General features: G+C 44.8%; 55 protein-coding genes. 26 read left to right on the forward strand and 29 right to left on the reverse strand.

The annotated features are described in order from the left end of the window. Positions 1-173: 173 nt before the first annotated feature. The 6 genes from hypB to nifJ form a co-directional block, all read right to left on the reverse strand. Entirely contained in the window at positions 174-1,031 is an 858-nt protein-coding gene (gene hypB, locus ACP2WE_RS15195) for a hydrogenase nickel incorporation protein HypB (RefSeq protein WP_425216393.1), read from the reverse strand. A gap of 3 nt (positions 1,032-1,034) precedes the next feature. Beyond that, a complete protein-coding gene (gene hypA / locus ACP2WE_RS15200; protein ID WP_425216394.1) occupies positions 1,035-1,376 on the reverse strand; it encodes a hydrogenase maturation nickel metallochaperone HypA in 342 nt (113 codons plus the stop codon). Between the two features lie 12 nt (positions 1,377-1,388). Then, positions 1,389-2,222 carry a dienelactone hydrolase family protein gene (locus ACP2WE_RS15205; protein ID WP_425216395.1) on the reverse strand — a complete coding sequence of 278 codons (834 nt, stop codon included), beginning with the start codon at positions 2,220-2,222 and terminating at the stop codon, positions 1,389-1,391. 138 nt (positions 2,223-2,360) lie between these two features. Further along, positions 2,361-3,566: an ATP-dependent 6-phosphofructokinase gene (locus ACP2WE_RS15210; RefSeq protein WP_425216396.1), complete on the reverse strand. Its 1,206-nt coding sequence runs from the start codon at positions 3,564-3,566 to the stop codon at positions 2,361-2,363. Between the two features lie 41 nt (positions 3,567-3,607). Next, a complete protein-coding gene (locus ACP2WE_RS15215; RefSeq protein ID WP_425216397.1) occupies positions 3,608-4,627 on the reverse strand; it encodes a dihydroorotate dehydrogenase-like protein in 1,020 nt (339 codons plus the stop codon). A 59-nt stretch (positions 4,628-4,686) separates the two neighbouring features. Continuing rightward, positions 4,687-8,328 carry a pyruvate:ferredoxin (flavodoxin) oxidoreductase gene (gene nifJ / locus ACP2WE_RS15220; protein ID WP_425216398.1) on the reverse strand — a complete coding sequence of 1,214 codons (3,642 nt, stop codon included), beginning with the start codon at positions 8,326-8,328 and terminating at the stop codon, positions 4,687-4,689. Positions 8,329-9,114: 786 nt separating this feature from the next. Between nifJ and hoxE the strand changes: the two genes are divergently transcribed. From hoxE to ACP2WE_RS15245, 5 genes are read left to right on the forward strand one after another with little or no spacing between them, the layout of a single operon-like run. Next, positions 9,115-9,651, forward strand: a complete 537-nt coding sequence (gene hoxE, locus ACP2WE_RS15225) for a bidirectional hydrogenase complex protein HoxE (protein ID WP_425216399.1) — start codon at positions 9,115-9,117, stop codon at positions 9,649-9,651. A gap of 21 nt (positions 9,652-9,672) precedes the next feature. Further along, on the forward strand, positions 9,673-11,319 hold the full coding sequence (locus ACP2WE_RS15230) for a NuoF family protein (protein ID WP_425216400.1): 1,647 nt from the start codon (positions 9,673-9,675) through the stop codon (positions 11,317-11,319). 30 nt (positions 11,320-11,349) lie between these two features. After that, positions 11,350-12,066, forward strand: a complete 717-nt coding sequence (gene hoxU / locus ACP2WE_RS15235) for a bidirectional hydrogenase complex protein HoxU (RefSeq protein ID WP_425216401.1) — start codon at positions 11,350-11,352, stop codon at positions 12,064-12,066. Further along, on the forward strand, positions 12,054-12,599 hold the full coding sequence (locus ACP2WE_RS15240; RefSeq protein ID WP_330483558.1) for an NADH-quinone oxidoreductase subunit B family protein: 546 nt from the start codon (positions 12,054-12,056) through the stop codon (positions 12,597-12,599). The genes hoxU and ACP2WE_RS15240 overlap by 13 nt, the downstream gene beginning before the upstream one ends. A gap of 57 nt (positions 12,600-12,656) precedes the next feature. After that, positions 12,657-14,096: a Ni/Fe hydrogenase subunit alpha gene (locus ACP2WE_RS15245; protein WP_425216402.1), complete on the forward strand. Its 1,440-nt coding sequence runs from the start codon at positions 12,657-12,659 to the stop codon at positions 14,094-14,096. 4 nt (positions 14,097-14,100) lie between these two features. Here the strand turns inward: ACP2WE_RS15245 and ACP2WE_RS15250 are convergent, their stop codons facing one another. Next, the gene (locus ACP2WE_RS15250) at positions 14,101-14,286 is read right to left on the reverse strand and encodes a hypothetical protein (protein ID WP_425216403.1); all 186 of its coding nucleotides are present in this window, start codon (positions 14,284-14,286) and stop codon (positions 14,101-14,103) included. Positions 14,287-14,356: 70 nt separating this feature from the next. On the opposite strand from ACP2WE_RS15250, the gene ACP2WE_RS15255 reads away from it, so the two are divergent. Then, the gene (locus ACP2WE_RS15255; protein ID WP_425216404.1) at positions 14,357-14,977 is read left to right on the forward strand and encodes a type I restriction endonuclease subunit R; all 621 of its coding nucleotides are present in this window, start codon (positions 14,357-14,359) and stop codon (positions 14,975-14,977) included. 144 nt (positions 14,978-15,121) lie between these two features. Here ACP2WE_RS15255 and ACP2WE_RS15260 read toward each other — a convergent pair whose 3' ends face one another. Beyond that, the gene (locus ACP2WE_RS15260) at positions 15,122-15,379 is read right to left on the reverse strand and encodes a hypothetical protein (protein ID WP_425216405.1); all 258 of its coding nucleotides are present in this window, start codon (positions 15,377-15,379) and stop codon (positions 15,122-15,124) included. A 220-nt stretch (positions 15,380-15,599) separates the two neighbouring features. Between ACP2WE_RS15260 and ACP2WE_RS15265 the strand changes: the two genes are divergently transcribed. The 3 genes from ACP2WE_RS15265 to ACP2WE_RS15275 are packed head-to-tail and all read left to right on the forward strand — an operon-like array spanning position 15,600 to position 20,563. Further along, positions 15,600-16,949, forward strand: coding sequence for a VMAP-C domain-containing protein (locus ACP2WE_RS15265; RefSeq protein WP_425216406.1), 1,350 nt, complete (start codon positions 15,600-15,602; stop codon positions 16,947-16,949). A 3-nt stretch (positions 16,950-16,952) separates the two neighbouring features. Then, on the forward strand, positions 16,953-17,939 hold the full coding sequence (locus ACP2WE_RS15270; protein WP_425216407.1) for an AAA family ATPase: 987 nt from the start codon (positions 16,953-16,955) through the stop codon (positions 17,937-17,939). Further along, complete coding sequence (locus ACP2WE_RS15275) at positions 17,936-20,563, forward strand: SAV_2336 N-terminal domain-related protein (RefSeq protein ID WP_425216408.1); 2,628 nt, start codon at positions 17,936-17,938, stop codon at positions 20,561-20,563. The genes ACP2WE_RS15270 and ACP2WE_RS15275 overlap by 4 nt, the downstream gene beginning before the upstream one ends. 89 nt (positions 20,564-20,652) lie before the next feature. On the opposite strand, the gene ACP2WE_RS15280 is transcribed toward ACP2WE_RS15275, so the two are convergent. Next, a complete protein-coding gene (locus ACP2WE_RS15280) occupies positions 20,653-21,117 on the reverse strand; it encodes a DUF29 domain-containing protein (protein WP_425216409.1) in 465 nt (154 codons plus the stop codon). A 190-nt stretch (positions 21,118-21,307) separates the two neighbouring features. Here ACP2WE_RS15280 and ACP2WE_RS15285 point away from each other — a divergent pair, with 190 nt between their 5' ends. Genes ACP2WE_RS15285 through ACP2WE_RS15300 form a run of 4 tightly spaced genes read left to right on the forward strand, consistent with a single transcriptional unit; the run spans position 21,308 to position 23,219 of the window. Continuing rightward, a complete protein-coding gene (locus tag ACP2WE_RS15285; RefSeq protein ID WP_425216410.1) occupies positions 21,308-21,649 on the forward strand; it encodes a hypothetical protein in 342 nt (113 codons plus the stop codon). 32 nt (positions 21,650-21,681) lie between these two features. Beyond that, the gene (locus tag ACP2WE_RS15290) at positions 21,682-21,942 is read left to right on the forward strand and encodes a hypothetical protein (protein WP_425216411.1); all 261 of its coding nucleotides are present in this window, start codon (positions 21,682-21,684) and stop codon (positions 21,940-21,942) included. After that, positions 21,930-22,343: a type II toxin-antitoxin system VapC family toxin gene (locus tag ACP2WE_RS15295; protein ID WP_425216412.1), complete on the forward strand. Its 414-nt coding sequence runs from the start codon at positions 21,930-21,932 to the stop codon at positions 22,341-22,343. Before ACP2WE_RS15290 ends, ACP2WE_RS15295 begins: the two co-directional genes overlap by 13 nt. Before the next feature lie 39 nt (positions 22,344-22,382). Continuing rightward, positions 22,383-23,219, forward strand: a complete 837-nt coding sequence (locus ACP2WE_RS15300; protein WP_425216413.1) for a formylglycine-generating enzyme family protein — start codon at positions 22,383-22,385, stop codon at positions 23,217-23,219. Between the two features lie 135 nt (positions 23,220-23,354). Here the strand turns inward: ACP2WE_RS15300 and ACP2WE_RS15305 are convergent, their stop codons facing one another. The 3 genes from ACP2WE_RS15305 to dapF form a co-directional block, all read right to left on the reverse strand. Then, positions 23,355-23,525 (reverse strand): transposase, encoded by a 171-nt coding sequence (locus ACP2WE_RS15305; protein WP_425216511.1) that lies wholly within the window; start codon positions 23,523-23,525, stop codon positions 23,355-23,357. Positions 23,526-23,757: 232 nt separating this feature from the next. Next, on the reverse strand, positions 23,758-25,284 hold the full coding sequence (locus ACP2WE_RS15310) for a YifB family Mg chelatase-like AAA ATPase (protein ID WP_425216414.1): 1,527 nt from the start codon (positions 25,282-25,284) through the stop codon (positions 23,758-23,760). 3 nt (positions 25,285-25,287) lie between these two features. Beyond that, entirely contained in the window at positions 25,288-26,133 is an 846-nt protein-coding gene (gene dapF, locus ACP2WE_RS15315) for a diaminopimelate epimerase (RefSeq protein WP_425216415.1), read from the reverse strand. 161 nt (positions 26,134-26,294) lie between these two features. On the opposite strand from dapF, the gene ACP2WE_RS15320 reads away from it, so the two are divergent. The 3 genes from ACP2WE_RS15320 to ACP2WE_RS15330 all read left to right on the forward strand — a co-directional run bounded on the left by ACP2WE_RS15320 (position 26,295) and on the right by ACP2WE_RS15330 (position 28,900). After that, the gene (locus ACP2WE_RS15320; protein ID WP_425216416.1) at positions 26,295-26,525 is read left to right on the forward strand and encodes a BrnT family toxin; all 231 of its coding nucleotides are present in this window, start codon (positions 26,295-26,297) and stop codon (positions 26,523-26,525) included. A 247-nt stretch (positions 26,526-26,772) separates the two neighbouring features. Next, entirely contained in the window at positions 26,773-28,632 is a 1,860-nt protein-coding gene (locus ACP2WE_RS15325; RefSeq protein WP_425216417.1) for an iron uptake porin, read from the forward strand. A gap of 124 nt (positions 28,633-28,756) precedes the next feature. Continuing rightward, positions 28,757-28,900, forward strand: a complete 144-nt coding sequence (locus ACP2WE_RS15330) for a hypothetical protein (protein WP_425216418.1) — start codon at positions 28,757-28,759, stop codon at positions 28,898-28,900. Positions 28,901-28,995: 95 nt separating this feature from the next. On the opposite strand, the gene ACP2WE_RS15335 is transcribed toward ACP2WE_RS15330, so the two are convergent. The 11 genes from ACP2WE_RS15335 to ACP2WE_RS15385 all read right to left on the reverse strand — a co-directional run bounded on the left by ACP2WE_RS15335 (position 28,996) and on the right by ACP2WE_RS15385 (position 40,517). Beyond that, the gene (locus tag ACP2WE_RS15335) at positions 28,996-29,805 is read right to left on the reverse strand and encodes an ABC transporter permease (RefSeq protein WP_425216419.1); all 810 of its coding nucleotides are present in this window, start codon (positions 29,803-29,805) and stop codon (positions 28,996-28,998) included. A gap of 42 nt (positions 29,806-29,847) precedes the next feature. Further along, positions 29,848-30,672, reverse strand: coding sequence for an ABC transporter ATP-binding protein (locus ACP2WE_RS15340; RefSeq protein WP_425216420.1), 825 nt, complete (start codon positions 30,670-30,672; stop codon positions 29,848-29,850). 34 nt (positions 30,673-30,706) lie between these two features. Continuing rightward, positions 30,707-31,714, reverse strand: a complete 1,008-nt coding sequence (locus ACP2WE_RS15345) for an ABC transporter substrate-binding protein (RefSeq protein WP_425216421.1) — start codon at positions 31,712-31,714, stop codon at positions 30,707-30,709. A gap of 216 nt (positions 31,715-31,930) precedes the next feature. Then, positions 31,931-32,185: a hypothetical protein gene (locus ACP2WE_RS15350; protein WP_425216422.1), complete on the reverse strand. Its 255-nt coding sequence runs from the start codon at positions 32,183-32,185 to the stop codon at positions 31,931-31,933. Between the two features lie 245 nt (positions 32,186-32,430). Next, positions 32,431-33,540, reverse strand: coding sequence for an oxygen-dependent tRNA uridine(34) hydroxylase TrhO (gene trhO / locus ACP2WE_RS15355; protein ID WP_425216423.1), 1,110 nt, complete (start codon positions 33,538-33,540; stop codon positions 32,431-32,433). Positions 33,541-33,582: 42 nt separating this feature from the next. Beyond that, positions 33,583-34,026, reverse strand: a complete 444-nt coding sequence (locus ACP2WE_RS15360) for a hypothetical protein (RefSeq protein ID WP_425216424.1) — start codon at positions 34,024-34,026, stop codon at positions 33,583-33,585. 51 nt (positions 34,027-34,077) lie between these two features. After that, a complete protein-coding gene (locus ACP2WE_RS15365; protein WP_425216425.1) occupies positions 34,078-34,785 on the reverse strand; it encodes a carbonic anhydrase in 708 nt (235 codons plus the stop codon). A 116-nt stretch (positions 34,786-34,901) separates the two neighbouring features. Continuing rightward, positions 34,902-36,299, reverse strand: coding sequence for a helicase-related protein (locus tag ACP2WE_RS15370; RefSeq protein WP_425216426.1), 1,398 nt, complete (start codon positions 36,297-36,299; stop codon positions 34,902-34,904). A gap of 62 nt (positions 36,300-36,361) precedes the next feature. Continuing rightward, entirely contained in the window at positions 36,362-37,819 is a 1,458-nt protein-coding gene (locus ACP2WE_RS15375) for a DNA-processing protein DprA (protein ID WP_425216427.1), read from the reverse strand. Positions 37,820-37,839: 20 nt separating this feature from the next. Further along, positions 37,840-40,131, reverse strand: a complete 2,292-nt coding sequence (locus tag ACP2WE_RS15380) for a RecQ family ATP-dependent DNA helicase (RefSeq protein ID WP_425216428.1) — start codon at positions 40,129-40,131, stop codon at positions 37,840-37,842. Positions 40,132-40,325: 194 nt separating this feature from the next. After that, entirely contained in the window at positions 40,326-40,517 is a 192-nt protein-coding gene (locus ACP2WE_RS15385) for a hypothetical protein (RefSeq protein WP_425216429.1), read from the reverse strand. A 62-nt stretch (positions 40,518-40,579) separates the two neighbouring features. Between ACP2WE_RS15385 and ACP2WE_RS15390 the strand changes: the two genes are divergently transcribed. Continuing rightward, positions 40,580-40,789, forward strand: a complete 210-nt coding sequence (locus tag ACP2WE_RS15390) for a hypothetical protein (RefSeq protein ID WP_425216430.1) — start codon at positions 40,580-40,582, stop codon at positions 40,787-40,789. Between the two features lie 234 nt (positions 40,790-41,023). Here ACP2WE_RS15390 and ACP2WE_RS15395 read toward each other — a convergent pair whose 3' ends face one another. Then, positions 41,024-41,224 (reverse strand): hypothetical protein, encoded by a 201-nt coding sequence (locus ACP2WE_RS15395; RefSeq protein ID WP_425216431.1) that lies wholly within the window; start codon positions 41,222-41,224, stop codon positions 41,024-41,026. A 237-nt stretch (positions 41,225-41,461) separates the two neighbouring features. Here ACP2WE_RS15395 and ACP2WE_RS15400 point away from each other — a divergent pair, with 237 nt between their 5' ends. From ACP2WE_RS15400 to ACP2WE_RS15415, 4 genes are all read left to right on the forward strand, one after another. Next, positions 41,462-41,668 carry a type II toxin-antitoxin system Phd/YefM family antitoxin gene (locus tag ACP2WE_RS15400; RefSeq protein WP_425216432.1) on the forward strand — a complete coding sequence of 69 codons (207 nt, stop codon included), beginning with the start codon at positions 41,462-41,464 and terminating at the stop codon, positions 41,666-41,668. Beyond that, on the forward strand, positions 41,625-41,906 hold the full coding sequence (locus ACP2WE_RS15405) for a Txe/YoeB family addiction module toxin (protein WP_425216433.1): 282 nt from the start codon (positions 41,625-41,627) through the stop codon (positions 41,904-41,906). Before ACP2WE_RS15400 ends, ACP2WE_RS15405 begins: the two co-directional genes overlap by 44 nt. Positions 41,907-42,260: 354 nt before the next feature. After that, positions 42,261-42,704, forward strand: coding sequence for a hypothetical protein (locus ACP2WE_RS15410; RefSeq protein ID WP_425216434.1), 444 nt, complete (start codon positions 42,261-42,263; stop codon positions 42,702-42,704). A 224-nt stretch (positions 42,705-42,928) separates the two neighbouring features. Beyond that, positions 42,929-43,702 carry an EAL domain-containing protein gene (locus ACP2WE_RS15415; protein ID WP_425216435.1) on the forward strand — a complete coding sequence of 258 codons (774 nt, stop codon included), beginning with the start codon at positions 42,929-42,931 and terminating at the stop codon, positions 43,700-43,702. 23 nt (positions 43,703-43,725) lie between these two features. On the opposite strand, the gene ACP2WE_RS15420 is transcribed toward ACP2WE_RS15415, so the two are convergent. The 4 genes from ACP2WE_RS15420 to ACP2WE_RS15435 form a co-directional block, all read right to left on the reverse strand. Next, complete coding sequence (locus tag ACP2WE_RS15420) at positions 43,726-45,147, reverse strand: LuxR C-terminal-related transcriptional regulator (RefSeq protein WP_425216436.1); 1,422 nt, start codon at positions 45,145-45,147, stop codon at positions 43,726-43,728. A 152-nt stretch (positions 45,148-45,299) separates the two neighbouring features. After that, positions 45,300-48,974, reverse strand: a complete 3,675-nt coding sequence (locus ACP2WE_RS15425; RefSeq protein WP_425216437.1) for a PAS domain S-box protein — start codon at positions 48,972-48,974, stop codon at positions 45,300-45,302. Positions 48,975-49,002: 28 nt separating this feature from the next. Next, positions 49,003-50,874, reverse strand: coding sequence for an FAD-dependent oxidoreductase (locus tag ACP2WE_RS15430; RefSeq protein WP_425216438.1), 1,872 nt, complete (start codon positions 50,872-50,874; stop codon positions 49,003-49,005). A 176-nt stretch (positions 50,875-51,050) separates the two neighbouring features. Next, entirely contained in the window at positions 51,051-51,812 is a 762-nt protein-coding gene (locus ACP2WE_RS15435) for a hypothetical protein (RefSeq protein ID WP_425216439.1), read from the reverse strand. Positions 51,813-51,906: 94 nt separating this feature from the next. Here ACP2WE_RS15435 and ACP2WE_RS15440 point away from each other — a divergent pair, with 94 nt between their 5' ends. Beyond that, the gene (locus ACP2WE_RS15440) at positions 51,907-52,689 is read left to right on the forward strand and encodes an MOSC domain-containing protein (protein WP_425216440.1); all 783 of its coding nucleotides are present in this window, start codon (positions 51,907-51,909) and stop codon (positions 52,687-52,689) included. 5 nt (positions 52,690-52,694) lie between these two features. On the opposite strand, the gene ACP2WE_RS15445 is transcribed toward ACP2WE_RS15440, so the two are convergent. Then, positions 52,695-53,468, reverse strand: coding sequence for an MBL fold metallo-hydrolase (locus tag ACP2WE_RS15445; protein ID WP_425216441.1), 774 nt, complete (start codon positions 53,466-53,468; stop codon positions 52,695-52,697). A 210-nt stretch (positions 53,469-53,678) separates the two neighbouring features. Here ACP2WE_RS15445 and ACP2WE_RS15450 point away from each other — a divergent pair, with 210 nt between their 5' ends. From ACP2WE_RS15450 to ACP2WE_RS15465, 4 genes are all read left to right on the forward strand, one after another. Beyond that, positions 53,679-53,801: a hypothetical protein gene (locus ACP2WE_RS15450; RefSeq protein WP_425216442.1), complete on the forward strand. Its 123-nt coding sequence runs from the start codon at positions 53,679-53,681 to the stop codon at positions 53,799-53,801. A gap of 54 nt (positions 53,802-53,855) precedes the next feature. Further along, positions 53,856-54,170, forward strand: a complete 315-nt coding sequence (locus tag ACP2WE_RS15455; protein WP_425216443.1) for a hypothetical protein — start codon at positions 53,856-53,858, stop codon at positions 54,168-54,170. Positions 54,171-54,269: 99 nt separating this feature from the next. Continuing rightward, positions 54,270-55,985 carry a DUF262 domain-containing protein gene (locus tag ACP2WE_RS15460; protein ID WP_425216444.1) on the forward strand — a complete coding sequence of 572 codons (1,716 nt, stop codon included), beginning with the start codon at positions 54,270-54,272 and terminating at the stop codon, positions 55,983-55,985. A gap of 179 nt (positions 55,986-56,164) precedes the next feature. After that, entirely contained in the window at positions 56,165-56,749 is a 585-nt protein-coding gene (locus tag ACP2WE_RS15465) for a hypothetical protein (RefSeq protein WP_425216445.1), read from the forward strand. Positions 56,750-56,797 lie beyond the last annotated feature (48 nt).

The following is a 56,797-nucleotide window of genomic DNA, read 5'->3' on the forward strand; positions in this document are numbered from 1 at the left end:
AAACAGATTGGTCGTCGGGTCAAGATTTCTGGTGCTCAATGGAACCGTCACAATGTTGCTCAAGTCTTGAAGCATCGTTGTGCTTACCTCAACGGTTATTTCTATGCCCCTAAGTATATTTGCTCAGTGCCTAATTGAGATGCTCCCATTAACATATTACTCGATGGCAACAGTTACGTACAATTTGCGAGCGCTAGGGAAGTCTGCAAATTAGGTGACAGATTCAGTCGCTCCCTGAGAAAATCATACCAAGCCTCCATACCTTCTCCCGTACGGGCGGAGACCTCGAGGATCTTTGCCTGTGGGGCGACCTGTTGGATATTTCTAAGAGCGGTCTCGCGATCGAAGCCCACAGCGCCAGCAATATCGATTTTGTTGACGATCGCCACATCGGCAATTTTAAACATGGTGGGATATTTGAGTGGCTTATCTTCTCCTTCTGTCACAGAGAAAAGAACTACGCGCAAATCTTCACCCAAGTCGTAGGCAGCTGGGCAGACGAGATTACCGACGTTCTCGATCGCTAATACTTTAATACCATCAAGATGTAGTTTTTGGACAGCACGACTGACCATTTCTGCTTCTAGATGGCAAGCATCGCCTGTCGTAATTTGAATGGCTTCTGCCCCCGAACGCCGTAGGCGTTGGGCATCGTTATCCGTTGCCAGATCGCCCACAATTACAGCAGTAGGCATGCTTTTACCCAGATCCTCTAACATACGTTCGATAAATGCCGTTTTCCCAGAGCCGGGAGAAGAGAGCAAGTTCAAGACTAGCAAACCCTTCGCTATGAAAAAGCCCCGATTGCGCTCTGCCAATCGTTCGTTTTTAGACAAAATGGATTGCGCGATCTCAATATGGCGATGGCGATCGTGATGGGCGGGAGAAACCGTTTCTTCATGATGGTGATGTTGGCGATCGGAATCGCGATCGTGATGCACCAAACCGTGACTGTGATGGTGTTCGTGTTCTCCATTCTTACTATGCACTGTAAACTCTCCGACATCGCTACATCCACAGTTCGTACACATAATTTAAGATACCTCGATCGAAGTTAGCTGGAGTTCTCGCCCTTGCAACAGTTTGCTACTAATTTTGCCGCAATTAGGACAGTCATAGATGATATCGGGCGGCGAAAACTCGCGATCGCAATGCTCGCAATGACATAGGGCTGATATTAATTCTATCTTGAGATTCGCACCTGCGGCGATCGTATTCTGGGTGCAGGCATCAAAGGCAAATTCTAGCGCTTCGGGAACTACGCCCGATAGCGCTCCCACGCGCAAATCGATCTGGTGAATTTTCTGTGCACCGCGATCGCGCGCCGACTCTAGGGCAATTTCTAACATCGATTCCATCAGACTGAGTTCGTGCATGGGTTAAGGAAATCAGGAAACTCCATATTGCTTAAACCATTTCTGTAGCTGCTGCCAGCCATCTTTGGCTGCTGCTGGACGATAGGAGGCGCGATAATCGGCAAAGAAGCCGTGGGGCGCATCGGGGTAAAGGATTATCTGCGAATTTTGATGCTTTGCCTTTAGGATCTCGCGCATCTGAGTCACCGTTTCGCTGGGAATTCCAGTATCCTTACCGCCATACAGTCCGAGAACTGGGGCTTTGAGTTGAGCGACGATGTCTACGGGATATTTAGGCATGAGGGGCGTAGGTTCGCCAACCAAGCGACCGTACCAAGCGACCCCTGCTTTGACCTGAGGATTGTGAGCTGAGTAGAGCCAGACAATGCGACCACCCCAGCAGAAGCCCGTAATTCCCAATCTTTGCACATCGCCTTTCGTCGATTTAGCTGCCCAATCCACCGTAGCATCGAGATCGGACATGACCTGTGCATCGGGTACTTTCGCAACTACCTTCCTAATTTCATCAATATTGCTCAGCTTCGATACATCACCTTGACGGGCATAAAGTTCGGGTGCGATCGCCAGGTAGCCCAACTTCGCTAAGCGACGACAGATATCCTGAAGATGGGCATGAACGCCAAAAATCTCCTGCACGACAAGCACTACGGGGAATTTATTGCCCGATTTTGGCATGGCGCGATAGGCTGGAATTTCACCCCCCTTAACAAGAATCTTGACTTCGCCCGCAATTAAATCGACGGAATCGGTTGTAACTGTTGCGGCGGAAAGGGGATGGGCGGCGATCGCAAAGCCTGCGGCTAAGCTGCTGGTAACAATAAACTGGCGACGGGTTAGTTCTGTCATAACGAAATTCCTTTCATTGTTACAGGGCAATCTACTTCATGTTTTCTAGGATAACCTATTCAGAGTTTTCTAGAATAGCCCTCGCAAGGTGAAAACTGTTTCAATGGCTCCGAATAGATAGTGCGATCGCCAGTAATATTAGGATGTAGCATCAACTTCTCCGACATAAATACCGATATCGCGAGCCGTGCGCACCAAAAAACCCTGCGGATCGACGCATGAGGGGGCAATTTTCTCTTTACGGGCTTTGGCAATCTGCTCGATCACGTGACTGATCGGCACGCTACTTACCCTTCCATTTTGCCAAATCACCATTTGGTTGAAGTTGCCATTGGCAATTAGTTCCACAGCCTCTCTTCCAAAAGCAGTTGCTAAGAGGCGATCGGTTGAGGTGGGTGTTCCGCCTCGTTGTAGGTGTCCCAATGTCGTCACACGCGTATCGACCTTGTCCAAGTTACTAAATTCAGGCTCACCCGTACCATGAAGTTTATTGCTGTAGTCCTGAATTTGGCTGGCTAAATAGTCACCAATGTAATGCTCCTTTTGACCGAGATGATTTTTGACGCCCTCGGCGACGACGATTAGGGCAAACCGCCGCCCGTATCGGCGCAACTGCGCAATATGACAGCAAATCCCCTTCATCACATGTTCGTCTAGGATAGGCGTCACTTCGGGGATTAAAATTGCATCTGCGCCCCCAGCAATTCCCGATTCCATGGCTAGATAACCAGAATCTCGCCCCATGACCTGAACCACCATGACGCGATCGTGACTGGCAGCGGTAAAGGTGAGATCGTACAGTGCTTGGGTGACACGATTGACTGCCGTATCGAATCCTACGGAAACTTCGGTATAGGGAACATCGTTATCGATGGTTTTGGGAACGGCAACCCAATTCCAGGGGCTTCCTTCTTCGTTGGCTTGACGTGCCAATTTCTCTAAAATCTCGATACTGCCATCGCCCCCCATGACGATCAGGGCGTTCAAGCCCAATTTCTCATAGCCTTGCAGAATCTCATCGGCATGTTGAGCGGGATCGCCTTTGCTGACCGATCCCAGTACGCTACCGCTCAAGAAATGCAGAATATCCAACCCCTGGACTAATCCTGGGATATCGTAACCATGTTCTCGAATTCGCAAGTCCTCAGGCTGACGTTTGCCAACGAGTAAATCGATGAAACCATCGGTACCATAGGGAATTCCATATACTTCCCAACCATATTTAAAGGTTGCCACTTTAACCACTGCCCGAATTACTGCATTGAGACCGGGACAATCGCCGCCGCTCGTGAGAATGCCAATGCGTTTGGGTTTGTGATTATTCGTTTTTGGAGTGACCGTCATACGTTTTTCTCATGGCAAATGTGCTTTTGTAATTTATCAAATCAACGGACTGAACTAGTCGCGCGATCGCTCGTGTAACTTTGAATCACCTTCATATACTGCGCCCGTTCAAAGGCACTTTCATCGGGACAATTGATCTGACTCATACTTCCCTGCATCTGTTTAATCGATACATATTCATGCTCTTCCATCCAATTCACGATCTCTTGCTCGATCTCGCGAATATGCTCGATTCCATGACGCAGTAAAACTGAGCAAATTTGTGTGACTTTGGCTCCAGCCATCAGCATTTTGAGCGCATCCTGACCTCGCTGAATCCCACCCGTAGCCGCCAAGTCAGCCTGAATGCGTCCGTAAAGGATGGCAATCCAGCGCATGGGTAAGCGCGTGGCACTGGGTGTACTTAGCACCAGATGGGGATAGACTTCGAGATTGTCAATATCGATATCTGGTTGATAGAAACGGTTGAACAGAACCAGCGCATCTGCCCCAGCCTCGTCCAAACGCTTTGCCATATTTGCCATATTGCTAAAGAATGGACTCAGTTTGATCGCCACGGGAATCGTAACTTCTGCTTTGACATCGCGTAGGATATTGATGTAGTTTTGTTCCACCTCTGCCCCTGTGACATTGGGATCGGTAGGCACGTAGTACACATTCAGTTCGATCGCATCGGCTCCTGCCTGCTGCATTAACTGGGCGTACTCCACCCATCCCCCAGGCGTATAGCCATTCAAGCTGGCAATAATGGGAATATTTACAGCTTCTTTGGCTTTGCGAATGTGCTCTAGATACAGCTCTGGTCCGACATGAAATGCCTCTGGTTCGGGGAAATAGGTGAGAGACTCAGCAAAGCTTTCTGTGCCATAGGTGAGGTGGTGGTGCAGTTCAAATCTTTCCTGTGCCAGTTGTTCTTCAAATAGAGAATGGAGGACGATCGCCGCCGCACCTGCATCTTCCATACGCTTGATGTTATCGATGTCTTCGCTCAGAGGCATAGCGGCAGAGGGTACGAGAGGCGATCGCAAGTTTAAGCCGAGATAGGTAGTCGTAAGATCCATAATGCGTCAATGGTGAGTGGTAGTCGGGTCTATTTGGATCGGGCAGATTCCTTACTGCATCATGATTTTGGCGTGGGTATTTCAGACTCGTCTTGATGCTGGTTGGCTAGGTACTCGTACATTTTGCGCCGTAGGTTGACATCTTCCTGAGCCGATTGCAGTAGCCGCTTGGCTTCGGTTGGTTTGCTCTTGGTAAGCATCTTGAAGCGATTTTCGGCATACATCGATTCTCCCACGGTCTTTTTCGGCGATCCCGAATCGAGGCGTAGGGGATTTTTCCCTTCGGCTTTGAGCGCGGGGTTATAGCGGTAGAGCAGCCAACGTCCGCTCTCGACAATGGCTTTTTGATGGGTCATGGCGGTTTGCATGTTGATACCGTGGGCGATGCAATGGCTGTAGGCAATAATTAACGAGGGCCCATCGTAGGCTTCGGCTTCGAGGAAGGCTTTCAGGGTATGTTCGTCCTTCGCTCCCATGGCAACGCTGGCGACATAGACATTACCGTAGGACATGGCGATCAGCCCCAAATCCTTTTTGGGTGAGGGTTTGCCACCCGAGGCAAATTTGGCGACAGCAGCGCGAGGTGTGGATTTAGAAGATTGTCCACCCGTATTGGAGTAGACTTCCGTATCCAAAACCAGAATGTTGACGTTACGACCGCTGGATAGGACGTGATCGAGTCCGCCGAAACCGATGTCATAAGCCCAGCCATCACCACCGATAATCCAGACGCTCTTCTTCACGAGATAGTCTGTGAGGGATTGTAATGTTTGGATTTTGGATAGATGAGGCGAAGCATTCAGATCGACATCTGTGGGTAATTCCGAAGAGATACTAGCCGAATGCTTTGCCCCTACAGATTCTATTTCCGACAAGCGTTGCTTGAGTTGCGTAACCCGTTCCCGCTGCGACCAGATATCCGCTTCGGAGTGTTGCTCTGCTTGCAGAATGGCAGTAGCGAGTTCGTCTCCCACTACATCCCTGAGTTCCTGTAATAACTCAGCAGCATAGGTGGCTTGTTTGTCCAGAGACAGGCGGAAGCCTAAGCCAAATTCGGCATTGTCTTCAAACAGGCTATTCGACCAAGCAGGCCCGCGTCCCTCGGCGTTTTGCGACCAAGGCGTGGTTGGTAAGCTGCCACCATAGATCGAAGAACACCCTGTGGCATTGGCAACCAACATGCGATCGCCAAATAATTGGGTCGCGAGTTTGATATAGGGTGTTTCGCCGCAACCAGCACAGGCTCCAGAGAATTCAAATAGGGGTTCCTCTAGTTGCTGTTGTCGCACGAGATGGAGTTTTAAATCGCGGCGATCGGGGTTGGGCAAATTTAAGAAGAAGTTCCAATTATCGCGCTCCTGCTCCCTCAGGGGTAACTGCGGTTCCATGTTGATCGCTTTGCGCGAAGGCATGGATTTATTCTTGGCGGGGCAGACATCTACGCAGATGCCGCAACCCGTGCAATCTTCAGGTGCAACTTGAATCGTGAACTTCTGACCCTCAAAATCGCGATCCTTGGCATCGGCGGATTTAAATGTAAGCGGTGCGTCGATTAGTGCCGTTGGTTCGTAGGCTTTGCCGCGAATTACACCGTGGGGGCAGACCATGACACATTTGCCGCACTGGATGCAAACATCTGGATCCCAGGCGGGGATTTCCTGAGCAATGTTGCGTTTTTCCCACTTCGCCGTACCCGTAGGATAGGTTCCATCGACAGGTAGAGCGCTGACAGGCAGTTCGTCGCCACAACGGGAAATCATCTTACCTAGCACGTCCTGCACAAACGCAGGGGCATTAGCTGGAACGGGCGATCGCATCGCAATTGTACTGGTAACTGTGGCAGGTACGAGCATCTCGTGCAAATTCTCCAGCGTGTTATCGACGGCTTGGATATTCATCCGCACGATTTCCGCCCCTTTTTTGCCGTAGGTCTGTTCGATTCTCTGTTTGATCTTGGCGATCGCTTCTTCGCGTGGTAGCACCCCTGACAGGGCAAAGAAGCAGGTCTGCATCACCGTATTGATCCGCGCCCCCATGCCGTTATTGCGCGCGATCGCGTTGGCATCGATCGCGTAGACCTTGATATATTTCCGGATAATCTGTTCGTGTACGGCAATCGGCAGGCGATCCCAAATCTCTGCCACTAGGTAGGGACTATTGATCAGGAAAGTCGCACCGACGGCAGCGAATTGCAACACATCCAGCCATTCCAGAAAATTCCATTGGTGGCAGCCGATAAAATTGGCGCGATCGATCAGGTAGGTGGAGCGAATCGGATCGGGCCCAAACCGCAAATGGGAAACCGTAATCGAACCCGATTTCTTGGAGTCATAGACAAAGTAACCTTGGGCATAGTTGTCCGTTTCTTCGCCAATAATCTCGATGGAATTCTTATTAGCTCCCACTGTGCCATCGGAACCTAAGCCGTAGAACATGGCGCGTACCACATCGATCGGTTCCGTAGAGAAACTGGGATCGTAGGTTAGAGAGGTCTGAGTGAGGTCGTCGTTAATCCCCACCGTGAAATGATTCTTTGGTTTCGCTTGCGCGAGATTGTCAAAGATGCTCTTAATCATTGCAGGCGTAAATTCCTTCGACGAAAGCCCGTAACGACCACCGATAATTTTGGGCGTCTCGCCATCCCATGCTTCGTGGAATGCCGTTACAACATCGAGATAGAGCGGTTCGCCCGCCGATCCCGGCTCTTTGGTGCGATCGAGCACGGCAATTTGCTTGACTGTCTTGGGCAGGGCAGCAACGAACCGTTCGACATCGAACGGACGATAGAGGCGCACCTTCAGGATACCAACCTTTTCGCCACGGGCATTCAGCGCATCCACCGTTTCGCTGGCAGCTTCGCATCCCGATCCCATCAGGATCAAAACGCGATCGGCATCCACTGCGCCGTAATAATCAAAAATGCGGTAATAACGCCCTGTTAAGTCCCCCAATCGATCCATCACCTTTTGCACGATCGCAGGACAGGCATTGTAATAGGAATTAACCGATTCCCTTGCTTGGAAGTAGACATCGGGGTTTTGGGCTGTGCCACGCAGCACGGGGCGGTCGGGACTCAGCGATCGCGCCCGATGGGCAAGCATCCACTTGTCTTCCATGAGGTCGCGTAAAGTCTCTGCCGATAGTATCTCTACCTTTTGAATCTCATGAGAGGTACGAAAGCCATCGAAAAAGTGCATGAAAGGAATGCGCGATTCTAAGGTAGCGGCTTGGGCGATCGCGGCAAAATCCTGGGCTTCTTGCACGGAAGCAGAACAGAGCTGGGCAAAACCCGTAGCCCTCACCGCCATGACATCGCTGTGATCCCCAAAAATTGAGAGTCCCTGTGCAGCCAGCGATCGCGCTGCAACATGGATCACCGCACTCGTAAGTTCGCCTGCAATCTTATAAAGGTTGGGGATCGTCAGTAACAAGCCCTGCGATGAGGTAAAGGTGGTAGTCAAGGAACCTGCCTGCAATGCGCCATGCACTGCACCCGCAACGCCCCCTTCGCTTTGCATTTCCACGACGATGGGTACAGTTCCCCACAGATTCGCTTTTCCCTCCGCAGACCAAGCATCCGCCCATTCCCCCATGGGTGTCGCTGGTGTGATCGGATAAATTGCAATAACTTCATTCAGAGCGTAAGCAACACGGGCAACCGCCTCATTCCCATCCAACGTCGCGTAGTTTTTACTACTCATAGATGCAATCCTCAACGAATTACTAGATAGATTCACTTTACGCAAAATCCTAATTGAACTCCCTTAGCCTATTTCCTCGAAGAATACAGACCGTTAAGCATTGGTAAATGGATCGCGAGCTTGGATTTCGTTTAAAAATCTATCTTTCTCTATTGATAGCTTAACAGGGAAATTATCCGATAGTTGCATCTCTAAACATTGGTTTACAAGAATACTAAAACAACAAATTTGTTGTTTTAGTGAGGTCTTCATTTATTGTTTTATTCATTAGGTGAAATCTCAAATTTTATCGATTAAAATAGTAAAGAAGAATGCCAAAACTTAATTATTTATTCCAAGAGATCGTTCGTATTCTTTGGTGCATAGGGCGATCGAGCCTGAATTTACAGGAATCGTAGTGGCAATTCATGAATTGCCACTACGACATATAAATCAAACAAATCAAATAGGATTGCTCTATATTAAGGTGAGATCTATATTAAAGAGCAATTTGGTAAAGGTTAAATTACGTTAAAGAGTTTGGGAATATAAAAAAATTAACCTTTTAATTGCTGCAAAACCACAATTCGATCTAATAATTAAATAAGGTAGATTAAATAAGGTAGGAAATATCTAGGATCTATATCCATTTTTACATTTTTATTTTTGAGAATTAGCAAATAATTGCTTTCTTTCCGATTAGGGAAATGTAAATCTAGGGGTTTTACGCGCAGGTTGAAAGGTTCCAACATTATTGGTTCGCATCAAGGAAATCGCATAGAGGAAATCGCATAGAGGAAAGTAGCCATGCCATCTTCAGGTACTACGACGAAACCAAAATCAGAAAACAAGTCGTCTTCAGAAAATCCAAGCTGCATTCGCCGCTTCAAGACGCTCGATCTAGCCATGAAGCGCAATCACTATCGCCAAGATGCCCTGATCGAAGTCTTGCACCAAGCTCAGGAAACATTCGGCTACTTGGAAGAAGAAGTGCTGGTTTATATCGCCCGAGGGCTGAAGCTACCCTTGAGTCGAGTCTATGGGGTTGCTACCTTCTATCATCTCTTTTCCCTCAAGCCACAGGGCGAACATACTTGTGTAGTTTGTCTGGGTACGACCTGCTACGTGAAGGGTGCGAATGCTCTGCTAGAAGCGATCGCGTCAGAAATCGGCATTCATCCAGGCGAAACCACTGCCGATCGCAAAGTATCCCTGATGACAGCCCGTTGTATTGGGGCTTGTGGCATTGCACCAGCAACGGTGATGGACGGACAAGTACATGGCAAGCAAACACCAGAGTCTCTGATGGCAACTATGCATGATTGTCTGGGCAAACGCGAGTGATCCAAGAGAGAGGAAAAAATAATGGATTTAGCCGAACTGCTAGAAATTGCTAAAAACGAACGAGAGCATCAGAAGGATATTCGCATTCGCTGTTGTACTTCCAGTAGCTGTCAAGCCTCCAATTCTCTGGCAGCGGTCGAACGTTTGCAAGAAACCGTAAAGGCACGGGGAATTGAAGATAGGGTAGAGATACAAAGTGTGGGCTGTATGGGATTTTGCGGTCGAGGTCCATTGGTAGCGATCGATCCCGCTAACATTCTTTACGAAAGGGTAACGGCTGAAGATGCACCATCGATTGTAGATGCGCTTGCAGGTGGCTTCGCCACCGCTGCACAAGGCGATCTCGAACACCCCTTCTTTGCCCGTCAAATGCGGATTGTGTTGGAACACAACGGCAAAATCGATCCCATGCGGGTTGAATCCTATATTGCCGTAGGGGGATACCAACAGCTATACCAAACGCTGCACGAGATGACTCCGCAAGATGTCATCAATGAAATCACGCGTAGCGGTCTGCGCGGCAGAGGTGGGGGCGGTTATCCCACAGGGCTTAAGTGGGCAACTGTTGCTAAAATGCCTAGCGAACAGAAATTTGTCATTTGTAATGCCGATGAGGGCGATCCAGGTGCCTTTATGGATCGCAGCGTCCTAGAAAGCGATCCCCATCGGATACTGGAAGGTATGGCGATCGCAGGCTATGCGATCGGTGCCAATCAAGGCTATATCTACGTGCGGGCTGAATATCCCATTGCCATCCAGCGCTTGCAAAAGGGAATCCAGCAGGCAAAACGATTGGGCTTACTGGGGTCGCAAATTTTTGACTCACCCTTTGATTTTCGCATTGACATTCGCTTGGGGGCTGGAGCCTTTGTGTGCGGTGAAGAGACAGCCTTAATTGCTTCCGTAGAAGGCGGTAGGGGAACTCCTCGCCCTCGTCCTCCCTATCCTGCTGAGTCTGGACTCTGGGGAAATCCCACTTTAATCAATAACGTGGAAACCTTTGCCAACATCACACCCATTATCCGTCATGGCGCTGATTGGTTTGCGGGTATTGGCGTGGATAAGAGCAAAGGAACCAAGGTCTTCGCACTTACGGGCAAAATCAAAAACACAGGATTGATTGAAGTTCCCATGGGAACCCCTGTCAGACAGATTGTCGAAGACATGGGTGGAGGTGTACCTGACGGAGGGATGATTAAAGCCATTCAAACTGGTGGGCCCTCAGGCGGATGCATTCCTGCTGATGCTTTAGATACCCCCGTTTCCTATGAATCTCTGGTGGCACTGGGAACGATGATGGGTTCTGGTGGCATGATCGCGATCGATGATGCTACGAATATGGTGGATGTCGCCCACTTCTATATGGAGTTTTGTCGCGATGAGTCCTGTGGCAAGTGCATTCCTTGCCGTGCTGGCACGGTACAAATGCATCAACTTTTAACCAAAATTTTGAAAAAACAAGCAACCCTAAAAGATTTAGAAAATCTAGAAGCGATCTGTTATATGGTGAAAGATACGAGCCTGTGCGGATTGGGCATGAGTGCTCCCAATCCTATCCTAAGCACGCTGCGCTATTTTCGAGAGGATTATCTAAAGTTGCTTCTAGATCGTTCTCTTCCTCAGAGTAACCAGCCGACGAACGTCCTGAATTCGCACGCAGCTATTTAGCTTACATCGATTGGGAGAAGGATAAAAAGTATGCCAGTAAAAACTTTAACAATTAATGGTGAGATGATTAGCGCTCGTGCCGATGAAACCATTCTGATGGCGGCCCAGGAAGCAGGCATCTACATCCCCACGCTTTGCCATCTTGAAGGAGTGTCTGACGTGGGTGCTTGTCGTCTCTGTATTGTGGAAATTGAGGGAAGCGGTAGACCCCAACCTGCCTGTGTAACTCAGGTCGCCGAGGGCATGGTTGTGAAGACCAATACGCCAAAGCTTCAGGAATACCGACGCATGGTTGTAGAAATGTTATTTGCTGAGGGCAATCATGTCTGCGCTGTTTGCGTAGCAAATGAAAATTGCGAACTGCAAAACATGGCGATCGCAGTGGGTATGGATCACTCCCGTTTTCCCTATCAGTTCCCCGATAGAAACGTCGATATCTCTCATCCTCTGTTTGGGCTCGATCGCAACCGTTGCATCTTATGTACCCGTTGCGTGCGCGTCTGTGACGAGATCGAAGGAGCGCATGTCTGGGATGTGGCTAGTCGCGGTGGCAAGTCAGCGATCGTGGCGGGGATGAATCAGCCTTGGGGCGAAGTGGAAGCCTGTACCTCCTGTGGCAAGTGTGTAGAAGCCTGTCCCACGGGAGCAATTTTCCGCGCAGGTTCGACCGTAGCAGAGATGAAGCACGATCGCGACAAGTTGGAATTTCTGGTCACGGCAAGGGAGAAAAAAGAATGGACAAGATAAGATTTGCCAGTGTGTGGTTGGCAGGCTGTTCGGGCTGCCACATGTCTTTTTTAGATCTAGACGAATGGCTGTTTGAACTCGCCAAACATGTTGAAGTCGTCTACAGTCCGATCGCAGATGTGAAAACCTATCCTGAAAATGTCGATGTCTGCTTGGTGGAAGGTGCGATCGCCAATGAAGAAAATCTGGAATTAATCCATAAAATTCGCGATCGCACGAAGTTACTGATCTCCTTTGGCGATTGTGCGGTGACTGCCAACGTTCCTGCCATGCGCAATATGCTCGACGGCTCGGGAACCGTATTGCGACGCAGCTATTTAGAACTCGGCGATATTACACCGCAATTGCCCTATGCCCCAGGCATCGTTCCCGAACTGCTCGAACGGGTCGTTCCCGTTCACGAAGTCGTCCATGTCGATCTATACCTGCCCGGCTGTCCGCCCTCTGCCGATCGGATCAAAGCCGCGATCGAGCCATTACTGCGCGGAGAGATGCCTGTTATGGAAGGTAGGGAAATGATTAAGTTTGGCTAGCAATTCTGTAGGGACAGTGACGAAGGGTTTCTAGGATGAAAGTTGAGGAATGGATATATGAGTAAAACAATTGTTATCGATCCCGTAACGCGCATTGAAGGACATGCCAAAATTTCCATCTACCTTGACGATGCTGGCGAAGTATCCGACGCGCATTTTCATGTGGTGGAATATCGAGGGTTCGAGAAATTTTGCGAAGGTCGTCCCATGTGGGAAATGGCAGGGATTACGGCGCGTATTTGCGGAATTTGTCCTGTCAGTCACCTGATGGCATCGGCAAAAACAGGCGACAAACTGTTAGCCGTGCAGATTCCTCCCGCAGGGGAGAAATTGCGCAGGTTGATGAATCTCGCCCAGATTACCCAGTCCCACGCTCTATCCTTCTTTCATCTCAGCAGTCCTGACTTTCTGCTCGGCTGGGATAGCAATCCTGCTACGCGTAACGTGTTTGGTTTAATGGTAGCCGATCCCGAACTGGCTAGGGGCGGTATTCGCCTGCGCCAATTTGGGCAGCAAATCATCGAATTGCTAGGAGCAAAGAAAATCCATGCGGCATGGGCAGTGCCTGGCGGGGTGCGATCGCCACTGAGCGAATCAGGTCGTCAGTGGATACGCGATCGCGTGCCTGAATCTCTTGCTACGATTGAAAATGCCCTGAGCCTCTTTAAGAAACTGCTGGATGAGGAACTGCAAACTGAAATTCAGGTATTTGGAAACTTTCCTTCGCTATTTATGAGTCTGGTGGGTAAAAATGGGGAATGGGAACACTACGGCGGACATCTGCGCTTTATTGATAGCGGTGGCAATATTGTCGCGGATAACCTCAGCGAAGATGATTATCGCGACTTTATCGGCGAAGCGGTTGAGCCTTGGTCGTACCTCAAGTTCCCCTATTACAAGCCCATGGGCTATCCCGAAGGCATCTATCGCGTTGGACCTCTGGCAAGGGTAAATATTTGCTCTAGCTTTGGTACGGAAAGAGGCGATCGCGAGTTGCATGAATTTCGTCAACGAGTGGGTGGTGTTGCTACTTCTTCATTCTATTATCACTATGCGCGGCTGTTAGAGATTCTCGCTAGTGTTGAGAAAATCGCCGAACTGATCGAAGATCCTGATGTGTTATCTTCCCGCACCCGCGCCCATGCTGGCATCAATAACCTAGAAGCGGTGGGTGTGAGCGAAGCTCCAAGAGGTACTTTGTTCCATCACTATCAAATTGATGAAAATGGACTGATTAAAAAGATGAATCTGATTATTGCGACAGGGAACAACAACCTAGCAATGAACAAAACCGTTGCCCAGATTGCCAAACACTATATTCACAATGGCGACGTTGCAGAAGGTTTTCTCAATCGGGTAGAGGCGGGTATCCGCAATTACGATCCTTGTCTCAGTTGTTCTACCCACGCGGCAGGTCAGATGCCGATGCAAATTCAAATTCGCGATCGCCAAGGCAATCTTTTAAAACAAATCGGGCGTAATTTAGAGGGGGGCTAAGTATTCAGCACGCAATCCAAGAATATGCTGTTGAAAATTTCAGTTGTGGTGCTGCGATCGCTCGAACGGGTTGCCACAAGTTGAGATATGTCGATAAATGCACGACCAAAGTTTTAGATTGGATAGAGCGATCGCCTTCTAACAGCCCACAACCGCAGGTTTGCAACATAACGATCGGCAACGATCGCATAACGACTTGTTACGACTAGAGAACTAGAGCTTAGAATTATTGTATTGAAAACATACTCAAAGTATTCACTATGCAAGCACTAGCCGTTACTGAAGCTGTCACCACGATCGCGGAAGCAGAGAGAAAATTTGGCTTGAGGCGTAGCGAATCGAAGGATTTTTTTACAGAGTGGTACGACCAATTACCAGAGATTGGTTCTAGCGATCGCGATGGTCTAGAAGTTTTATGGCGGCGTTATCTCTACCATCGGTCGGGCGGACATCTTCTTGAAAGTACGGTAATGCTGCTGTTAGTTTCACCATTATTGACGATCGCGGGTTTATACGATCCTCCTTTTAGGATTAAGGCGGAGGAGTCTATTTCGATCGATGTATCCGATCGCGAAGAAACTCTACAGGGGCGTATCGATGTGTTGGTATTGCGCGATCGCCTTTGGATTATTGTGTTGGAGTCCAAAAAAACGATGCTTTCGGTTTGGTCTGCTTTACCGCAAACTTTGGCATATTTGATCGCTAGCCCCAATCGCGATCGTCCAACTTTTGCGATGTTGACGAATGGTGATGATATTGTGTTTGTGAAACTAGAGGATAAGCAATATGCGATGTCTAAGGTTTTGGCTCCTTTTGTCGATCGCGGTGAGTTAGAAGTTGCGTGGCGGGTGTTACGCAAAATAGCAGAAATAGAAGTTTGATGTTTTGATTTCTCGTAGCGATCGCAAACGCTTTACAACTATTTTTTAAATTGTTAGGACGGGGCTAAATTATTGAGCGATCGCTAAAATTTTACATTTAGCGATCGCTTCAGTTACAATCAAGGTTGCGTAGATATTGGCAAACTAAATGTCAGACTTGCGATCGCAAAGAATCGGTATCTCAATCTGTGGTGGTGTGCTACCAGGTATCTGGGGCAACGAGGGTGGGTTAGCAGCAGTTAACCAGAAAGTTACCAGATGGGATAGCAAAAATCCAGAGATCTTAGCTGGAAGAGACAAGCGCTTCCAAGAGATTTCCAACTCTACGTGCATCCCTTCTTCATTTGCGGAGATATCCAACTGGGTTTCGTTGTTCTCATTTAGATTCTTAATGTCTTTCATGTCTTTGTTCCTCTTTGCGAGTAGATGTGATTTCTGCACTAAATCTATTGAAATGCATTCAGAGAATGGGTTTGAGGATAATCGATGCGGATAATCAGCAGATTTTTGAAAAACTTTTTTAGCCATCAAAGCTTTATCCTGAAAGGCTTTTGGCTAAAAAACTCTGGTTTTGCGGATTTTCCACTGGGGGTTGTGGATTTTCCACAGAAGGAGGTTTATTTTGGCTAGAAAGTATTGGAAACTAAGTCTAGATGGGCAAAAACTCTTAAAGGAACTACTGAAAGAGTTAACTTGGGAATCGCTCAGCTTAAATGAGCTTGTCCCTACATTGAAAGAAGCAAAAGGTTTTGTTATTGATAGAGAAACTCTGACTAATATCATGGATGCTCATAGTCAGCATCGAAGCATTAAATCTAGGCTTGAAGGGTTGATGACAGCTTTGGGAGCGAAAGATTCAACAACAAAAGCATTTGAGAAGAAATACTTTGAGCAAATCGAGAATGATCCTGTCTTATTGGCTATGAGCGAAGCCTATCGCAAATGTTGTCCTGAAGGATTCGATCGCACTGTACCTCAAGGTGACGAAATGATCCGCGAAAGTCTTAACGATATGAAGACAAAGGATGGAATTGAGGCACTGTCGCGTTTTGCTTGCTTGCTCCACTCGGACAACAGAATACCAAATGAAATCAAAGCAAGATGGGAAACTCATATTAAATCTGGGGATCGCGAGAAATTAGTTCAGGTATCTCGACAAAAGTCGAGTACTAAATGCTCGGAATGTTATCGTCTAATGATTTATGTTGCGGATCATCACAGCATCAACGGAAACTTTTCCATACAATATGCTCTGTTAAAAGATTTTCAAGCTGATAGTATCGAACAGGAAATGCAACCGATTCCAATTTGTTCCAATTTGAGGGATTCTTATAAAGACACTGAAATAGTTGATGTTATCCGTGAACTATTGGATGAATCTGGGGCTGAAGTTGCACTGAGTGACCTGATTTTAGAAATATTTTTGCCCATTAAATTGATGGGGCTCAATCTAGCATCGTTAACGCAGTCAATAGATGGGACATATAGACTTTTTATTCGATTTCAGAAGCGTCAAGGAAAGCACTTAAAGAGAAAAATGGGGGATTGGAAAAAATCTTGGGATGATTTGATCGCGAAAATAGAACTGAATTACAAAGATGTATGCATTCTTTGGAATAACTGCATAGTTGATTTTAGTAGCCAATTTTACAAATTCCAATATGTCAGTTGCTCTTTTACAGGGAATCTAGAAGAATTTCCTCAAATAGTAGATAAGATATCTGAAAGCCCTATATGTACGGCTGTATGGGCGCATCAAGGTCGTAAAACAAATGAGATAGAGGATTTTGTGTTTCCACTACCTGTTGGTAATTTGCCGCGATCGCTTGCCGAGTTACGACAAAATGTTTGGATTGAGCATGGTGATGAACCCGATCGTCTGAGAGAACATTATGCTCATTACATCTACTTGTTATGGGATAATCCCTATCGCATGTTTCCTGCTACCATATTTACAAGTGAGAGTACCTAAACGATGGCAACTTGGAAGATTTATCAAGGGAATACTTCTCCTCGCAATGATTGGACATTGCCACCTGCACCTACTTGGCGAGATTTTAAAGATGATGATGCAGGAGCAGTAGCCCGCGAAGATCGTAAGGGAGAGAACTTTGAACCGCCAGATGTAGCCATTAAGATGGTAAATGCGGCAATCTGTTTGCGGCGACCACTCTTGATTACTGGCGATCCTGGTACAGGGAAATCGACCTTAGCTTACAGTGTTGCCAGAGAGCTAGAACTGGGAAAGGTTTTAAAGTGGTCAATCACAACTCGTACTCTGTTAAAGGATGGGTTATATAGTTACGATGCGATCGCACGAGTCCAAGATGCCCAGACAGAGGAGAAAGACAATCGCAAACAGGTTGGTGACTACATTACGCTGGGGGCATTGGGAACTGCTTTTTTGCCAACGGATAAGCCAAGAGTGTTGCTAATTGACGAAATTGATAAGAGCGACATTGATTTACCCAATGACCTACTCAATCTGTTTGAGGAAGGTGAATTTGCTATCCCCGAATTGCAAAGGCTAAGTTCATCGCTACATTATGTCAATTCTTACGATCGCGAAATCACTGGTGACAACAAAGGTAAACCCAAGAAAGCAGGGATTTTTAATGGATTTGTGCGCTGTCGTGCTTTTCCTTTGGTGATCATGACCAGCAACGGTGAACGTGATTTCCCACCACCATTTTTGCGTCGCTGTCTACGCCTAAAGATGCCTAGTCCTGACCTTTTAAAACTCGGCAAGATTGTTACCAAACATTTCAATGCTGAGACTTCTGATAAAGCGGAGAAGCTGATTGAGTCGTTTTTTGACAGTCGTGCGAGTGGTACTTTGGCAACCGATCAACTATTAAATGCCATTCATATGCGGCTTCAGGAAAACTTTAGCGATGATAGCGAACTGGATGATGTCTTAAAACGCTTGTTGCAATCTCTGTCTAGCGCCGAGGATGAATGAACGAGACCCTCGCTCCTGCCATTGCTGAAGTTCTGACTTTGCTGCGCGATCGCGCAAAGTTAGAGGTGACTGCCACAGAACTTGCTGAAATTCTATGGCTTGCCATGCATCTAGAGCCACAGGAAGTCAGCTATCTCCCCTCCGTAATATCTCCCGCCGCCCCCCCAAGCGAATCGTTTAGCGAAAATCGAGAATCGACCACTTCCAAGTCGCAATCACCTATTCCAGTTGCTACGCAACCTCCACAGGACAAATCATCTCAGCAAAAGAGCCAAACAAGCAATTCCCCATCGCTTCCCATTCAGATTCCCGACGCATCGCCTTTACCAAAAGGCTTAGAAATTATGCGATCGCTGCGCCCGTTAATGAAAAAGGTGCGATCGACGAGGCTGTTTACACTGGACGAAGAAGCTACAGCAATTTTGCGAGCTGAGACAAAAAGCTGGATTCCAGTCATGCGACCTGAGTTAGAACGCTGGCTAGATTTGGCATTTGTGGTCGAGAAGACAAACTTAGAAGAGGTTTGGAAAGATCCGATCGCCGCTTTTTTATATCGGGTCGAACGCAGTGGTGTATTTCGCAATGTGAGATTTTGGCATCTGAGTGCTAGACCCGATGCACCACCGCAACTTTTTTTACAAACGGCGATGGGCAAAAAATCTCACCCTCGCAGCCCCAAAGAATTGCTCGACCCTAGCGGTCGCTGTTTGGTGATGTTTGCCAGTGACTGTACTTCTACGGGCTGGCGCTCGGGTAAAGTACCTGATTTGCTAAAACAATGGACGACTAAAAACCCCGTGACTGTAGTACAGCTCTTGCCAGAGCGCTATTGGGAGCGTAGCGTTTTAGGTTTTGGTTACTTTGTCTGGCTGCGATCGCGATCGTCAGAACCCCTGAGCGATCGCTTTTTGGTCGAAGGTTTACCGCCGAGCGAGCGTCACTTACTTCACGACCCAAATCGCCACAACCCCGATCGCATGGCGATCGTGCTGCCCGTCGTCACAATCGAGCCAGAACCGCTAAAACAATGGGCGCAGGTGATGGCAGCAGGAGAACAGGAAACTGCGGGTGTAGTTCTTGATTTAAGTTTATTGAAAGATTACGTCGCTGCGGACTCGGCAGTGAAACCAACTGCCCTGCAAACTGTACGCCTTTTTTGGAGTACAGCTTCGCCTTTAGCGAGAAAACTAGCGCCGACGATCGCGGCGGTAGGGGCGAGTATGTCCGTGATTCGTCTGATTCAAAAGAATTTTCCAGAATTTAGTACCTTGCATGTCGCGGAAGTTTTTTTGAGCGGACTGTTGTGCCGTCAAGAGAATGGAGGCTATAGATGCGATCGCGAGGTTAAAGATCTGCTGCTTGGGTCGATGCCGCGATCGCAAACCCATGAGGCTGTAGAAAAGATTGGCAATCAGCTTTATGAGAATTTACCAAAGGATGTGAAGGATAGAATTTCTGCGGATATCGAGCGACGTTTTGGCGAGGCTCGTCGCAATTTCAAAGCATTTCTCGTTCCCAACCTGTCTTGGGGCGACTATCCCAATAGGGAGGTTTTAACTTTTGCAGAGATTGCTAGAGATACGCTGCGTCTTATGGGTGGTGAGGCTGCCGCGTTTGTAGAGAAGCTAGATCGCTTTCCAGAATTATTTGAAAATGAGTTTGAGGTGGCGAAAATTGAAGTCGTCGAATCTGAATTCCTAGAACTATTTCAATATCAATCAGCAAAGATTAGGGTAATAGAATCAGAAGGATCGAGGGGTGTGTTTGGGCTTGGTGCAAAACCGAAAAAGCAAAAAATTGAAATTATTAAAGAAAACCGTGAAGGGCAACAGTTTGTCGAACAGATCGATCGAGATTGCACTCTAGAGATGGTATATATCCCTAGTGGAGAGTTTCTGATGGGTTCGGCAGAAGATGAAGAGGGAAGTTATTCTTGGGAACGACCGCAACACAAGGTTACAGTGCCCGCATTTTTCATGGGAAAGTATCCAATAACGCAGGCGCAATATGTGGCGATAATGGGTAAAAATCCATCACATTTTAAAGATAAACCTGATAGTAATCGCCGACCTGTGGAAAATATAAGTTGGGATGACGCGAATAATTTTTGCCAAAAGCTAAGCGAAAAGACAGGAAGAAAATATCGACTACCGAGCGAAGCGGAATGGGAATATGCTTGTCGGGCTATGACCTCACCCCCAGCCCCTCAGCTAAAAGGCGAGGGGAGTAAGAGAGTTTATCCACCATTTCATTATGGCGAGACGATTTCTACAAAAGTAGCGAATTATAACGGCGAGATTTATGGACGAGGAGAGAAAGGTGAATATCGCCAAGAAACCACACCCGTGGACTATTTTGGCGTAGCGAATGATTTTGGGTTATGTGATATGCATGGAAATGTATGGGAATGGTGTTTAGATACATGGCACGACAATTACGAAGGAGCGCCAACGGATGGGAGCGCATGGATAGAACTTAACAAAACTTCACACATTCGTCGCGGCGGTTCTTGGAGCAGCTATCCTCGATTTTGCCGTTCTGCCTTTCGCTTCCACCTCATTCTCGACTTCCGCGACCTCAATTTCGGTTTTCGGGTTGTCGCGCTTCCCCCAGGACTCTTTTAGCCCTTTGCTCTTTTACCCTTTTACCCTTTGCGCTTCTTTTCTTTGCTCTCTTCCATTCGCCGTGAGGCGATCGAATTTTTTTATTTGATTTATGGCAAAAAACCCCTCTCCATTATTTGTTGCAATTCATAGGGGCATTGGCTAGGAAAGCTTTCTGAGGCTAGCCCAGTTTCCGCTTTTGCCTGTAACACTGCTTCTTGATAGCACTCCATAAATATCTCTGCCAAGTAAGGCTTTAGGCTAGGAGAATCTTGTAGCGACTCGCCGATGCGTCGGCGATGCTCAATAATACTGCGCTCCCAGCTACCCGTTCTTTTGAGCGGTTGAAATTGCCATTTTAAAAGATGAACCAAAAGAACGATCGCGTTGCTCTTTAAACTTCTCCGTTCGCTTTTCCCCATGTCTGCAACTTCTTCAATTAAATTCTCCCAATCGACATGCGTATAATTTTGGTTGCGTAGTTTTTCCACAGTGTTTTCAATCCATCTTACATAATCTAAGTCATATAAAGAGGATTGCAAGTTATTGTTTAGCTTGGACTGTAAGCTGGTCATATCTACCTCACTTGTGGCTCTATCGGAAGATGCTCTTATGCTAGCAGAGTTTTTTGCCTAGAGCGTGGGGGCAATTTATAAATTGCCCCCACACTCTCATTGAGAACTGGGACAGATCCCACAATTTTTAAAAAAGTTAGGCATTTTGTCCCTAGAGGGGGTAAGCTAGCCTTGGGGCTAGTCAACTAAAATGGCGCGGCGGTTCTTGGAACGACAATCCTCAAAATTGCCGTTCTGCCTATCGCAACCACAACAATCTCGACAACCGCAACAACATTATGTCGATGATTTTGCAACCAGCATCGGTGTTAATTTTGTCGGCTTTCGCGTATTGCGCGATCGCATTCGTACTTCCAACTTGCGCCGCGCTCGCCTGCGGTTAAAGCGGCAAACTACTACCTATACTCAAGGTAGAATCGATCTTCAGGCTTTGGCGCGATCGCTCTCTAGTTGGCAAGCCCACCTTCAGCATGGTGACACCCATCGACTACAACAAAGCATTTTGGCATCTTTAAAAGATGGGATAAAATGAGAATTTAGACTTGTTTAAAACGAGGCTGTGCAATGCAAACGATTCGACTTCGCTCTCATGTTGGTTCTGATGGCTGCCTACAGCTTCAGTTAAATGATTTACCCGTCGATCGCGATGTAGAGATTATTTTAATCTATCAACCCATAGAAACTGACTCACCTCAAGAGTTTTTGACAACGCAAGATGACCCACTGATTGGACTTTTTGCAGGTTCGCCTGATTTAGCTGAGAAGTCAGAAGAAATTTTACAGCTAGAAATCACCCCCAACTCTGGATGGACATGGAAATCGTAATCGCGGACACAGGATTTGTTGTAGCACTAACCAACCGTTCAGATCCAAGGCATATTACTGTGAGAGACATCTATAGCCAACAACAAAAAATACTTTTACCTCAAACTGTTTTAGCTGAAGTCGCCTACTTGGTCGGACGCGAAGCTGGAATAGCTACGGTTGTTAAATTTTTAAAGGGACTTTCAGCGAGTAGATTTTTACTTGTCGAGCTAATTGAGGCAGATATTTTGAGAACTGCCGAAATTCTTGAAGCGTATGCTGATAGCCGCATTGATTTTGTAGATGCTAGCATTATGGCACTTGCTGAGCGCCTAAACCTTGTAACAGTCCTAACTTTAGATCGTCGAGACTTTAGCTTGTTTAGACCAAGGCACTGTAACAGTTTCATCTTAGTTCCATAGAATACGTTACTTAAACAATGCGATCTCTTTAATTTTCTCATGACATCTCTAATTATCCGCCGTCACAAAAGCAAAGCACGCTTCTATCCCGAACCTCTTAGTGAATCTGTCACCCTAGACATGATGTATATCCCCAGTGGAGAGTTTCTGATGGGTTCGGCAGAAGATGAAGAGGGAAGTTATGATGACGAACGCCCGCAACACAAGGTTACAGTGCCCGCATTTTTCATGGGAAAGTATCCAGTAACGCAGGCGCAGTATGTGGCGATAATGGGTAAAAATCCATCACATTTTAAAGATAAACCTGATAGCTATCGGCGACCTGTAGAGCAAGTTAGATGGGAAGAAGCGAATGAATTTTGCCAAAAGCTGAGTAAAAAGACAGGAAGACAATATAGTTTACCGAGCGAAGCGGAATGGGAATATGCTTGTCGGGCTATGACCTCACCCCCAGCCCCTCAGCTAAAAGGCGAGGGGAGTAAGAGAGTTTATCCACCATTTCATTATGGCGAGACGATTTCTACAAAAGTAGCGAATTATAACGGCGAGATTTATGGACGAGGAGAGAAAGGTGAATATCGCCAAGAAACCACACCCGTGGACTATTTTGGCGTAGCGAATGATTTTGGGTTATGTGATATGCATGGAAATGTATGGGAATGGTGTTTAGATACATGGCACGACAATTACGAAGGAGCGCCAACGGATGGGAGCGCGTGGACAGATCTTAACAAAACTTCACACATTCGTCGCGGCGGTTCTTGGGACGACATTCCTCGGCATTGCCGTTCTGCCTATCGCTTCCACAACTCTCTCGACTTCCGCTCCTTCAATATCGGTTTTCGGGTTGTCGCGCTTCCCCCAGGACTCTTTTAGCCCTTTGCCCTCTTTCCCTTTTACCCTTTGCTCTTCTTTCCTTTGCTCTTCCCTATTCGCCGTGAGGCGATCGAATTTTTTTCGCCAACAAGTCTCGTTATCCTTGCCGCGATCGCGTTTTTAACTTATCGTTAGCTACCTCCATAGGCGATCGCTGGGTGTCAATTCTGCCAAAAGCCGTTCAACCCTTTCCCTAAGTTCAGACAAATTAGAAAACGACTTCCAACACAAATCTTTCTTGAGATACTCCCACAAACGCTCAATCGGATTTAATTCTGGACAGTAAGGAGGTTGAAATAAGAGGATGACATTGTCTGGAACCCGTAACGCTTTAGCTAAGTGATACCAATTTTACTTAGATTTGCAACAGATCGAGATTTGAGTTCCGCGCTCCGCGCGGTCTTTCAAAAGATAATGCGTCGCATTATCTTTTGAAAATGGTATTAGAAGCAGCATTTGCGTCTGGATTAACGGATAAAGGGAGATATGAGATGAGACTTTGGAGGCTCTGTAGACATGGGCTACAGCGATCTTAGTTTTACGTCATTCTATCTAACGTGCGATATTGTACAGCTTCGGCAAGGTGAGCGGTTTTGATGGTTTCCTCAGCGGCAAGGTCAGCGATCGTGCGCGATACTTTGAGAATCCGATCCGTGGCACGGGCAGACAGCCCCAATCGCTTGATTGCAGCTTCGAGTAAATTTCGCGAGGCTTCATCAAGTTGACACCATTGACGAATATGTCGAGCCTGCATCTGGGCATTGCAGTTAACCTGTGCCTCGGCTTGAAATCGCTCTTGCTGACGTTGACGTGCTGCCTGAACCCGCGATCGCACCGCTTCCGAACTTTCTCCCTCAGGCGATCGCATGATTTCTTCGGGCTTGAGTCGGGTCACTGCCACCTGCAAATCGATCCGATCCATCAAGGGTCCCGATAGTTTTGCCCAATATTGTTCGCGTTGGCGCGGCGTGCAAGTACAGGGTTGAATAGAATCACCGTAATATCCACATTGACAAGGATTCGTACTTGCAATCAGGGTAAACTGGGCTGGAAAGACTACGGATTGACGCGTGCGAGAGATACTAACACAGCCATCTTCCAGCGGTTGACGCAGAAATTCTAGGACTTCGCGTTTGAATTCGGTGAGTTCGTCAAGAAAAAGGATCCCATGGGTGGCGAGAGATATCTCTCCCGGTTTTGGAAAGCTACCACCACCTACAAGAGCAGGACCTGATGCCGAGTGATGGGGGCTGCGAAACGGGCGATCGCAGACTAATCCCTTTCCCTTTAACAGTCCCGCTACGGAATAGACCTGTGTAATCTCTAAGGCTTCTTGGAAAGATAGATCGGGCAGAATACTGGGCAAACGTCGAGCCAATAGAGTTTTCCCAGAACCAGGAGCGCCCACAAAAATCAGGTTGTGTCCGCCTGCCGCTGCAACTTCTAAAGCTCGTCTTGCATGTTGCTGTCCTTTGACATCCTTAAGGTCGAGCTTAAAGGGAACTTCCGTAGGCTTGGGCATGTCGCGATCGGCGATCGCAGGCTGATATTGTTGCGGATTGGCTAAGAAATCTCCAACCTCCGTTAGGTTCTGTAAGCCATACACAGCTAGACCTTTGACTAAAGCCGCTTCTTGGGCATTCTCAATCGGTACGACCATACCGCTAATCCCCATCTTTTTTGCCGAGGCAGCAATCGGCAGTACGCCCGAAACGGCTCGTAGGGAACCATCAAGGGAAACTTCGCCCACAAATAAAAAGTCACCCAACAGCATCGGATCGACTTGGTCGGAAGCTGCGAGAATGCCAATACTGATCGGCAAATCGAAGCTAGGCCCCTCCTTTCGCAGATCGGCAGGGGTTAGATTTACGACGATCTTTCGCATAGGGAAGGAATAGCCAGAGTTTTTAAGCGCTGCTTTTACCCGTTCTTTGCTCTCTTGCACGGCAGTATCAGGCAAGCCAACCACGACAATTCCCGGTAGACCGCCTGCAACATCCACCTCTACGCCCACTTGTACGGCATTGATGCCTAAAACCGATGCACTCCAAACTCTTGCTAACACGATTTATGCAATCTCACCTACGAACACTTTCTGGGCGGGGCCAGTCATCAGGACGTGATTGGTTTCTGCCGACCAGTGAATGCGTAAATCCCCTCCTGGCAGATTAACAGTACAGAGGCGATCGCAGAGGTTATTTAACACACCTGCGACCAAAGAGGCACAGGCTCCCGTTCCACAGGCGAGGGTTGCACCTGCACCGCGTTCCCACACTAGCATCTTGATATAGTCGGGACGAACCACTTCAATAAATTCCGTGTTTGTACGCTTGGGGAATGCCGAATGATGCTCAAATTTGACACCGAGTTCTTTGAGGGGAATGCTGGTGACATCAGGCACAAAGGTAATGCAGTGAGGGTTTCCCATGCTTACAGTCGTTACTGCCCAGGTCTTTCCATCGACTTCGAGAGGATAGTTGATAATTTTGCTCTGGGGTTCGCCTAAGGTTGTCGGAATCTCCGCTGCCAAAAGCACGGGTTCGCCCATATCCACAGTCACCTGTCCGTCGGCATCCAGTTGCGGCACGATCTTACCCGCTCCAGTTTGAATCTCGTACTTCCCCTCCACGGGTTCGATACCTAAGTCCTGCATAAATTTGGCAAGACAACGAATGCCATTGCCACACATTTCTGGCTCGGAACCATCGGAGTTAAAAATCCGCATCCTGTAGTTGCCACGATTCAGATCGGATGTGGGCAAGAGAAAAATCACGCCATCTGCCCCAATGCCAAAGTTGCGATCGCACCACTGCACTGCCTGTTCGGGCGTTATACAAGGTTCAGGTCGATCTCGGTTATCCATGAGAATGAAGTCATTGCCCAGCCCATGATATTTACTAAATGCGATCGCCATGATGGTACAAGTTGAAATCTAAATTAGCCCCCATTTTAGCTCATTCATATGAACCCCACTCAAGGAATCCTGACACGATGTTAAACCACAGTAAAACCTATTCCACACAATAAACTACGCTAACGAATATCTTGAAATGTTTTGATGGATTAGACTAAGTTGTGGAACTAACATTTGAGTGGGACGAGCAAAAAGAAACTGAAAATATCAAGAAATATGGCATTAGTTTTCAAGAAGGAAAGACTGTATTCAACGATCCTTTATCGATTACACTTAGCGATCCCATACACTCAATAGATGAAGACCGATTTATCGATCTTGTTTTTTCCAATCAAGGAAGATTACTAATTGTAGTTTACCCCAATACTTCGGACAAAATTAGTAAGCAATAGTGCCGTAGGAGCAAAGATCTAGGAATTTAGGATGAGATTTAATCGAAATAGGATCTAAATCTAACAGAGAAATAAATCGATAGTATTGCTTAAGAGATTGACGTTTAATGCCTGAGTATCCTGCAATACAGAAAGCAAACACCACTCAACGTTTAATCGGAGTAATTTGGATACTGTATACAGTATCCAAATTACTGTTATTTTTCAAGATTGTTTGTTGATTTGTAGGTAATTGGTTTGAGGAGTTATGTCAAAAGCTTGCACTGGTTCGCTTTCATTTCTGGCGATATTTGTCGCGCTATCTGCTTTGTATGATGCACCTACTCAGGCTGCACCTCAAACACCAGAAAGTTTATCGTTGAGTTCATCTAAACCGGCTACAACAACATCAATTGGTAATTTAATCGATCGCCAAGATGCTTCCGTCACGCTCAAACCAAATTTATCCACCAGCTCGTCCATCGGTAATTTAGAAGTAGATAATCTGGTTCAGCCTGCAAGTCTTGCAGGTGTTACTTCTGTTTCGCAACTATCTGATGTACGTCCAACCGATTGGGCATTTACAGCCCTGCAATCTCTGGTGGAGCGCTATGGCTGCATTGCAGGATATCCTGACAGTACTTTTCGGGGTGGTAGATCGTTAACTCGATATGAATTTGCGGCTGGCTTAAATGCTTGTTTGGATAAAATTAACGAAATTATTTCCGCAGGTTTAGCCGACAAGGTTTCAAAGGAAGATCTCGCGGCTTTACAGAAACTGCAAGAAGAATTTGCGGCTGAGTTAGCTACCCTGCGCGGTCGGGTTGATGCGCTTGAAAATAAAGTTGCAACGCTTGATGCACAGCAATTTTCACCGACGACCAAACTCACTGGTCTGGTGTTCTTTAATTTGACTGGTGCGACAGCTTCAGGCGATGTGATCGCAGAGCGCAATCCTGCCAACCCCAACCTTTTTGCAAATCCAACACGCAATCCTGTCACGCGACAACCTTCGCGAGTGATAACTCAACGTCCGAGCGTTACCTTTGGCTACTATCTATTTTTGAATTTCACGACTTCATTTACGGGTAAAGATGCTTTAGTGACTCAATTGGTCTCAGGAAATGGAAGTTCTCCCGCTAATAATTTTGTGTCGGCGGGCTATACCAATTCTTGGGGAACGCCATTCCTAGACCAGACAGGTGTGCCAACTGCGGGTCAAGTTAGTATTCGTGAGTTGTTTTACAGCTTTCCGCTCGCAAATAACGTCAATGTAGTGATTGGACCACGCGTGAACTTCTATCGTTATTTCGATCAAAATCGATTTACGAACTTCTTGACAGGTGCTACAAGTTTTAACTCAAATGGAAGTACGCTCTCGAATGCAGTAGATCGCGGTTCGGGTGCAGTTATTGCTTGGACTATCAGTCCGCAATTTAGGCTGACTGCTGCTTATCTTGGAGAAAATACAGAATTCCTCAGCGCTACTAACCCTAACTTCAATACTTCTAGTAATCCGCAACAAGGTCTATTTGGAGGCACAAATACGCTTACGGCGGAACTAGTGTATTCACCAAGTCGCGATGCCAACATTCGCTTGTTATATACGCGCTCAAACATTAAAACGAATGGCGATCGCATTAGTGGTGCAACCGCAGAGCCATTGCCCTATGGCATTGCTGATGATGGTCAAGGTGGAGGAATCAACAACGCGACCGCAGATACAGTGATCTTGAACTTCGATTGGTTGATTACGAAAAACTTTGGTGTTTTTGGTCGCTATTCTTTCGGTAACACCAATATTTCGCCGCTCAATCCTGCAATTCCTGGCGGTAGTGTTAGTGTTAATTCCTTTCAGTTTGGGCTAGGCTTTCCCGATCTGTTTAAGGAAGGTGCGTTGGGTGTACTTTCCTTCGTCGTTCCTTATAGTTACAGCAGTGGGCGCAATTTCTTGGTTTCAGGTGGTGGCGATGGTTCAACTCAATACGATTTAGAGCTTTCTTACTACTACCCGATCGGCAAAAATATCGCGATCGTGCCTGCGTTTTACGCAATTTTTAATCCCAATAATTTCTCGACTAACCCAACCGTGTTTGTCGGTAATCTGCGTACCCAGTTTAGCTTCTAGCAAATTACGACGGTTCAATTTTCTGTAAAGAGTGTCATCACATGATGACACTCTTTTTTGCGATCTAGGTAGATATGTAGCTTATAATACAAATACAGATTTTAAATTGTGAGTAAAAAAAGTTATGAAAGCTCGTCGTGAAAATCAACAAGAAAGAAATAGCGACAATCGCGATCGCCAAAGATTTGAAGATGCAAACGCAGTCAACGAACCACAAATACACCTACACCAAAATTATCGTCATTGGGCATGGCTTCCAAAGCCTTGATAAACAAAAAGGCTCGCTTAGCGAGCCTTTTTGGAGATTTAGTAATTAACAGGAATATGTAGTTGTAAATCACCCCAGATGCTTTCTAGGTTTGTCTATCGTGCCCAGAATATAACTTTCTTTTCTATAGCGACAAATAAGGTATAGAGCATCACGCCTAAAACTGCGAGCGTAATCAACGCAGCAAAAGCAAGAGGAACATTAAAGTCTGATGCTGCCTGTACGATCAGATAGCCCAAGCCTGCATTAGAAGCGATTGATTCAGAAATTACGGCTCCAATAAAGGAAAAAGAAACGGCAATTTTGAGAGACGCGAAGACATAGGGCAATGTATGCGGCCAACCAACTTTTTGGAAGACTTCAAAATCAGATGCACCTAGAGCATGCATAACATCTTTCATTTCAGGTTCGATCGTCTCTAAACCCAATGCCACGTTAACCGCGATCGGAAAAAAGGCTAGCAAAAAAGCCGTTACGATCGCAGGGATAGCATTCGCACCAAACCAAACTGCCAGCAAAGGCACCAAGGCCGATTTGGGAATTGTGTTGAAAGCAACCAATAATGGATAGAAAGTCAGATAAATAAAGCGCGAGTAACCAATCAAAAATCCCAGAACAACTCCGATTACACTAGCAATCGCAAAACCTGCAAAGGTTGTCCAGACTGTTCGCCATGAGTTTTCTGTAAGTTGGGGAGCAAATTTGATTGCAGCTTCCAAAATTTTAGAAGGAGCTGGTAAATTAAAAGGTTGAATTTTAAATATCCATACTGCTGCTTCCCAAACAATAAATAGTACAACTGCCGCGATCGTCGGCAACATGATTGTCGCGGCTTTGGTATTCAGAAAAGCATCAAAATCAAACTTCTTCGGAGATCGCCTTAAACTCTCAACGGTTCCCTGCATATATTTCCTTCATTGGTAAAGCTAAGAGGTCAGATTCATGGTTTAGTTTTTGTGAATATGGCGACGCAACTCGGCGGCAAGATGTCCAAATTCATCACTGAGACACATTTCTAATGTTCTAGGACGCGGCAGATCGATTTTCTGAACGCAGGCAATCTCGCTGGGACGGGGACTCATAACATAGACAGTATCGGATAGAAATACCGCCTCGCGCAAATCGTGGGTAATTAGAATTCCCACGCATTTTGCTTGCATCCAAAGATCTTGCAGCATTACCCACATTTCTTCACGGGTAAATGCATCTAGCGCACCAAAAGGTTCATCCAACAATAGAATCTCAGGTTGGTGAATCAAGGCACGACAAAGAGAAGCCCTCTGACGCATGCCGCCCGACAATTGCCAAGGAAATTGCTGTTGAAAGTCCTTTAATCCGACTGCTTGCAATAGCTTTTGAGCCATTTCTACATAGCGATCTCGACTAACTTTGAAGTCGCGCTTATAGGGATGTACGACCTCCAGTGGCAATAGAACATTATCGATTGTGCGTCGCCAAGGCAGCAACACAGGATTTTGAAAAGCGATGCCCACATTTTTGAGTGGCTTGGTTACAGCTTGTCCATGACAGCGTAACTCCCCAATTTTGGTGGGACTCAAGCCCGAAACCATCCTCAAAATTGAGGTTTTACCGCAGCCGCTTGGGCCAACAAACGACACAAATTCGCCTGGTTGAATGTTGAGCGTAATTTCCTGAATGATCGTGCGGATTGATTCACCAAACGGATATTCCAAGCCAATGCGATCGAATTCTAGCAAGGGCATAGAAGGAGCAGTGGCTTCAGATGATGAAGAAGTTAGAGGCTGTACCATTTTAGCTTTACCAATTTAAAAGTGTGGGGTGAGATTACAATGGTTTGCGATCGGCAACTGGAGGAACCATTCGTTGTTCTTTAGCAGGCAAAAACTTATCCGTGAACATATCTGTTGCGGTAACGGGTTTCAGCTTAAATCCTTCTATGGTCTGGGCAACACTCTTTTCTAGACGTTTCATATCAACACCGCCAAAACCTGCAGCTTCAACTTCTGGGGTTACATACATCCGTTCGATCGCCAACTTCAGACGCAGTTTTTCGGCATCTCGATCCATCAATTTACTTTGATCGGTAGAAACAACTAAATCAAGAGCTGCGTTTGGATCTTTCACTACGTCCTGCATGCCACGAAAATAGGCTTTGAGAAATGATTTGATCGCTTCAGGATTTTTTGCCATGAAGTCTTGCTTAACCAAAATTCCATTGCCATAAAAATCCAACCCAAATTCATCATAAAAGAAGATTTGGATGTCATCCATGGTTTTCCCAGCTTTGATTAAAGAGGGAATAACTGAAGTATAGAAACCACTGACCGCATCAACTTTTCCTTGCAACAAGAAAGTTTCGCGCAATTTTGGTTCCATCGTTTCCCAAGTAATCGAATCAGGGGAAAGTTTCACTTCTTTCGCAAAAAGTGGAAAGAGCTTACGAGGTCCATCCCCTGCGGGTGCGCCAATTTTTTTACCTGCTAGATCGGCAGGAGTCTTAATTCCACTTGACTTGAGCGTGACAATCGAAAATGGAGCTTTGTTTTGGTAGAAGGCAACAGCAATAATTTTGTCATTCGGATTTTTCTCATTGAATTCCATCGCGTTATAAATATCGCTAAATGCAAGGTCGTACTTGCCAGTACCAAGCTTGCTAATCGTATCAGCGTTACCAAAACCGCGCTCATAAGTGACGTTTAATCCCTCTTCGGCAAAGTATCCTTTTTCGATCGCAACAATTAGAGGTGCATCAAGACTTTGTTTTAAAAAAGGCAACTGCACTCGAATGTCTTGTTTGGCTTTTTTGTCAGGAGTGCCTGCTTGAGGTGCCATTGAAGTTGGCGATGAAGCTTTGTCAGTTGGATTTGGACTAGGTGGTGACGGATTGCAAGCAGCTAGCACTGCTGATGCTATAGCAAGTAAAAGAACTCGATGTAGTTGTTTCTGAAAAATATGACGCATTCTTGCTCTACAAAGTTAAATATGTATACTGTATACAAGGGTTCCTCGTATTTAAGGTGAGTAGAGAAGAAGTTTCTGTATATACCATTACAAAGAAAGAAGGGTGGTGTGACAAACCTCGAATGGCGCATTGAGTTGTTGAACAAGATGCTCGCCAAGCGATCGCTCTTGCATAGGCATATAGGCGTGCAAAGCTTGATTTCCCTGCCAATGTCCTTCAAACAATTGCGCTTTAAACTGCATTGGTTGTGCTCGATCGAAGTTCGCTTTTGCTACTAAGGGAAATAGAAACTGACTGGGTAAAACTAAATTTTGAAACTGCCGATTGCTGACTTGAACCATTGTCTCGCTGATGTTCTGGCAATCCTCAAACATAAACAGATTTGTCCATCTTGCGTCCGTATCTTTTTGGGCTAGTTTATTCGGCTGTGTTTCCCAATTCTTCTGTCTAGCTGAGCTGAGCCGAAGCCTAATTCGTCCTATTAGACTTGGCTATTGCTAGCCTACTCTTGTTTGTATTTTTAGAGATGCCCTTAAGGCTTATGCTTAATCGCCTTGCGGGTGCTTCCTGAGATATCAAATGGGTTCTATAGGGCAATGCGATCGTCAAACACAAAGCATTCTCCTTGCCACAGACTCTCGTTCGGGGGAACTTCTTCCAAATATTTGAGGATGCCGCCTTTGAGGTGATACACCTCTGAAAAACCCTGCGCCAACATATAAGCGCTTGCCTTCTCACAGCGAATTCCTCCCGTACAGAACATGGCGATTTTTTGATGCTGGTTGGGATTGAGATGCTCGTCCACATACTTTGGAAATTCGCCAAAGGTTTCTAAGTTCGGATCGATCGCACCGCAAAAAGTCCCAAACTCGACTTCATAAATATTGCGCGTGTCAATCACCATCACGGTAGGGTCAGAAATCAGCGCATTCCAATCCTTAGGTTCCACATAAATTCCAACCTCACGGGTCGGATCGATCTCAGGGATGCCCATCTTGACCAGTTCTTTTTTTAATCTCACGCGAATCTTTTGAAAAGGCATGACCTTGCAGTAAGACTCTTTATGATCGAGGCTTTGGAGGCGGATATCCGATCGCAGATAGCTCAGTAAAGCATCCATTCCCGCACGACTGCCCGCGATCGTGGCGTTAATTCCCTCCTGTGCTAAGAGAATTGACCCTTTAAGCCCGTGGCTATGGCAAAAAGACTTGAGCGAGGAACGCATGGCTTGATAGTCGGATAGGTCGGTAAAATGATAAAAAGTTGCCACCACAAATTGCTCGGACTTTTCTAGAGACTTCTCCATGAGATAGTTTGCTATTTTCTGTCCTTTGCTAGAGTCTTGCCATTCCTTCACAATGGTAAATCCCCTGCTCTTAAAAAATGCCCTTGCCGAACCAGTCACCGAAGTAAATAGACGCTCGATGCTTAATTCTATAGCTTTTGCCTCGATCGCCCGATAGAGACGAATGCCAACACCGCAGCGCTGAAAATCTTTGTGACAGTAAAAGCGATCGATCTGTCCGCTCGTTTCAAGTTCGCCTAAACCAATAATTTCCCCTTCTGCTTCAGCGATATAAATAAATTGACTGGAATTCTCTATTGCGAGGTCATGGCAGTTGGCGTTGGCATGAATGTCATGCCACAACTGCGTTACGAGATCTCGATCTTGGGGTTGAAATAATCGAATGTTCATGGATAGCGGGGACTTCAAAATACAGACTGTTTATGCATAGATTTATTGGCGATCGCTGGCGATCTGCCGAAGCAAATTTCTAGAAAAACAAAACTCCAAACAGGCTTGAGCTACTGCAAACCAGAATATACTTTCTGCAAGTACCAGACCAGATGCCCAAAGCATTTGCGTTAAATCTTGACTGTTGAGTAGCATTTCTACCTGCCCCAAACCTCTGACAAGGGCAAACGCTAGCAAGGTTCCAGTTTTTAGGTGCGGATTGGTTTCATCGCGAACGGCATAACGGTAGGTAGCCCCAAATAGAAATCCACTGATTGCCGCGATCGCAAGACTCCCTAAGAATGGCAGTAAGGTTTCGTGGGCATTTCCCCCCATGCCTAACCAAAACTGGCTGACTATTTTCGCGATCGTTGCCGCAAGACTAACTGCAATTGCTGCAATAATTCCTGCCTTGGCTGACTCGATCCGTTCTATAGCTTCTTGCATGAGCAAATCAATCTCCTTCCATTCGTAATATCATAATTCAAACCGACTGCGTTACAAATTGACAGAATCGTACTCTATACTGAGCTTTTCTGGACTCCCCAAGTTTACCCCATAGGATGGTTCGGGTAGCTCGTCTAAGATCTGATGTTGCGGTGGAACGTAGGAATGACTGACGGAATCATAGGCTAGGACTTCGCCCGTTTCTAAATTGTAGACCCAGCCGTAAATATTTAACCTGCCTTGAAAAAGGCGCGATCGCACGATTGGATAGGTCTTTAGATTGTCGATCTGAGTCAGTACGTTTTCAGCGCTGGTAATTTCTAGTAATTCTTTGTCTGGGAAGTTCGTGTAATTTTCTTTAACTAATCGCCGCGTTCCTTCCGCTAGTTTTAGCCAATCATACACAATCGGCATCTCTTCGCGCAGGTGTTCGAGTTGTAATAAGCCCTTCATCGCACCGCAGTGCGTATGTCCGCAAACGATGATTTGCTCGATCTCCAGCGACTGAATGGCATACTCGATCGTCGCGCCTTCGCCGCAAAGCGTTCCATAGGGTGGAATAATGTTGCCTGCATTGCGCATAATAAATAATTCACCAACGTCAGCTTGGGTCAATAGGTTGGGATCGATCCGCGAGTCCGAACAGGTAATAAATAAAACTCTGGGCTTTTGCCCCATGCCCAGCAGTTGAAATAATTCTAAATGGGAAGGAAAATGATTATCTTTAAAATCTCGTAAACCTCTGATTAGCTTTCTCATAGGTGTCCAACGCTACATTCTGTAAACAGAGTTATTCTAGTTTTGGCGAAGTAAGCAAGTTGTGTCGAACAAACTAAACTTAACAATTGTAAAACGGCTGCCCTTGCAGCATCCGTTTAAATCGAAGCAATTAGAGGCTTGGTGGCGTTGATGTAAAGGAAGCGATCGCGTGTTTGCGGATGACTGACCATAAAGCCTACCTGAGCGATCGCGGCTAAAAGTTCGGGTGTTTTCTCTGCCCAGTGACTTTGGGGTTCGGCAATCAGTAGACTGCCTCCACCCTTGAGCGTGCGATATGCCTCTTTGAGATAGTCTGCATAGTTTAGCCCCATAAGCGAGAGAGAAAATACAGCGACATCGAGGGTTTTGTCGTCGAGAGGTGTATGGGTGATGTCACAGGCGATAACTTTATCGTTAATGGCGATGTGATCGAAAGAGCGAACGATATTGGGGAGCAGGTCGGCTAGTTTGGCTTCACCACATCCAAAATCACCAATCACCAGATCGGGATGATTTCGCAGACTCTCGGCAATTTTTTCATAGGGAACTTCTGTCCAAGTTTGACGGGCTTCGCGATAGAGGGTGTGGTATTGATACCATTCTTCGGGGTTTTGGGTGAGGCGATCGTGGGTGGTTTTGCTGTAGGCATTGTTAAAGCGGTTATTCATAGCGGAGAGGTCACCAAAGCGGCGTTGTAGGATTTTAGCGATCGCTTCGGGTAAAGGTACGCGCAATTCTTCGCGATCGATTTCAAAAACTTCACCACGCTCAAGGCGATCGATCCATCCTTGCAGAGCTTCACCTGCTTTTTGCAGCACCACTTTTTCAGATGCGAGTTCGCCTTTGGGAATCACACCATCAAGGGCAGTATCGGCAAGGGACTTCTTCCATTGGATGCGATTCCATCGGTACTGACGATCCCACGACCATACATCATTGTTGTGAGCGAGGACAACTTGGGGAATTACCACTTCTACTTTTTCAAATTTCGAGCCTTGGCGATAGAGTCGCCCGACTAGTTGCTCGTATTCGGCATGAGTCCAAGGTAGGCTAGCGATAATCATGCGATCGCAAACGTACTGCAATCCATTTACCCCTGTACCGATGGGAGCCGTACCGATCAGAACATCGATTTCCCTGTCGATAAACTTTTGTAAGGATGATTCGCGCTGATGGGTATCTTCGATTCCCGTGAATAAGCCCACTGTATAGCCTGCCGCAGCGATCGCTTTACGGAGAGGTTCGACCATGCCATCGACATAGTGGGTATAGATGAGGGTTCCTGTTTTGAGATGGCTGATGATACTGTCGATTTTGGCTTCTAGCAAGACTTGCTCGACGGCTAGGGGACTGACTTTAATTGCCTGCACTAAATCAGGTCGCAGATTTTCGCCTGAGATTTCGGGGAAGATTTCGGCGATCGCGATCTTGTAATTGGGGCGGTAGCGAATGCCATACAGCATCAGTTTTTCCTGCATAGCGAGGGCATTGGCGATCGTACTGAAGGTTTTCAAATTATGTCATCAGGTACTATTCAAAGCAAAAATAATACATCTTTTGCTCGCTCATCTAATTTCTAAGAGTTTTCAATTTTATTCCCAACAAACTCTAGTATTGAGAGTTGATTCACAGAATAAGAATATTTTCCACTTTTATCTTTTTGCAATTTCTTTTCAGAGACAGCTCGTTTTAGATATTCTTTTAATTGTCCTTCCTTTAAATCATTAGAAAAGTTGGAATTTACATCGTCAAGAATAGCGGTCAATGTTTTGGGTTGCTCCAGATATTTGGGAATTACCTGCAAGAAAAATTCATAAAAGCTTGTAGGTGTATTAATTCCTTTTATTTCTAAGACTAATTTTTCTTTTGAGCTATAAAGGCTATGATCAACTTCTAATATATCAACCTTATGACTACAGTTGAATTCTGATAAGTCTGATTCTATCTCATTACCGATATGATCTAGCTCTTGATTATCTGAAACTAGGTAAGCGTTATCTAAATTTAGGAATGGAGATTCGCTTTGTCCATTTTTATCAAAGGAATCCTTAACAAATGCTGACTGTGAAGTGATACTGTCAGAAATATCAGGCAATAAATCACAAAGTAATTTTTTTAAGTTTGGTTTCCAAGGTGACTCAGGGAAGCGATTAGCACCTCTTTCCAATAATTTAATATTACCCTCTGACAAACTGCCTTCCATTTTTACAAATACTGGAATTGATGTATATTTTTTTAAAACTTCTGTAGCTCCTTCCCAAGTTCCACCTTTATTAAAATCAGAACATATAACAAGCCCAAAGTCTGCAAGAGAATAAATATATTTATTCCTACCCATTGCATTGCCTACATTAAATCTTGCATCAGGATCATAACTTGAGATTAGAGTTAACCTTTCAGATTCTAGCCCTTCACGATATTTAGTCGAAACTGCTTCTTTTGAGAGGCTATCAGCCATTATTCCTATTACTGAACCACCTATATCTAATGCAGAAAGCATTGCTTCACGATCTACTCCTCTTGCTGCACCAGATATAACTTGTATCCCTGATTCAACACAAGATTGCGATACTCTTCTCGTATACTCAAGCCCTTCTTCGTCTACATTTCGCGAACCAACAACTGCAAGCCCTCCAAGAGAAAGGATAGAACAATTACCAACTCCATAAAGAATCGGTGGTGACATATGACGTAAATGCTTTCTAAATTTTTCAGGATAGTTCTTGTCAGCGCGACTAAGAATCCATATACCTTGACTTTTCCATTTTTCCAATGCAAGAGCCATAGTTACACCGCGCTTTAAAAGGTTCTTAATCCTCTCTGTACTAATATTTAATAGTTCATTCCATTTGAGTTCCGTATTTTCATCTAGTAGATGAGATGGACGCATTTGCTGACCTTTTAGCCAATCTGCTACATAATTATATTCTGATATATTTAGCGGCTTAATTTCAGAATCGCGTGACTGTCCAAAACTAGCACATAGTAATAAAATAGCTTGTGTATCTGAAGATATTGTAAAGTCTGGCATCATTTTTATTTATATCTCCTGTTTTAATTTTCCGTACTCAGAGATGTAACTGAAAGAGCTACAGGGAAAACAGAACCACATCCCAAGCGTTTTAGTAAAGCAGCAGTAATTGTAAATGTCCATCGTGAATCTACCATATCATCCACTAAAAACAGCGCATCATTTTTAATCAATGACTGATTTATAGCAAAAGCTCCATCTAGGTTATGTGCTTGTTGATAGCTATTACTCATCTGTTTTTGTGGGTGTCTGGAATGAGTCTTTTGAACACAATCAATAAACGGCAAGCCTAGTTTTGCCGCTAATCTAAGTGTAAATTCAGGTACAAGTGTAGGATGGTTCAGTGATGGTACACACGTAATCCAAGTCGGAAACGGATCAGGTCTCCAACGTTGAATCATATCAACTGTAGCATCTACAAGAGCATCATCAAAGTGATTATTTTGATATTTGCCTATTCTAACAAGATCGCCCCATCCAGCATCACCCCAAATTGCCAGCGCACGACCTTGTTCAGCTTGCCAATTCCTTGGTAAATCACCTGTAAACTTATAAATGGGCATTGACCTTGGTGGTATCCGCTTTCGTGGCTCAATAATCTGCTCTGATCGCTGAAGAAATTGAACAGCACGATTGGCAGTTGATTGAGAATAAGTCTCAGGAAATAAAGGTGTGCCAATACAAACCGCACAACGACCACATAGAGAAGCATGAGGATCATCCAATTCTTTTGCCAGAAACATCATTAAGCAGTCGCGATCGCTCTGCATATATTTCAGCATTTGCTCTTGTTCTATTTTCCGAATTGTTGTCAGCCTTTCAATTTTTGCAGTGTCTACTTGATAGCGAATAGCAGTTGCCTTCCATCTATGCTCCTGCTTTATTATGGGAGATGGAGACAAAATGGACAAAAGTTTTATGACCTTATCAATTTGTCCTTTAGAAAGATTAATTTCTCTCTCCAAATCAAATTTAGAAAGTCCATTAATCGAATTTCTTAAAGCTCTTAAAACAATTTCGGTATGACCTTCGGGGGGAAACGCAGCTTCAATAAAATAATCTGTAATTTTCTGGTCTTCCTGTCCACTAAGCAAAATACCATAGGCTTTAGATATTCCTCTTCCCGCTCTCCCGACCTGTTGATAATAATGAACAATTGAACTGGGGCGTTGATAATGAACTACAAAGCCTAAATCAGGTTTGTCAAAACCCATACCCAGAGCATTAGTGGCAACTAGGGCTGTTAATTCATTATTAAGTAGTTGCTCTTCCAGTTGTTGTCTAATCTCCGTATTTAACTTGCCATGATAGGCAACAGCATTTATCCCTTCTGCTCTAAGCCAATCAGAAACTACTTCCGCATCCTTAATTGTAAGAGTGTAAATAATTCCATTGCCTGTAAATTTATTGATATTTTCAGATAGCCAAGCTAGTCTAGCAGCTTGATTAGGAAGCCATATATTTTGTAGATTTAGACTGTCTCTTGCTAGCATACCTCTAGAAATTCGCAAATTTTGACCTAGCTGAGATTTGATATCATCTATAACCCGATTATTTGCTGTTGCAGTCGTTGCAAGAATGGGAATATTTTGTGGTAGTGCTTGTAAAATACGAACAATTCTTTGATAGTCGGGACGAAAATCGTGTCCCCAATCAGAAATGCAATGAGCCTCATCAACTACAAAAAGTCCAACCCTGTTAGAAATATGTCGTAAAACGTTATTTAAAAAATCATCATTTGCTAACCTTTCAGGAGAAATTAGTAGTACATCCACTTGATTGTCTAATAGTCGTTTTTGGATGTTACCCCAGTCATTTTGAGTTGCAGTATTAATTGCATCAGCTTTAACTCCAATTTTCTCCGCAGATTCAATCTGGTTTCGCATCAAAGCTAAAAGTGGTGAAATAAGTAAAGTACACCCACGCCCCTGCAATCTGAGTAGTAAAGTTGTAAGAAAGTAAACCATACTTTTCCCCCAACCTGTCCTCTGAACAACTAGTTGTCTAGATTTTCCTCTAACTAGTCCTTCGATTGCTTCCCATTGATCATCTTGAAATTCGGCGTTGTTTTTGCCAGTAGCTAGTCGGAGAGGTTGTAATGCTACTTTTTTTAGTTCTTCAGAAGATAATTCTGATATAGGACGTAGACTGCCAAGCCATTCCGTCTTAAATATCTGATTCTCTTCGCCTGTATCGAATCTCTTTACAAGTATCGACTGACCATCACTATTGTATCCTGTGATTTTTACTAATGTTCCTCTCTGCGTTACATAACCAGAATTTAGAGGAAACTTATCTTGGATTATCTGAGACATGCGCTATATGTATTTTTCCTGATAATAGCTTAAAAATTGCTTGACTCTCAAATGGGCAGAGATAATCATCAGCAGTCTTTGCCTGCCACGGTTACTACTAAATTATCGCTATTTGGTGTTGAGATTTAGGCGATTGGGTTTTGGTTTAGTGAGAGGCGATCGCTGTTTGATTTGAGGGAATAGGCGATCGGGTTTTATGTGGTGATGAAGGGGCGATCATTGTTTGATGTTGGAGGAATAGGCGATCGGGTGTTGAGTGGCGAGGGTGCGATCGCTGTTTGATTTGAGGAAATAGGCGATTGGGTTTTATGGGTGGTGAGGGGCGATCGCGCTTTAGGTGTGGTGATAGGCGATCGGGATAGAGGTAGAGCGATAGGCGATCGCATTTGAGATATTACTGCAACAGTAACGATTTGCTACACTGAGAAAAATAGATACATTGATGAGCATGTATTCCACAAATCAAAACCAACAACTCCTAGAAGCGATCGCCAAGCTTAGCGAACAGCAGATCCAGATCGTCTTGCAATTTATTCAAACACTTCAAACTAAAAAGACTGCCAACCAAGCTTCTATTCCCTTCGATCCATTAGCAAACTTTGTCGGAGCCAACAATCACGGCAATCTTGCCCAACAAATTGAAGAAACACTTTCCTGACTGAGGATGCTCACTTTACTCAAGTCGGCTTAGGATTTCAACTTGAACCGACTTCCCTTTGATTTCTGACTGAAAGGATGCGGATTTTTTGTGCAGTAGCATCCATGCCATAAATTTTGAATAACTACTTTTTGTTTATTTTACCTGCGATGCCCTTTAGGTGTGGTGCGAGGCGATCGGGTTGAGGTAGGGCAATAGGCGATCGCTTTGCATCGAACTAAAATGATGAGGTTTTTAGAGTAATTGAGCATAGATATCATCGTCGGTATTATCCCAAATAGCATCAAGAGATGTCTGACTCGCCTGAAGCCAAAACTCAGACTCGTAATCAGAAGAAAGCAAAGTCACCAATACTCTTGTTCCTTCTGGCAGTTCTGCATTTTCCAATAACTCAATTTTTCCTTTTTGAACAGTAGCCCAAAGAGTTTTCAGCATATTCGTTGTTTGAACGTTACTAACTTGATTGTATTCCTTAATATGTAAGTTTGCCGATCGCGCTTTAGGTGTGGTGCGAGGCGATCGGTTTAGAGGTAGGGCGATAGGCGATCGCTTAGACTATTGACATTGCTAACAAAGTTGCTAGATTATCCACACTGGTTCGGGCGATCGCGAAAACTTTTACGGGTATAATTGTGACAATGTAGCAAATCATCCTTGAATTGGCGGGCTGCTATGACTAACGCACTACAATACATCTGTAATTCTGATGGACAAACAGTTTCTGTCGTTGTCCCGATTGCTTTCTGGCAAGAAATAATGGCTGAAAGAGAAACTGCCTATCTACTCAACAGTCCGGCTATGAAAGCAAGGCTACTTGCAGCCAAAAATCGTCAGAATGGAATTCCTTTGGAAGAAGTCTGTGAAAAACTTGGAATTTGATGCAGACGCTTTTGAGGACTTGGCTTGGTGGATCGAAAGCGATCGTAAAACAGCGTTAAAGATCGTCAAACTAATTCGTGAAGTTCAACGTAGTCCGTTTGAAGGTTCAGGACAACCAGAAGCTCTAAAATACGATCTTTCTGGCTGTTGGTCGCGGCGGATCGATCGAGAACATCGTCTGGTTTATGAAGTTCTAGACGATAAAATTAGGATTCTTGCTTGTCGTTATCACTACTAAAAAATAGCTGGCATTTTTTAGAGTGATTGGGCATAAATATCATCCTCGGTATTATCCAAAACTGCATCAAGGAATGTCTGATTCAATCGCGCTTTAGGTGTGGTGCGAGGCGATATTTCCCTATTCTCCTCGCCTTTTGTTTTCGTTTTTTGGTTCTGACTGATTTTTAGAGGTGCCCTAAATATCACGATCTAGAAATTGACGATTAGAATCTGTGAAGCTATGATGTCAAATGCGTTTGACCTAGTTTCTCGACTAGATCTAAGTTTATAGCTGTTAAAGTGTGACTGCGTATGGAGATTTTCGATTTACTTGAAAATTTGTGGTTGAATATTTTTGTAATGGGAGAGAAAGATGGGGATTACACACCAATTTATAATTCCAATCGGCATTAGTACCCTTGTTGGTATTGTACTTTTACCCATCCCACTAGCATTAACAGACCCAGCCGCATTAAAAACCTATGGAGGACTGCTCGTAGGGTTCTTTGTCATGGGAGGCATTCCTTGGCTATTCTTTAATATTGGGATGGCAATATTGATTTCATGGACGCTGAGGCTTCTTAGAAATACAACTTTTGCTGTCAGGATTATCTCAGGGGGCATGCTATGGACCGCGATCGCCGTTTCCCTCATGAAATTGATACTTCAACAGCAAAAACAATGCGATAAATTTTGCTTGGGGTTAGAGAATATGATGCAAGGTTCCATTGCAATGCCTGCCTACGTTGGCATACTCATTATCCTCGGTATGTTAGGTGCTTTACAGGGAAGTCTCCTGTGGCGAAAAGGAAAGTAATTTATGAAGGATAAGAGTATGGAGAAGGAAATCGTGCTTAACCTATCGTGGGATTCTCTCTAATTGCCCGATCGAAACCAGTGTATAGAAAGAATAAGACTTGAAGCCTTATTTGATCTGTGTAAACTCAAAAGCTATGATGTCTTATGAGTTCAGCCCTTGGGTGTCATCCAAAATAGGTCTTGACTATTACGCTTGCGCACCAAACCTAAAAGAATAATGCAATGAAAATTCAGAAAGACTATCGACCACTTGGCTGCACAGAATGTGCAGGTGGTGCGGGGCTAGATTTTGATTTCACAATGGCATTTCAGCCGATCGTAAATACTGCGACAAAAAGCATCTTTGCCTATGAAGCCTTAGTGCGTGGGCTAAATAATGAATCTGCGGGGCAGGTTTTTGAAAATGTGAATGATAGCAATCGCTATCGATTTGACCAAAGTTGCCGCACCAAAGCCATTAAGTTAGCCGCTCATTTGGGGTGTCAGTCGTTTCTGAGTATTAACTTCATGCCAAATGCAGTTTATCGTCCCGAACTCTGTATTCGTACGACCATTGAGGCGTCAGAGACATTTGGATTTCCAATCGAACACATTATCTTTGAGATTACTGAAGGCGAAAAAGTAGAGGACATTGCCCATGTTCGCGAGATCGTACAGTATTACAAGGCGAAAGGATTTAAAACTGCGATCGATGATTTTGGTGCGGGGTACGCGGGATTAAACCTACTTGCCGAACTTCAGACCGATATTATTAAGTTAGATATGGCATTGATCAGGGGTATTGACCAAAACAAAAGTCGTCAAGCGATTGTCAAAGGGATATTGCAAGTGTGTCAGGAATTGGCAATAACCGCGATCGCTGAGGGGGTTGAGACCTATGAGGAGTTGAGTATCTTAAAGTCCTTTGGTATTGAGTTGTTTCAGGGTTATTATTTTGCTAAACCTGCATTTCAATCCTTGGTCGCAATTTCTCCAAGTGCATTCGAGATTCCATGAAAGACGGAATCACAGTTTTGCATCTATTCTAGCCAACCATTTACCATTACCTGATGGAGCGCTTGAAAACGGGTTTTGGCTTTAAGTTTTGACAAAATATTGTTAATGTGAAATTTTACCGTGCTTTCGCTAATGATCAGGTGATTGGCAATATCGCGATCGCGTAAGCCTCGCACCAATAGGCGCATCATTTCTAATTCGCGATCGGAAAGTGGGGGAGGCAATTCCTTTACAGGCTCAATTCCCCAAGATTCCCCACGCGTCACAGCATCAACAGCTTCTCGCAGGCGATCGGCAGCGATCGATAAATCAACTTTCGCTTGAATCCCTTTCGGTAAGGTTTGATGGTCTTGCTGTATCCATAGTACGCGCTTAGCTGAGTGAATTTGCGTGATATCATCCGTGAGTAAAGGAATCGTATCATCGACAGTATCGCAGATGGTTAGCCCTGCTAAAAATGCCAGATGGGTAAATGCCATTTGTAAAACAGAGAACTTACACCGAATTCGCAAACTCAACCCAAACTTACAACTGGGATAGGGAATTTCAATGGAAACCTGAATTCCCCCTTGGGTTCCCCCTGTTTGTGTGTTGAGCCTGCCTCCCAAACAGGAAACGGCAAAAAGTAACTCACCAAAAGCAGACTGAATCCAATTCCCATATTGCTGAGCAGTCAGGTTTGGGGCTGGGACAATTGCCTCCAACGCCACAGAACTCGCTGTGTAGATCAGACGACAGTAGGCACATCCAATTCTATTTAGGGTTTCGGCAGCTTGCAGAAACACGAACAAGAGTGGAAGTGTCAAAGTTTGTTCTGTACCCACAAGCGTGAGTCGAGCCGAACTTAAAATACACGCCAGTTGATCGGATAATGAAAAATGGCTAAAAGATGGAATCCGAGAGGAAGTCTGCCAAGTTTGTTTTTCTAACTGATGTTGTAAAGCTGCATCCAAGGCAAGGCTGACCATCGTGCAGAGGGTAGGTAATATCTCTAAAAATTCAGGTGCAAGAGGCTGATGGCTGAAACTGGCAAGGACGCCAACCACCTTTCCTCTAATTTCTAAAGGATACCCCGCAAAGCCTCGAATTTTGTTGGCGATCGCCCATTCTCGATTGCCTACCCAGTGCTCCTCTGCAAGATTATTGCTTAAAAATGAAACCCGATTTTGGGCAATTTTTCCAACCTTGTAGGCTCCTAAAGGAACTCTGCTAAACATCCCATTGGTATGGGTGTACATGCCAGAGGAAGCCACTAACTTCAAGAACTGCTGATTGGGTTCTAACAGCCAAATCCTTGCGAAGGCACAGTCAAATTTTTCGACTAACCCGTTGGTTAGCTGCAAGGCGATCGCTTCTGGTTCGAGACATCCTGAAAAACTTTGTGCAATCTCAGTCCCTCGATGTAAATCGAACAGGAGTCTAGTTGAATCGAGTGACTCAGGCATCAGAATATCTGTATGACTTAGATTGCCATCTAATTGAGCCGTAGATTGGCATTAAACGATGTATCTCAAGTTACTAATATAACAATCCCAAATGAGTTGTATCTAAAAATGTGCCGAACCAAATCAAAGCACCTGAGGGTTAATTCATCAAATCAGGCTTCTTTCTCTGACTCATTGTAGGGATTGCCGTTGTTCGCGTTCGGAGTTTGTTCTGTTGGATCTTCGCACGTACATCGCCGCAAAAATTCTTGGATTTGCCTAACCTGAAAGTTCTTTGTGAGTTGGATCAGTTTTCTCGCAAATGGTTTAAAGCGATCGCTAGATTGTTCGATTTGCCTAGCTATTTCCTCAATTCCAAGCACATCACCGATAATTGCCAGACTGAGAAGATTGCAAATTACTTCTTGAGATGGTAGTTCTATCGCTTCATCGCTATCATCCATGATTGTTGGGTCTACATTGACAGATCCTTCTTGGTTGCTCTCAGAATACTCTTCATAAATCCACTCTAAATTTAGAAGTGATTGTAACGTATCCAATAATGTTTTTGTTCTAACGGGTTTAGAAACAAAAGCATTACAACCAACATCATAACTAGTTTTCTGATCGTACTCAAACACGCTAGCAGAAGACACAATAATAATCGCATTTTTAATGTCTGGATCGGAGGACTGGCGTAAACGTCGAATTGCTTCATACCCATTCATCACAGGCATAATCAAGTCCATAAAGATCACATCAGGCTTAAATGTTGCTATTGTTTTTAAACATTCAGCTCCATTGCTCGCTTCTTCGATCTCAAACCCCAAAGGAGCGAGCAAACTAGTTAATACAGAGCGGTTTTCAGGCTTGTCATCGACCACGATCGCTTTGCAGGTGGTTTGCCCATTGGGGCGTCGAAACCCTATCAGCATAAGTTCTTGAGTTTTCTCTGTAGGAACCCAATTAGCCACTTTTGGAAGTTGAAGTTCAAACCAAAAACTACTACCTTCATCCTGCAAGCTTTTTACCTGTAGTTTACTGTTCATCATTTCAACCAGTTTTTTACTGATGGCTAAACCAAGACCTGTACCTTCCACCATGCGAACGCGATCGCCAGATTGCTGGAACGGTTGAAAGATTTCCTCCAGTTTTTCTGGCGCAATACCAACGCCTGTATCGTCGATCTGAAAGCGAATGGTAACAATCTCTTCGTGAGTATCAACCACCCCTACCTTAAAGGCAACGCCACCAATCTCGGTAAATTTGACCGCATTCCCAATTAAATTAATTAGAACTTGCCTTAGCCTTTGTTCGTCTGCTTTGACTGCGATCGGCAGTTCTGTAAGCACTTCATAAACAAAATTAATCCCTTTTTGTGCAGCTCGAATCCGAAAAATATCCGCAATTCCTTTTAAAAAGATCGAGAGATTAAACTCACTGGGATAGAGTTCCATCCGCCTTGCCTCAATCTTAGAAAGATCTAAAACATCGTTGATTAAGGTCAGTAAATGTTCGCCACATTGTTGAATGATGTCGAGCCCATCTTTATGCTGTTGGGGAAGATTTCGCGCCCGTTTCAGGATTTGCGCGTAGCCCAAAACCCCATTGAGGGGAGTACGCAATTCATGGCTCATATTGGCAAGAAATTCACTCTTGGCATGATTTGCAACTTCTGCCGATTCTTTTGCCTGTTGCAAGGCGATCTCAGCTTGTTTGCGTGCTGTAATATCCTCAAAGATACAGAGCAAATATGTCGTAACGCCTTGATTATCAATAATCGGTAATTTTAGCATTCTGAGTAAGATGTCACCTTGAGGCATATTCCTCAAGGGCACTTCAGGAACTTCGACCATTACGCCTTGTTCTATGGCTTCTAAATCGCCAGTTTGGAATAGCTCGGCTTGTGACTGGGTAAAGATTTGGTTGATATTTCGCCAAAAGATATCGCTGCGAGACACCCCAAACATCTCTTCACTAGCTTTGTTCCATAACACGCTACGGAACTCATTGTTAACATCCATCACAGATACTGCCAGTGGAATGTTTTCGATAATGCTATCGAGGAACTGCTGAGACTTCCAGAGGTCTTGCTCTAGTTGTTTGCGATCGCTGATGTCATTTAAGTCCCAAAGCACGCAGGTCTGATGATTGATCGCAATAATCTCAGCAGAAAGCAAGAGGGTTTTCATCTCTCCAGAGTGAACCCACATCTCAAGTTCGCGGTTTTGAATTGCCTCCTGTTTTAGAAGGGTTTGACTAATTTCAGCATAGTCAATCGGATTTGCCCAAATTTCTAGTGTGGATAGAGTTTGTCCGACTACTTCCTCTATGGTGTAACCAAAATTTGTTAAGAAACTGTTATTGACTTCAATCACCGTGCCATCTTGATAGTCGGTGATTGCGATCGGATTAGGGCTGGCTAAAAATACTTTGGAAAACTTCTCTTCTGATTGACTTAATTCTGCGGTTCGTTCGGTAATGCGACTCTCTAGCTGAGCGTTTGTAGTTTCTAAGGTTTTAAACGAGCGATGTAACTGCGTCGCCATCTGATGAAATGCTTGTGACAACAGACTCAGTTCCTCAACATTCTCGCTCGGAGATGGTCGATCGAGCAACCCATCTTCTAACTGTCCTGATTCAAATTGCTCGGACAGGGACTTTGAGGCACGAATGAGGCGGTAAATCGGTCGAGTAATCCAACGAGAGGTGAGAATTCCTAAAACGATCGCGACGATTAGCGCTAATAGGCACAAAAGAAGTGTCGTGCGCGTATTTTTGTCGATTTCTGCCATGAAATCATTCTCAGGAATCACCACCACTACTAACCAATTTAGCCCTAAGCGATCGCGGAAGGTTTCTACCTGCGCTAAATGACGTCGATCGGCGATCGTAAACTCAAATTTTTGGTTGCCTCGAAATTGGCTGGGATTACTGGGGTCTTTTGCCATGTTTGCCGCCACGGCACGCAGCAGAGGAACGTTGCTTTCTAGCACTTGAATCCGTTCAGTTTTCCCATTACGAATCAAAAAAGGCTTATCTAAGCCAGAGCTGGCAATCAATTCTCCTGATGGTTCCATAATAAAGGTCTGTCCAGTCGATCCTGTACTTAACCCTTGTAGAAATTTACTGATATCTGTCAGGGATAGATCGACGGCTGCCACTCCTAACATCTTTCCCTGTTGGTTATAAACGGGAACGCTCTGCGTAATTGCTAAAACGGGCAAATTATAATAGGTATAGACGGGACTCCATGACAATTTAGGGATTGAATTTAATTGACCTCCTTGATTTGATGGCGTTGTTCGATACCAAGGTCGCGATCGCGGATCGAAGTTAGGTGTTACGAGAATCAGGTTTGATCGATCGCCTCGGGCATCGATCTCATAGGTGTTTAAGGCCCCCTTCGTGTTGCGATCGGTCGCATCAAAATTATATTGCCCTCCATCTACTCGTTTTACCGCCGTATATTCTCCAGTTTCAGTACCGATGTGAATTGTAGTCACCGATTCAAAGATCCGAAGTTGCGTCCAAAGGTATCGTTCAATTTTGGCTCGATCTTGAAAATTTGACTCCACAGCCTGTACGATCTGAGAATTTCCAGCGTTTAAGCGGTTGATAAATTGGGGTATTTCTAAGTAGCTATGGAGGTGGTGCTGAATGCGATCGGTCACTTCCTGACGATAGCGACTGGCAACGTCACTCACGGCTTGCTGTCCGTTGCGCCAAGACAACCATCCTGTTAAACCTACGGCTACACAAATTTGCAGGACAAAAGGTCCTACTAATAGCAATCGCAGGGATAATTTTTTGGGTTTGAACGCACGATCCGTTTGGCTGTGTGACACAATTTGACTGAGGGATCGATTAAGGATACTACCAGTCTAAAACAATACCCTGCGAAGCGAGATGCTTTTGTAAATTAGGCACTAATTTTCGGTAAATAATTTCCTGCGGTGAAAGCGACAGATCTTGTTGTTTAACGATCCATGCTGCAGTTGAGCCCGAAGCCGCACCTACCGCCCACTCGCCAACGTGAATGCGGGTAGCTCCATTCACAATATGGCTGACAGCAATACCTTTGCCACCAATCAATAGATTATTGAGCTTGAGTGGGATGAGACTCTCAAGAGGCATATAAATCGGTTTTACAAAGTCCTCATTGACTGGCGCAGAACTAGGGGATTTAGAAGGTTCCCAATTGCGGTAGCGACAGCCATGCATATCGATCGCATAGTGAGTAATCCCAATTGTAGAAGGGCGGAAATCTCTTCCACCTACCATGTCTCTACGCAGGTCTTGCTCGCGCATAAAGAAAGTCTCCTGTCCATAGGCAGAGCGACCTAAGATTCTTCTTCCTTCACGAATATAGGGATACAAGCTCAAACCCGACTCAGTTGGCATAGGCGAACCTATACCCGACAAATGCGTTAATGGAAACTCTGACGTGGCATAGTTTTCGATTAACCATTCCGAAAATAGAAGTGCGTGATTTTCTCCTTCTTTGAGGGCATTAAAATTTAATCCTCCCATCCAGTTTTGACGTTGTCCCGATGCATCAATCTGTTCGTCAGTCATGATTAGAGGCGGATTCATAATACCCCAATCATTGCCGCGATTCCAATTAACGACGGTCATATCGCCTTTAGCTGGAGTCGCCTTAAATGGGTTGTCGCGCAATAAGCTGACAATGCGGCGATAGTTAAAGAAGCTATTGCCGACAAACATGGGATATCTCCCCAAATCGTAATCTTTGCGATGCTCTTCTTTAGAATAACCAGGTTGAATTGTTTTTAGCTTTTTGAGCGATTCTCCTTTGTCATCAGCGATCTTGAGAATAAAGGGAAATGTAAATGCTTGTGTGCATTCAGGATTATCGGCAACAGCGTGTTTTTCTCCAGTAGTCGCGAATCCCTCTGCACCTAAACGATGGGGAATATTTGCCCATGCTACAAGCTCACCTGTGTCGGTGGCATCAATCACGATCATCTGTTTGCCCACAGGAGGCTGAAGCCGAATGGCAACTTTTTCAAAGTCATCATTGCTTTCCCATCCGTACCAAGGAACCAATTCCCTTGATAGCCGCCCAAGTGGAATGTAATTGGGATTGCGTGGTTTGCGCTTCACCCCATAGACGGCAGTAATTATGTCTCCGTTACTGCTAAATTCTGCGCCTTTAAAGGCAATTTGGGTGCCCCAACGACTACGGGGAGCAGAGAGCTTTGCCTCGTTTAAGAGCGCTTCTGCGGCGGCTGCGCCTGCTGTGGGCGTAAAGCAAAGGTTTCCTACCCAGCAGCTATTGGTGTCTGCGACCACAGCTCCAGGTTTGAGATAGGAGTATTTTGCAGGAAATGCTTCTTGACTGGCGATCACATTTTTAAAATGCGTCCAACTTGAAGAAAATACTTGCTCATAGCGCATTAATAGGGACTCGTCGATCGCGCTCACCCCTTGAGAACTAATTTGTCCACCCATCATGGGTGTAAGCTCGATCAAGCAAGTCGTTGCACCTGTTTTCATGGAGTGATACGCTGCTGCCGTACCACCAAGCGAACCACCGACGATCGCGACTTCACATTCCCAAACTTCGGCGTTGGCAGGCGGCGGGGGCAACATCAGCGGCCAACCATTACTATCAAATTTCTCTTGGACGGATGCCTTTGCCGATGGATCGTTGGATTTGAGTCCCCCCGATCGCAACCAAATTTCGGTCACACTCCCACTAAGTGCCAATCCCAGAAATGCCATGATGAAGAGATGGCGGAACTTAGGTTGAAATTTAGCTGTTTTTTTTATAGCTGTTCTCTGTGAATGGTACTTTTTCCCCATTTTGGCTTTACTCAGTTATCAGTTATCAGTTGTCAGTGTTCGGTTATCGGTATTTGGGTTTTAAGCACCAATGAGCTTTGTTCGCTTTTTCTTGCTTACGGTTCGCTGATTGAAATAATTGGATCGACCTTATAGGTACTGAAGATTTTCACCATTGCTGCAATGGATTCTTTTGTAGCATTTTTCTCTAAGATGCCAGCACTTAGCACTGAGAGCTTATCACCATCTTGCTGAATATCGCTAAATCCTCTCACGCTGCCTTGCCCTTCTTTATAAGACCAAATTACTCTAGGAGCCCTGTCAGGTTCTGGGGGTACTGAGGTTAACTCAAAATTGGGACGAGAGCCAAAGTTGCTTCTCACAATTGCTGGTAAGACTTGCGCCAATTCTTCTTTAGAGGGAATGCCATTGGCTTTAGAGTTGACATTGATTTGTACGCCTAAAACGATCGTATGACTTGGATTAACCCAGATCACAGCAACTTGTTTAGGACTGCTGATATCTTTAACTGTCCAATTTTTAGGAATATCAATTTGGAAAAGCCCAGTCTTGTATGTATATATTTTGGTTTCCCCAAGTTTTAATTCGCCAATCTTGACTTCTTGGGTTTTCGTTTCGGACGTTTTATTTTCAGGATTTGCAGAAGCGGAGGCTGTAACAGGTTGAACAGTCATTCCCGTTTGAGGTTTCCCTGTTTCTGGGGAATTGGTAATTCCTGAAGGATTTGTACAAGATGACAGCAACGTTGCTAGGCTAAAGCAAAGCACAAGTATCGATCTTGAAAGCACAGCTTTCTGCGGCAGGCATCTTGCCGCGCATAAATAGCGATCAACTCGATGGACACCGCCGAGTTTCATAGTTGACTCCTAATACACCTCACTTTTAAATTCTACCCAATATTATTAACTTTCCCTAACATGTGTATTGTTTATCACGATCTTTTGCGACATTATGCCGAAACTCGCCCATATCTCAATCTATCCAATTAAGTCTTTAGATGGTTTAGCAGTCAGTCACGCTGAAGTTTTATCAAGCGGAGCATTGCGAGGCGATCGCGAGTTTGCCATAGTTGACGCCCAAGGAAATTTTGTGAATGCAAAACGCAATCCTAAAGTGCATTTATTGCGAGCTAGGTTCGATTTAGCCCAGAGATTTGTCTATCTAAACCATCAAAATTCCGATCGCCCTGAAGTTTGCTTTCACCTAGACGAACGACGGGAGGCGATCGCGGTTTGGTTGAGCGAATTTTTCGGTATGACTGTACAAATTATCCAAAATCGTGAAATGGGCTTTCCTGACGACACCAACTCACCAGGCCCAACGGTTGTCAGTACGGCTTCATTGCAGGCGGTGGCTGATTGGTTTCCCGAACTAACGCTCGACCAAACAAGGTTGCGCTTTCGCACGAACTTGGAACTAAGCGATGTACCAGCCTTTTGGGAAGATCGGCTGTTTTCCACTGAGGGCAATGTGGTGAGATTTCAGATCGGAAACGTTCGGATTCATGGCATTAATCCCTGTCAGCGCTGTCCAGTCCCCACCCGCGATCCGATCGCTGGTGAAGTTTATGCAAATTTTCAGAAAATATTTGTGTCCCAACGCCGAGAAACTTTACCCGCAGAAGTAGAGCGATCGCGTTTTAATCACTTTTATCGTCTGACGGTCAATACGCAAATCCCTGCCTCTGAGGCAGGGAAAATTTTGCAAGTAGGCGATGCGATCGAAATTCTTTAATGCACCTAACCAAAAACCCTAATCGTCATACTTGAGGGTAAACTGTCGGCACTCAACTCTAAAGTCGAACCACCGCGATTTACTTTGACATTGGGAAACAAAGCTAAAAATTCATCCACAGGCGCTAGCGCACAGGTTTTGCTAGATGTAGCTGTGTGATAGTAAGTGGGCACAACAATTTTGGGGCTAAGCTCTGCGACCACTGCTTGAGCTTCGGTAGCGCTGTAACCTTTATCACCACCCCCTACGGGCAAAATCAGCACATCAGGACGCCCCATTAAAATGCGTTGATCGGGCAAAATTGGTGAAGCCGCGCATCCTAAATGCAAGAGCCGAATCCCTGCTTGCTGCCATCGCCAGGCTACGTTGCGACCAAAGCGCCGTCCGCCCACGCGATCGTGATCCATGCGAATGCCTTGAAGATTAACGCCTTTGAAATCGTAGGAACCTGGTTCGGCAAAAACTTTTGTCTTGTTTGGTAAATTTTCTAAATAGCCTTCGTCGAGTAAGCGAGAGCTAATCATTACATAGTCAACATCAGCTTTTGGGGCAGGTAAACCAGCCGTGCAGCCACTCGGACGAAAAGGGTGCGTTAACAGTCGCAGACCACCCCCACTGATCAAAAATGACATATGCCCAAACCACTGTAAGGTGAGTGGCCCAGTATTTGGCGCGGCTTTGGTACGATCTTGGCTAAAGGCAGGGGCGATCGCAAGTCCCGCCGTTAAAGTGCCAAGCAATCCGCCCTGAGCTAACTGAATGAGTTTCCTGCGTCGCATATTTTGATAATTTCTTTCGGAGTGGAGTTTGTGGAGTATTTAAGCAACCAGACGTAATTTACCTTACTTTTGTTCTGATCTGAACAATCTCTGTACTGTTACCTTAAACAATAAGAATTCAGTGCAGTAAGAATTGTTGTCTATTTCGATCTTGCACATGTCATGAAAGTCTTATCTACCGAATGTGAAGATGAGAATAGTGGAATAATCGTGAAAGTAAGAGAAGGCAGAAAAACAGGATATGTTCCTCTTGGTGAATTAGAAGTAACTTCAAGACAAGATCGAAACTTTTTGCCAGTTAGAGAATATGTGGTTTGGTTTGCCAATCGGTAAACATTTCCTAACCATGTGACTCTAATTTTATTATCCTGATATTATCCTAATCCTATGAGCTTTCCTACTGAACCAATTGGATATGAAAAGACAGTTCTTTCTGACCTACAGGGTGCATGGGGAGTTCTGCGTGCCTCTGTAGTTGCTTGCGCGGAATTTGAAGGATGGGATCGAACGATCTTTCATATCGATGAAGCAATGAGTTGGGAAACAGTACGAAATCTAGATCGCATGCCCAAGCTGTTATTGATTATCCGCAACCTATGCTTGTCTGGAGGTGCGCCAGATGAGGTGATCGAAAATATTGAGGATATTGAGGATGTGCTTACACAAGTTCAAGATGAAATTTGTAAAGGTGAGACATTTTAGGTTGCACTGATAATATCTAAACTGTATGATTTGATCTTGGGCAAAACCTTTAAAAGCCGAAAATGACTGCTTTCACTTGCAGTTGGGATAGATGAAAAAATGTCTAGCGAAACTTCCAAATTTGATGTTGAAGCTAAAAATATTAATAAATTATTTTCAGATCCTTCGATTGCTTACGAAGTCCCTAATTTTCAAAGACCATATTCGTGGGGAGTTGAAGAAGTTGGTGAAATGCTTTCAGATGTCTATGACTCAGACTGGCTAGAAAGCAATAACCAAAATAGCTCTTACTTCTTAGGTTCCATTGTTTTATCTCAAGGAGAGGAATCTGATCTTGTTCTAGATGGTCAGCAACGACTTACTACTATTTGCTTACTTTTAGCGATTTTAAAAACACTTCTTCAGCAAGAAGGACTTGAACAACATCATGTTCAAGCCATAGATAGTTTACTCACCGCTGGGAAAATTCTACAGCCTAGAAAACCTAAGATCAAATTACAAGATATAGACTCTGCCATTTACTTCTCTCTGATTACCAACCCTTTGAAATCTGTATCAGAGGGAAATGGCTCACTTTTATCAAAAGCTGTCTCAGAAATATTGGAGAAAATAAATAAATATTCTAATGATCTGATAGAGCGTAGAAAGATATCAAAGAAAGATGCTCTCGGAGAGATGTTGAAGCGCATTCTCTATAATGTAGAGCTTGTTCAGATAAAAGCCCCCTCTGAGAGTGCTGCTTTTAAGCTCTTTGAAACATTAAATGATAGAGGATTGGCACTCAATGCTGCTGATCTCATTAAGAATAAATTGTTTGCTCAGTGTGATGAACAAGAGCTATTAGAGGAGGCATTTGATAGCTGGCAAAACATTCTTGATACTGTTGGTGATGGGCAAATACTAAACTTTCTAAGATATTATTGGATAGCCTTTAAGGGAGCAGTTAGTAGGAATGGTCTTTATGATGCTTTCAGGAATGATCTTTCTAATAAATCGCTATCGTATTCAATAGAATTTCTAAGACATCTAACAGATAGTGCCAAGACTTACCGACACATTACTTCTCCAGATCCGAAAAGTTGTCCTTGGCGCAATAAAAATGAAACTGCTGAAGGGCTCCAAAGATTAAAGGTATATCGAACTAGAAGTTTTATTTCTGCTTTGTTGGTCTGCTCGGAGAAAGATCCTTCCAGCGTTTCCCTATTAACTAGAGTTTTTGAATCAGTTGCTGTACGCTATTCAGTAGTTGGAGAGCTAAACACAAATCAGTTAGAAAAAGTTTATGTTTCCATTTGTCAGAGACTTCGTAATGAATCTGGGAAAGTCGATCTCATCCTGAGAGATGAATTCAATCCTTATGTCCCGACAAATGATGAGTTTTTTGAGAAATTTTCTCGGCTTAAAGTTAATACTAAAAGCTCGGTATGGAGAACTATTTTAATAAGGATAAATGAGAGCTATAGTAATGGCGAAACTAAAGTTGAGGGACCAGATAAAGTTCACATAGAACATTTGCTTCCTCAAAAACCAAGCAAAGAAGCCTTGAAGGAAGCTAATCTCACTGAGGTTGATGTCGAGGAATTAAAAAACAGAATTGGGAACCTTACTTTATTGCTTGGACGCAAGAATCAATCAATATCGAATAGCTCCTTCTCAAAAAAAGTCCCTGTACTGCGTGAGTCTGTTATAGCCTTAAACAAAGAGGTTTTGAGAGAATATAAGGAAGGAGAGCCTTGGGGAAGAAGCCAAATTGAACAGAGATCTAAACAATTAGCAAGAAAAGCTGTTGAGATTTGGCCTTGGCCTGTAAATTGAGTTTAATCCTTCTTAGAGTGCTATCACAAGTTCTGTAATGCTGTACATTCATCGATAGAATAAAGGGGTTCTACTAGAGTGAAATTCAGTAGGTATTGTTGTATTGCATCGCCAGAGCTTGGATCGTTATCTCAAATAAGAATTCCAGTATGAATAGTAAGTTGGATGTAAAGCTATGATTGATTCTTTGCCAAAAAAACATTGATTTTGTAGGGCTAACGAGTGAAGAAGCTAATCGGGTAAAAAATGCCATGTTAGAAGGGGCAAGCATTTATGGTTTTATCCCAGAAAAAGGATTGGATTTTATTGTCAAAAATTTTAGAGCGTTGTCATCTATTGGTGTTCTCGAACAAAATTGGATGGATGCTTACACACACGCATCAAACTTTGAGGATATACCCTTAGATTTAATGCAAGAGATCTTTGATACGTGTGACAGAGAATTACTTCAAAAAAATTATCCTATTTATGTAGGCGATCACTTTAATAATGGTGAACGCTTCAGTTTGTTTCGTGGTTGCGCAGGACTTATCCATAAAAAAGGTATGTCATGGACTTCTTCGTTAGATATAGCTATTTGGTATGCTGCACACCATGCTGAATATTATGATTTGGATAATGTTGCAGTTTATGCAGCAGTTGTGAACAGAGAAGAAATTTATTGTTGTGGATGCCACTACGACTATGATTTCATAGTAAGACCAAAAGAATGGTGGCGCATAGAAGTTCCACAGAGCGAGTTCAGGTTAGATAGACCAAGATAAACAAGGCTACCAAAATAATTTAAATCATTTTTATTGATGCGATAGCAA

Origin of the sequence: Tumidithrix helvetica PCC 7403 (genome assembly GCF_965232925.1) — a bacterium.
GTDB classification, from domain to species: Bacteria; Cyanobacteriota; Cyanobacteriia; order Pseudanabaenales; family Pseudanabaenaceae; genus Tumidithrix; species Tumidithrix helvetica.

Excerpts from the sequence above, each read along its gene's own strand:
- ACP2WE_RS15350 (WP_425216422.1), bottom strand. The coding sequence starts at position 32,185 with ATGGTTCAAGTCAGCAATCGGCAGTTTCAAAATTTAGTTTTACCCAGT.
- ACP2WE_RS15390 (WP_425216430.1), top strand. The coding sequence starts at position 40,580 with ATGTATTCCACAAATCAAAACCAACAACTCCTAGAAGCGATCGCCAAG.
- ACP2WE_RS15410 (WP_425216434.1), top strand. The coding sequence starts at position 42,261 with ATGGGGATTACACACCAATTTATAATTCCAATCGGCATTAGTACCCTT.
- hypB (WP_425216393.1), bottom strand. The coding sequence starts at position 1,031 with ATGTGTACGAACTGTGGATGTAGCGATGTCGGAGAGTTTACAGTGCAT.
- ACP2WE_RS15400 (WP_425216432.1), top strand. The coding sequence starts at position 41,462 with ATGACTAACGCACTACAATACATCTGTAATTCTGATGGACAAACAGTT.
- ACP2WE_RS15280 (WP_425216409.1), bottom strand. The coding sequence starts at position 21,117 with ATGACCAGCTTACAGTCCAAGCTAAACAATAACTTGCAATCCTCTTTA.
- ACP2WE_RS15245 (WP_425216402.1), top strand. The coding sequence starts at position 12,657 with ATGAGTAAAACAATTGTTATCGATCCCGTAACGCGCATTGAAGGACAT.
- ACP2WE_RS15325 (WP_425216417.1), top strand. The coding sequence starts at position 26,773 with ATGTCAAAAGCTTGCACTGGTTCGCTTTCATTTCTGGCGATATTTGTC.
- ACP2WE_RS15405 (WP_425216433.1), top strand. The coding sequence starts at position 41,625 with ATGGAATTCCTTTGGAAGAAGTCTGTGAAAAACTTGGAATTTGATGCA.
- ACP2WE_RS15335 (WP_425216419.1), bottom strand. The coding sequence starts at position 29,805 with ATGCAGGGAACCGTTGAGAGTTTAAGGCGATCTCCGAAGAAGTTTGAT.
- ACP2WE_RS15460 (WP_425216444.1), top strand. The coding sequence starts at position 54,270 with ATGTCTAGCGAAACTTCCAAATTTGATGTTGAAGCTAAAAATATTAAT.
- ACP2WE_RS15215 (WP_425216397.1), bottom strand. The coding sequence starts at position 4,627 with ATGGATCTTACGACTACCTATCTCGGCTTAAACTTGCGATCGCCTCTC.
- ACP2WE_RS15365 (WP_425216425.1), bottom strand. The coding sequence starts at position 34,785 with ATGAGAAAGCTAATCAGAGGTTTACGAGATTTTAAAGATAATCATTTT.
- trhO (WP_425216423.1), bottom strand. The coding sequence starts at position 33,540 with ATGAACATTCGATTATTTCAACCCCAAGATCGAGATCTCGTAACGCAG.
- ACP2WE_RS15300 (WP_425216413.1), top strand. The coding sequence starts at position 22,383 with ATGACATCTCTAATTATCCGCCGTCACAAAAGCAAAGCACGCTTCTAT.
- ACP2WE_RS15275 (WP_425216408.1), top strand. The coding sequence starts at position 17,936 with ATGAACGAGACCCTCGCTCCTGCCATTGCTGAAGTTCTGACTTTGCTG.
- dapF (WP_425216415.1), bottom strand. The coding sequence starts at position 26,133 with ATGGCGATCGCATTTAGTAAATATCATGGGCTGGGCAATGACTTCATT.
- ACP2WE_RS15270 (WP_425216407.1), top strand. The coding sequence starts at position 16,953 with ATGGCAACTTGGAAGATTTATCAAGGGAATACTTCTCCTCGCAATGAT.
- ACP2WE_RS15295 (WP_425216412.1), top strand. The coding sequence starts at position 21,930 with ATGGAAATCGTAATCGCGGACACAGGATTTGTTGTAGCACTAACCAAC.
- ACP2WE_RS15395 (WP_425216431.1), bottom strand. The coding sequence starts at position 41,224 with ATGCTGAAAACTCTTTGGGCTACTGTTCAAAAAGGAAAAATTGAGTTA.
- ACP2WE_RS15420 (WP_425216436.1), bottom strand. The coding sequence starts at position 45,147 with ATGCCTGAGTCACTCGATTCAACTAGACTCCTGTTCGATTTACATCGA.
- ACP2WE_RS15415 (WP_425216435.1), top strand. The coding sequence starts at position 42,929 with ATGAAAATTCAGAAAGACTATCGACCACTTGGCTGCACAGAATGTGCA.
- ACP2WE_RS15375 (WP_425216427.1), bottom strand. The coding sequence starts at position 37,819 with ATGATGCCAGACTTTACAATATCTTCAGATACACAAGCTATTTTATTA.
- ACP2WE_RS15430 (WP_425216438.1), bottom strand. The coding sequence starts at position 50,874 with ATGGCATTTCTGGGATTGGCACTTAGTGGGAGTGTGACCGAAATTTGG.
- ACP2WE_RS15345 (WP_425216421.1), bottom strand. The coding sequence starts at position 31,714 with ATGGCACCTCAAGCAGGCACTCCTGACAAAAAAGCCAAACAAGACATT.
- ACP2WE_RS15380 (WP_425216428.1), bottom strand. The coding sequence starts at position 40,131 with ATGTCTCAGATAATCCAAGATAAGTTTCCTCTAAATTCTGGTTATGTA.
- ACP2WE_RS15290 (WP_425216411.1), top strand. The coding sequence starts at position 21,682 with ATGCAAACGATTCGACTTCGCTCTCATGTTGGTTCTGATGGCTGCCTA.
- ACP2WE_RS15240 (WP_330483558.1), top strand. The coding sequence starts at position 12,054 with ATGGACAAGATAAGATTTGCCAGTGTGTGGTTGGCAGGCTGTTCGGGC.
- hoxE (WP_425216399.1), top strand. The coding sequence starts at position 9,115 with ATGCCATCTTCAGGTACTACGACGAAACCAAAATCAGAAAACAAGTCG.
- ACP2WE_RS15230 (WP_425216400.1), top strand. The coding sequence starts at position 9,673 with ATGGATTTAGCCGAACTGCTAGAAATTGCTAAAAACGAACGAGAGCAT.
- ACP2WE_RS15440 (WP_425216440.1), top strand. The coding sequence starts at position 51,907 with ATGCCGAAACTCGCCCATATCTCAATCTATCCAATTAAGTCTTTAGAT.
- ACP2WE_RS15385 (WP_425216429.1), bottom strand. The coding sequence starts at position 40,517 with ATGCGATCGCCTATCGCTCTACCTCTATCCCGATCGCCTATCACCACA.
- ACP2WE_RS15285 (WP_425216410.1), top strand. The coding sequence starts at position 21,308 with ATGGCGCGGCGGTTCTTGGAACGACAATCCTCAAAATTGCCGTTCTGC.
- ACP2WE_RS15210 (WP_425216396.1), bottom strand. The coding sequence starts at position 3,566 with ATGACGGTCACTCCAAAAACGAATAATCACAAACCCAAACGCATTGGC.
- nifJ (WP_425216398.1), bottom strand. The coding sequence starts at position 8,328 with ATGAGTAGTAAAAACTACGCGACGTTGGATGGGAATGAGGCGGTTGCC.
- ACP2WE_RS15255 (WP_425216404.1), top strand. The coding sequence starts at position 14,357 with ATGCAAGCACTAGCCGTTACTGAAGCTGTCACCACGATCGCGGAAGCA.
- ACP2WE_RS15445 (WP_425216441.1), bottom strand. The coding sequence starts at position 53,468 with ATGCGACGCAGGAAACTCATTCAGTTAGCTCAGGGCGGATTGCTTGGC.
- ACP2WE_RS15205 (WP_425216395.1), bottom strand. The coding sequence starts at position 2,222 with ATGACAGAACTAACCCGTCGCCAGTTTATTGTTACCAGCAGCTTAGCC.
- ACP2WE_RS15340 (WP_425216420.1), bottom strand. The coding sequence starts at position 30,672 with ATGGTACAGCCTCTAACTTCTTCATCATCTGAAGCCACTGCTCCTTCT.
- hoxU (WP_425216401.1), top strand. The coding sequence starts at position 11,350 with ATGCCAGTAAAAACTTTAACAATTAATGGTGAGATGATTAGCGCTCGT.
- ACP2WE_RS15435 (WP_425216439.1), bottom strand. The coding sequence starts at position 51,812 with ATGAAACTCGGCGGTGTCCATCGAGTTGATCGCTATTTATGCGCGGCA.
- ACP2WE_RS15455 (WP_425216443.1), top strand. The coding sequence starts at position 53,856 with ATGAGCTTTCCTACTGAACCAATTGGATATGAAAAGACAGTTCTTTCT.
- hypA (WP_425216394.1), bottom strand. The coding sequence starts at position 1,376 with ATGCACGAACTCAGTCTGATGGAATCGATGTTAGAAATTGCCCTAGAG.
- ACP2WE_RS15250 (WP_425216403.1), bottom strand. The coding sequence starts at position 14,286 with ATGCGATCGTTGCCGATCGTTATGTTGCAAACCTGCGGTTGTGGGCTG.
- ACP2WE_RS15330 (WP_425216418.1), top strand. The coding sequence starts at position 28,757 with ATGAAAGCTCGTCGTGAAAATCAACAAGAAAGAAATAGCGACAATCGC.
- ACP2WE_RS15360 (WP_425216424.1), bottom strand. The coding sequence starts at position 34,026 with ATGCAAGAAGCTATAGAACGGATCGAGTCAGCCAAGGCAGGAATTATT.
- ACP2WE_RS15260 (WP_425216405.1), bottom strand. The coding sequence starts at position 15,379 with ATGAAAGACATTAAGAATCTAAATGAGAACAACGAAACCCAGTTGGAT.